The following is a 57,671-nucleotide window of genomic DNA, read 5'->3' as shown; positions in this document are numbered from 1 at the left end:
GATGCGAAAGTTGCAGAAAGCGCAATAGAAGACGCAAAAACGGATTTAATTAGCGTTGTTTTTTTCATATTGACTACAGGTTTATATTAACTGTCCATATCTTAACAGAAACAATCGCTCAAACCAGTGTAAGGCTTGCCCCACACTGGATTGAGGACTACTGGGATTTTATAAAAGCACTTGAATAGCCCATCAGCTTGACTTGTTCTAATGCTTTTTGTGTCAGCATATAGTCATCAAATGGACCTAGAAACACTCGATGAATGTTTTTATCCGAATTGACATAACTTTTGACTGAAAGTGTTTGACTTAAATCTTGTGCTAAAGTTCGCACTCTGTCTTCGTGTTGTGATGAAGCCACCTGAACAACGAACTTAGGCAGTGCTTTTTGTTTGTGAGCTTCCGTGGGTTTACCTACTGAGATGACCTCGATGGCAACATTTGCGGTTCCCGTACGAATCACATCCAGCTTGGTCGCTGCGGCAAAACTGAGGTCTATGATTCGACCCTCATGAAAAGGTCCGCGATCATTGACGCGCACAATAGCCGTTTTACCATTGTCTTTGTTAGTGACTTTAACATAACTGGGAATAGGTAGGGTTTTGTGCGCCGCCGACATAGAATACATATCGTATACTTCGCCGTTAGACGTTAGGTGACCGTGAAATTTTTTGCCGTACCAAGATGCCATCCCTTCTTGGGTGAAGCCTTGAGGCTCTCTGATAATTTTGTATTTCTCTCCACGCAGTGTGTAGTCACTATTACCGCCCAAGCTATAAGGTTCGTACTGAGGATTAGCATCTTCTATGTGATCAACAGAAATCGGTGAATCTGGGGCGATGTCGTCATCGATCGTGTATCGCTGAGAAGGCGTTGATGAGCAACCCGCTAACAGGATTACAGCGCATAGTATGCCAAGCAAAGGAGTATTTAGGGTCATTTAGGTTGCCTTCGAGAATGCATTTCTGTGAGTGTGGATCGACATAAGTATGCCAAAGCCGGCCATAAGAGTAACCATTGATGTTCCACCATAACTAATGAGGGGGAGTGGAACACCAACAACAGGCAGAATGCCACTAACCATGCCGATATTAACAAAAACGTAGACAAAGAAGCTTAGAACAATACTGCCAGCCATCATTCTACCAAAAGCGGTTTGTGCTTTACTGGCTAACACTAACCCTCGACCAATAATAAACAGATACAGACTAAGTAAAATTAGGATACCAATTAATCCCCACTCTTCAGCGATCACAGCAAAAATAAAGTCAGTGTGGCGCTCTGGTAAAAACTCTAATTGGGATTGGGTACCTTGTAGCCAGCCTTTGCCTGATATGCCACCTGAGCCAATCGCTATTTTACTTTGAATAATGTGGTAACCAGCGCCAAGAGGATCTGACTCTGGGTTAAACAGCGTTCTTACTCTGACTTTCTGATACTCACGCATAAGGAAGAACCAGAGAATCGGTAAAAAAGCACCAAGGCCACACGCTGCAGCGAAGATGATTCTCCAGCTGATCCCTGCAAGAAAGATAACAAATATACCTGACGCTGCAATCAGAATCGAAGTGCCCAAATCTGGCTGTTTAGCAATGAGGATAGTGGGAACAAAGACCATGACTAAAGATAGAACGAGAGTCTGGAAGGTTGGTGGCAGTGAGCGTTTACCAATAAATCGGGCCACCATAAGAGGCACCGCGAGCTTAAGCAACTCGGAGGGTTGAAAGCGGACAAAGCCCAGATTGAGCCATCGCTGGGCACCTTTGGAGGCCTCACCAAAGAATAGCACGCCGAACAACAGTAAAACCCCGACCATAAACATAAGCGGTGCCAAAGTTTCGTATGTTCGAGGAGGAATTTGCGCAAGAATGACCATAACACCTAGGGATAAGCCCATTCGCATAGCTTGGCGGTCCATCATGGCCAGACTTTGACCACTCGCACTGTACATGACTACTAGGCCAAAGCCCATTAAGACAAGAATACCGAGTAACAGAGGCAAATCGATATGAAAGCGCTCAAACAGCGCTCGGTTTTGCCCCGTAGCTGGATCAAAGTCCATTATTGTTCTGCCTCTTTATCTTTTACTAATACATGGTCGAAGATACGTCTTGCGACTGGGCCGCCTTGTGATGAGCCACCGCCGGCATTTTCTAATACCAAGGTCACAATTAGTTTTGGATCGTCGAGTGGCGCAAAGCCAGTAAATAGCGCATGGTCACGTAAGTGCTCTGCGATTTCATCTGCGTTGTATTCCTCGTCCTCAGCAAGGCCGAATACTTGCGCTGTCCCAGATTTGCCTCCACTTATATATTTGGTGTTGTAAAATGCTCGGCGTACGGTTCCTTTCTTACCGTGGTTGACCAGTCTCATCCCCTCAATGGAGAGATCCCAGAATTTTTCTTTCACCCCAGTGATAGGAGGGTATGTTTCAACCTCCGAGAGTACTTGTTTATCAAACTGCTGGCCATTTTCTATGGTTGAACGCAGTAAGTGAGGAGCGATAACTTTGCCTCGATTGACCAATACTGAAGTTGCCTTCGCTATTTGTATTGGTGTCGCGGTCCAATAGCCTTGTCCGATACCAACCGGAATCGTATCACCCTGATACCAAGGCTCACGGTGTCGAGCCATCTTCCATTCTCGAGTAGGCATGTTTGCTTTGCTTTCTTCGTATATATCGATTCCTGTCTTTTCACCAAAGCCAAACATCATCATCCAATTGGAGATGCGATCTATGCCCATATCGTAGGCTATTTGATAGAAGAAAGTATCCACTGACTCTTCGATGGATTTAACGATGTTCACACGACCGTGTCCCCAGCGTAGCCAATCTCGGAAAGGCCTAGTTTTTGAGTTAGGAATTTTCCAATAGCCTGGATCGTTGCGTGTTGTGTACGGTGTTATAACGCCTTCTTGTAGAGCAGCAACAGCCATAAATGGCTTAATTGTCGAGGCGGGTGGATAAATACCTAGTGTTGCGCGGTTAACTAAAGGGCGGTTTTTATCATTGAGCAGAGCGCTATAGGCTTTTCCCGAAATGCCATGGACGAAGGCGTTGGGATCATAGCTTGGGCTCGATACCATGGCCAAGACACCATTATCTTTTGGATCGAGAACGACGACACTACCGCGGCGCTCAGCCAGTAATTCATGAATGTAAAGTTGTAGATCGATATCAAGGTTGAGAACGATATCTTTTCCCGGGACTGGCGGAATGTATTTTAGGGTACGGATTATCCGCCCGCGGCTGTTAACTTCAACTTCTTGATAGCCCGCAGTACCATGAAGAAGGTCTTCATAATAGCGTTCAATGCCGAGCTTACCGATATCGCGAGTGGCTTGGTAGTTCGCGTCTTTTTCTTCTCTTATCAGGCGCTGCATATCACGATCGTTTATGCGCGAGACGTAACCGATGACATGAGTCAGAACTTCACCATAAGGGTAGTGACGTTTTAAACTGGCGTTCACTGCTACGCCAGGAAACTTGTGCTGATTGACGGAAAACTTGGCGACTTGCTCTTGTGTGAGCTGGGTCAACAGTGGGACTGATTTAAAACGGCGAGTTTGGCGTCGCTCTCGCTCAAAACGTTCTATTTGTTCGGGTGTGATCTCAATGTATTTTTGAAGGCGAGCAATAGTCCCTTCCATGTCTTCGATTTTTTCTGGTGTGATCTCCAAGTTGAAAACCGGGCGGTTCTCGGCAAGCAGGGTACCGTTTCTGTCGTAAATCAATCCGCGGTTTGGGGCGATTGGAACCACTTTAATCCGGTTGTCATTTGAACGAGTTTTATAGTCCTGATATTGGTTGATTTGGATGTTGTACAGGTTGGCGACTAATAGGCCAACCATAGCAACGATACCAATGAAAGCGACAATAGCACGACTTTTAAACAGCCGTGCCTCTTCTTGGTAATCCCTTATTCGGGTGCGCTTTCGTAACATGAATTGATTATTCTCGGTGGTATGGGTGGTTTGCAGTAATGCTCCAAGCTCGATACAGACTTTCTGCCATAACGATGCGAACCAGAGGATGCGGTAACGTTAAAGCGGATAGTGACCAACTTTGGTCAGCCACTGCTTTACAGGCTGGAGCCAGTCCTTCCGGACCACCGATTAAAATCGAAACATCACGACCATCAAGTTTCCAGTTCTCTAGCTGCTGAGCCAATTGTGGGGTGTCCCACTTTTTGCCAGGAATATCTAGGGTAACAATTCGATTACCTTTTGGCACTGCAGCCAGCATAGCCTCGCCTTCTTTTTGCAAAATTCTTGCAATGTCGGCATTTTTTCCTCGTTTCCCGGCTGGAATTTCAACAAGCTCTAGTGGCATGTCATGAGGAAATCGGCGCTTGTATTCTTGGAAGCCTTCTTCCACCCACTTGGGCATTTTCGTGCCGACAGCGATCAACTGAAGCTTCATTAATTTAGCTCCAGAGTTTCTCTAGCTGATAAAGCTCACGTTGCTCTTCCTGCATAACATGAAGAATTGTTGTTCCCATGTCCAATACGACCCACTCACCTTCATCTTCGCCGTCAATGCCTAGAGGAACTATCCCAGCAAGCTTAGATTCTTTTGCCACATGTTCAGCAATTGACGCTACGTGACGTTTTGAAGTGCCTGTGCAGATTATCATGTAGTCCGTGATACTGGACTTGCCTTGAACATCAAGAGTTTTAATATCTTGTGCTTTCATATCATCGGCTTTATCTACTAGAAAATCGTTCAGTTCTTCAAGTTGCAAGGTTATCTCCTCATTATTCATTTTAGGCGCAAATCAAAGCGGCGTAGTATATCACGCTTTTTACAGCTTCACTTGCGGCAAGCACATCTCAGTACTTAACTGGTGTAATAGTGGCCAGCTGGAAGCGTCATATTGAGTTTTAGAAATTATTTCCGCTTTGGCAATTAACTGAATCAACTGGGATAGCTTGGCTTGAGTTAGCCGATTCAACGCCGCTGAGTACAGTGGTTTTTTGGATTGCCAAACTCTAAAACGCTCAAAAACTTGCCCGATTGATTGAGACTGAAGGGCTTGTTGCATCGCCAAGAGTTGCGTGAGTTCTTTTTGGATAGTTCTGATTAAAATAACAGCTTCAGTACCCTCTGCTTCTAATTGACGAAGTACGCGCTGAGCACGGTTTGCTTTACCTGCGAGTAAAGCATCAGCCCAGTGGAAGGCAGTGAAATGATTGTGTCGGCTTAGAGATTCTTCCAACCGAATTAGGTTTAACTGACCATCTGGGTAGAGTAGAGCCAGTTTCTCTAAGCTTTGAGTTAAAGCGAATAAATTGCCTTCATGCCACTGAGCCAACATCTGAACTGCTTCAGCATCTGGGGTTAGGTTCAGTGCTCTGCAGCGTGACTGAACAAACTGGGGTAGACGGTTGAGGTCTGGGGTGAGGCAGTTTACCCAACAGCCGCGCGAGGACAGGGCTTTAAACCATTTAGCATTTTCCTGAGCTTTAGTGAGTTTAGTGCCAATCACGACTAATATGATGTCGTTGTGTAACATCTCTGAAATGCCTACTAGCTCTTTGGCAATCGCCGCGTTTACCCCCGATTCAGGAAGTTCTAGCTCAATCAATTGACGTGATGAAAACAGGCTTAATGCTTGGCAACTGTCATACACTAAGTTCCAATCAAAGCTATTGTCTACTGCGAACCGGTGTCGTTCTTCAAAGCCCTGAGTGTAAGCGGCTTTTTGAATGGACTGACGAGATTCTTGTAGTAGCAGAGGCTCATTACCAAATACAAGATAAGCTGGGTGGAGCTGCTTATTCAATTGCTCCACCAGTCGATCAGCGAAGATTCGCATTGGGTGCTCTACTGAAGGTTAGAGTTGTTGTCAGAAGGCGTTGCGAACTCATCTGAAAAGTAGGTCCTTACGCGGTATTGCTCTTCATCGGCCTTTAACTGAATGTCCTGTTCTTCCATTTCAAGCTCATTGGCTTCTATATCGGCTTTTAATCGGGCCATCTGACGAATAATTTGCGATGCGGCCAGTTTGCGCATTTCGTCTTCAATCATATCCCGTTCCACTGACTTTGCCAGAGCGGTGAGTGGGTTATCCAAGTAGCTGCGAGTGACGCTGGTAGAAAAGGTTTTTTCACCCAACTCTGGAATGGTTACACGGTAAGAAGCTCGAAATGTTAGCTCTTTCTCGGCTGCACGCGTGTTTTGGTAAAGTGATAAGGTGCGTTCACCAACGCCTTCACCGATTAAATGGAGGTTGGGAATATTATCTGCTGGTGGAACGACTTCAATTTCACTCATGCGCAACTGACCTTTCATCATTCGAGTAAAGTTGCTGTATTGGTCATAACTGGTTAGCGACATGGTCTCAAGTTCATCTGGGATAGAGTAATCACCACGAAGGTGGAAACCACAGGCAGAAAGTAGGCTCGCAGTAAGAACAACACTGGCTAGCTTTAAAGTAGATATTGAAAATAGGCGCATTAGTGGATGTTTCTCGATTATTGGGATACTTATCTCAGGCTACTCATTGAATACACTGAGGTAAATAAAGCAGGGTACTATAATGAATACCCTGCATAAGACTTATTTATTTGCGATTAGTTCGCAACACTTTCTTAGTTTGCAACAATGTTAAGCAGCTTACCTGGTACGTAGATAACTTTACGTACGGTTTTGCCTTCAGTGAACTTAGTCACGTTCTCATCGTTTAGACCAAGCGCTTCGATATCTTCTTTAGATATGTCCGCTGGTACTGTTAGTTTCGCACGTAGCTTACCGTTAACCTGAACGATGATTAGCTTCTCGTCTTCAACCAGTGCTTTTTCATCAAAAGTTGGCCATGCTGCGTTGTCGATATCTTCTTGACCCAGAGCTGCCCACATTTCGAATGAGATGTGTGGAGTGATTGGGTAAAGCATTACAACAACAGCTTGTAGTGCTTCATCAAGGATGGCACGATCTTGTGCAGATTCTTGAGGTGCTTTCGCTAGCTTGTTCATCAGTTCCATGATCGCAGCGATTGCTGTGTTGAACGTTTGACGACGAGCGATATCGTCAGTCACTTTAGCGATAGTCTTGTGAACGTCACGACGAAGTGCTTTTTGGTCGCTAGACAGTGCTGATGCATCAACAGCTTCTGCAGCGCCTTTCGATGCGTGCTCGTTAACAAGCTTCCAAACACGTTTTAGGAAGCGGTTAGCACCTTCTACGCCAGACTCTTGCCATTCAAGTGTCATGTCTGCAGGTGATGCAAACATCATGAATAGACGTACTGTATCAGCACCGTACTTGTCTACCATCTCTTGTGGGTCGATACCGTTGTTCTTCGACTTAGACATTTTGATCATGCCTGAGTGCGTAACATCGCGGCCTTCAGTGTCTTTAGCTGAAGTAATACGGCCTTTACCGTCGCGCTCTACAGCTACGTCAGTTGGTGCAACCCACTCTTTACCACCTTTGTCGTTCTCGTGGTAGAACGCATCCGCTAGAACCATGCCTTGACACAGTAGTTGCTTAAACGGTTCGTCAGACGTTACGTAACCTGCATCACGTAGAAGCTTGTGGAAGAAGCGTGAGTACAGTAGGTGCATACAAGCGTGCTCAATACCACCGATGTACTGGTCTACTGGCAGCCAGTAGTTTGCTTTTTCTGGATCTAAGATGTCGTCAGCTTGTGGTGAACAGTAACGTGCGTAGTACCAAGAAGATTCCATGAACGTGTCGAACGTATCAGTCTCACGTAGAGCAGGTTCGCCGTTGAATGTTGTTTTTGCCCACTCTTTGTCGGCTTTGATTGGGCTGGTAACTCCATCCATTACCACGTCTTCTGGAAGAATTACTGGTAGTTGGTCAGCAGGTACTGGGTGAACTTCACCATCTTCAGTGGTTACCATTGGGATGGGCGCGCCCCAGTAACGTTGACGAGATACACCCCAGTCACGTAGACGGAAGTTAACTGTCTTAGTGCCTTTGCCTTCTGCTTCTAGCTTGGCTGCGATTGCATCGAATGCTGCTTGGAATTCAAGACCGTCGAACTCACCTGAATCGAACAGTACGCCTTTCTCGGTGTACGCTTCTTCAGAGATGTTCAGCTCGCTGTCGTCAGCAGGCTTGATCACAGGGATGATGTCTAGGCCGTACTTAGTCGCGAACTCAAAATCACGTTGATCATGTGCTGGTACGGCCATTACAGCACCTGTACCGTAGTCCATCAGTACGAAGTTAGCAACGTAAACTGGTACTTCACGACCGTTCAATGGGTGAATAGCAGTAAGGCCAGTTGCCATACCTTTCTTCTCCATTGTCGCAAGCTCAGCTTCCGCTACTTTGTTGTTCTTACACTCTTCGATAAAGGCAGCAAGCTCAGGGTTGTTCTCAGCTGCGATTGCCGCTAGAGGGTGACCTGCTGCGATACCAACGTACGTCACACCCATTAGTGTGTCAGGACGTGTTGTGTAAACTTCTAGGTCTTGTTGACCCTTAACTTCAAACTTGAGTTCCACACCTTCAGAGCGACCGATCCAGTTGCGCTGCATGGTCTTAACCATTTCAGGCCAACCTTCAAGTTTGTCTAGGTCGTCAAGCAGTTCTTGAGCGTACTCAGTGATCTTGATGAACCACTGAGGAATTTCTTTTTGCTCGACTGGCGTATCACAGCGCCAGCAGCAGCCGTCTTCAACCTGCTCGTTAGCAAGCACGGTTTGGTCGTTTGGGCACCAGTTAACTGATGAAGTCTTCTTGTAAACTAGGCCTTTATTGTAGAGCTTAGTGAAGAATTCTTGTTCCCAACGGTAGTACTCAGGTGTACATGTTGCGAATTCACGGTTCCAGTCGTAACCAAAGCCAAGAAGCTTAAGCTGGTTTTTCATGTATTCGATGTTTTCGTACGTCCAAGGTGCGGGAGCTGTGTTGTTCTTAACAGCAGCGTTTTCCGCAGGTAGACCAAATGCATCCCAACCGATTGGTTGCATGACGTTTTTGCCTTGTAGGCGCTGGAAACGAGAGACTACATCACCGATAGTATAGTTACGCACGTGACCCATGTGCAGTCGACCACTTGGGTAAGGGAACATAGAGAGACAGTAGAATTTTTCTTTGTTTGGGTCTTCACTTACAACAAAGGTTTTGTTGTCATCCCAGTGCTTTTGAACTTTTCGTTCAATATCTTGCGGGTTATATTGCTCTTGCATCGATGATATCCGGTTATCTTGGAAATTGTGAGTTCAGTTCGAACAGACATAAATAGATCGTCATAGAATACCTAAAGGAGAGGAGCACAACAATAGTCTACGGAGCTCAATTCTTCTGAGCGGTTAGAAGGAGGTTACTATGCCAAAACGTAAAGCAGGTTATGAGGAAATGTTTGATGATGTGGTGGAAGCACTCAAACACAGTCCCGATGAGGTCAAGCACGTTTTTGAAACCTCAGAAAAGGTGGTAGAAGCGGCCAATGATTTGACCAAAGATGAGCTGGCACTGGTGTCCGCCTACGTGAAATCAGATTTAAAGGAATTTGCGGATAGCTATGAAGAGTCTAAGAGCGGACCTTTTTATCTGATGGTCGCCGATTCTATTTGGCAAGGGTTATTGGAAATCACAGATCGTACTAAAGTTGAGTGGGTGGAGTTATTTGCTGATCTTGAGCATCAGGGACTTTATCAGGCTGGTGAAGTGATTGGTCTTGGCGTTCTAGTGTGTGACGATTGTGGGCATAAAACTCAATATAACCACCCGACGGTCATCATTCCGTGTACCAAATGTGGCAGCAAAGCATTTAGTCGCCGAGCTTTAAAACCCTAAGTCAGTGCTTAGCAAAGCTATATGAGTAGAATGGCTTATCGAATGGCTTAAGGGCTGGTCAATATGACCAGCCCTTAACGTTTTCTTGTTTAATCTTTCAATCGCCAACCTATTATTAAACTGAGCATTACCCAGATATACAAAGGCCAAGTACCAAATACTCGGTAGGGTGTCTGACCATTTGTCGAGATAACCTCTGTACGCAGTACCTCAGTATTGAATTGGGGGACTTGTGCTGTGATTCTACCTTTGTAGTCGGTCACTGCGGTCACTCCGTTGTTTGTTGAACGAATGACAGGTTTACCCAATTCAAGTGCTCTCATTCGAGCGATTTCCATGTGCTGCAGAGGACCGATTGATCTACCGAACCATGCATCATTAGATAAGGTTAAAATAAAGTCAGTATCCTCAGTGACATTTTCACGCACCTGTTCATTGAAAATAATCTCGTAACAGAGAGCAGGAGCCATCTGTTTGCCATTAGCATCTATGTTTGGTTGGATGAAGTCTCCACGACTGAAAGAAGACATAGGTAAATTAAACAGCGGTGCTAATGGTCTGAGGATATCTTCAAAAGGTACAAACTCACCAAAAGGCAACAGGTGGTGCTTATGGTAGCGTTCATTCATATCAAAGCTGTAGTCACCGTAAGGAGTTTGACCAACCGTGAGAATACTATTGTAAAACTGGCGGTCTTCTCCTTGGTTCACCACGCCTGTAATAACTGCACTGTTATTCATTCTGGCTGCTGAATCTAAGTTGCTCAGGTACGAAGAAATTTCGAACTCAAAAGCCGGAATAGCCGCTTCTGGCCAGATGATGATATCTGCGTCCCAGTTTTCACGAGTGAGATCCGTGTATTTCATGATGGTTGGCCAGCGTTCCTGCGGTAGCCATTTTTTCGCTTGATCTACATTGCCTTGTATCAGTGCGATCTTAGTGGTGCTATCTGGATTAAGGGTGACCCAGTTTGCCGACTTTAGTCCGTAACCAGTCGCAAAAATGACTGCAGGGATAAGTAGATGTAGCCATTGTTTGTGATGGGTAGCATACACGATGCTACCAGCACTAATGACTAAGAGTATTGTTAATAGTTCTACACCACCAATAGGAGCAAAGTTGGCTAATGGGCTTTCAATTTGACTGTAACCAAGCCAAAGCCATGGAAACCCTGTCATAACCCAGCCGCGCAGCCAGTCACAGATTAACCAAATCGCTGGGGCTGCGAGAAGAAATCGTGTTCGATTCGATTTGGGGAAAAATCGGTTCAGGCTCCAAGTAAACAGCCCTGAATAAAGTGACAGGTAGCCAATCAGGAGTGCCATTAAGAAAACGCTGGCTATCTTAGGCATACCACCAAAGTTATCAATACTGATATGAACCCAACTGATACCGGTGGCAAATTGGCCGATTCCCCAAGCATAACCGACCCAAAGAGCACGCTTAGGTGATTGGTTATGAATTAAAGCTAATAATATTACAGGGCTTAGCAAGGCTAATGGCCACAATTGGTAAGGAGCAAAAGCCAAAGTGGTGAGAGCGCCAACAAAAACGGCCGCAAGCGGCCGTTTTAGGCGATGAAAAAGTGTTTTTATCATCGTAATACTTCTGAATACCCCGAACTTGGGGAAATTAGCGTTACTCTTCAGCTGGTTCCGGAAGAGGCTCTTCGTCAGGTATTGTCACTTGAAGTTGCAACACCCGGCGGTTGTCCGCAGAGGTAACTTTAAAGCTATAGTTTTCGATCTCCACTAATTCACCACGTGAAGGGAGGTGGCCGAACGCTGTCATTACCATGCCGCCAACGGTATCCACTTCTTCATCACTGAAGGAGGTATGAAAGGTTTCGTTAAACTCTTCAATGGTTGTCAGGGCTTTTACTGCGTAGGTGTGTTTGCTGAGTTTACGGATATCGAGCTCTTCTTCGTCATCGAACTCATCTTCGATGTCTCCAACGATTTCTTCGAGAATATCTTCGATAGTCACAAGACCAGAAACACCACCGAACTCATCTACGACAATTGACATGTGATAACGTTCCTCACGGAACTCTTTTAGTAGACGATCTACTCGTTTACTTTCAGGAACTACGACCGCAGGGCGAATCACTTGTTCAATATCAAATGGAGCACTGTCTGAGCCTAAATATTTAAGTAAGTCCTTCGCTAACAGGATGCCTTCAACATGGTCTTTGTCTTCACTGATGACAGGGTAGCGCGAGTGTTGCGCGTCAGTAATCAGGTTAACCAGAGCGTCTAAGTCGTCGCTACGATCAACGGTAACCATTTGAGAGCGTGGGATCATAATATCGCGCACGCGCATTTCTGCGATTTCCATAACGCCTTCAAGCATGTCTCGGGTATCATGGTCTATCAGGTCATTTTCTTCTGAGTCGCGGAATACTTCCACAAGCTCTTGGCGATCTTTAGGTTCGCCTTGAAATAGTTGACCTAGGCGTCCGAAGAAGGACTTTCTACTCGGACCTTCAGATTTTTCTTTTTTACCTTCTAGAGAAGAGGGCGAATTGTCTTCGTTCATTGTTTCTCAATTAAGTAACGCTATCAGAAGTGTGATAGCTCACGTTGAGGGCATGAGAGAGGTAAATAATGAACTCTCAAACCCTCACATGCGAGTTACCCTAAGGTGACTCTTTTTCAGCTATGTATGGGTCTTCAAACCCCATATCTAGCATGATTTCTGTTTCGAGGGACTCCATCTCTTCGGCTTCGTCATCCTCAATATGATCATAACCTAGCAGATGCAGGCTACCATGTACAACCATATGCGCCCAGTGTGCCATTAAGGGCTTAGATTGCTGAGCAGCTTCTTGCTCCACCACTTGTTTACAGATGATAAGGTCACCCAGTAAGTCCATCTCAATACCCGGAGGGGCTTCAAATGGAAAAGACAACACATTGGTTGGCTTATCTTTACCACGATAATCATGGTTTAACTGGTGGCTTTCTTGCTCATCGACAATACGAACGGTGACTTCGGCTTGAGGCTGAAACTTTGTCACAGTAGAGCTTAACCAGAGATGAACATCTTCAAAGCTTGGTAGGCCTTTTTCATCTTCGACTGCTAATTGAAGATCTAGTTCGATGCTCATGAAGGTTTCGTCTCCGGAGTGACAGTAGGCTGAGCCGTTGGCGCTTCCTGAAGTTTCGCTTCACGCTCTTCACGACGTCGCTTCTCATACTCTTTACGCTCTTTCTGATCTTGCGCTTCCCACTTCTCATAGGCATTGACGATACGTGCAACCACTGGGTGTCGAACGACATCGTCAGATTGGAAGAAATTAAAGCTTATTTCATCCACCTCGTTAAGCACTTCAATGGCGTGGCGAAGCCCGGATTTTGCCCCGCGAGGCAAGTCGATTTGAGTGACGTCACCCGTAATGACTGCGCGTGAATTAAAACCGATACGAGTCAGGAACATCTTCATCTGTTCAACAGTAGTGTTCTGACTTTCATCGAGAATAATGAAAGCATCATTCAACGTACGACCGCGCATATAAGCCAGTGGCGCTACTTCAATGACATTGCGTTCAATCAACTTCTCGACTTTTTCAAAGCCGAGCATTTCGAACAGCGCGTCATAGAGTGGGCGTAGATACGGATCGACTTTTTGGCTTAAGTCACCAGGGAGAAAACCCAGTTTTTCACCCGCTTCAACAGCAGGACGTGTTAGCAGAATACGACGAATCTCTTGACGTTCGAGAGCATCTACGGCTGCCGCAACCGCAAGATATGTCTTACCTGTACCGGCTGGGCCAATACCGAAAGAGATGTCATGCGTGACCATATTGACCAGATACTGAGCCTGGTTTGGTGTACGCGGTTTTATCACGCCTTTTTTGGTCTTGATAAAGACTTCTTTACCATGCTCGATGTTAGATTCGGTATCTTGCTCGAGAACGCCAGTTTCTTTGATAGCCAGATGGATTTCTTCTGGCTCAATATCTGGAATATTACCGCGTATAGGTGCGGTGTTGACGTAAAGTGTCTTGATGATTTCAAGAGCAGCAGCAGCGGTATGAGGTTTACCTACAATGGTAAAGAAATTGCCTCGGTAGCTGATCTCAACACCTAAGCGGCGTTCTAAGTGCTTGATATTGTCATCGAAAGGACCGCAAAGGCTAGCAAGGCGGCGGTTGTCTGAAGGTTCTAGATCGATCTCTAGAGTCACAATTTTATTGCTCAAAGTTGCCTCTCATTGTTTGTCACTCTAAAAAAGCCCGATTTAGACCGGGCTTTTAGTGACTTTATATACCTTTCTCTAAGATGGTATCAGAGTTGGGTAAATTCAAGCTAATTTCAAACTTAAGGCGTAAAGGTTGCTACACCTAGCTCATCTTCGCGTTTGGTTTTCGCCATCATTTGAGTTGGAGAAATGACAGTTCGCAGGTCCATATCTTTCTCGGTGCGAACAATTTCACCACGCAGTGAGTTAGCAAAAACATCGGTAATTTTGACATCGACAAATTGCCCAATTAGGTCTGCGTTGCCTTCAAAGTTAACCACGCGGTTATTCTCTGTACGTGCTCGCAGCTCCATTAGATTCTTTTTCGAAGGGCCTTCAACAAGAACGCGCTGCTCAGTACCTAGCATTAGACGAGAGTAACGCATTGCTTGTGCGTTGACTGTTTGTTGCAGCTCGTAAAGACGCTCTTTCTTGGTTTGCTCTGAAAGATCGCATGGGTAATCAGCTGCTGGTGTACCCGGGCGAGGAGAGAAGATAAAGCTAAAGCTCATGTCGAAATCGACGTCTTTGATGAGTTTCATCGTCGCTTGATGATCCATGTCGGTTTCACCAGGGAAGCCAACAATAAAGTCCGAACTGATTTGGATATCTGGACGCGCTTTACGAAGCTTGCGAATGATCGACTTGTATTCAATCGCGGTGTGTGGGCGCTTCATCATGGTTAGAATGCGGTCACTACCACTTTGTACTGGTAGGTGCAGGAAGCTCACCAGCTCTGGTGTATCTTCGTAAACGGCGATGATGTCGTCAGTGAACTCTAGTGGGTGACTAGTTGTGAAGCGAATACGATCGATGCCATCAATAGAGGCAACAAGACGTAGTAATTCTGCGAAAGAGCAAATATCGCCTTCATGTGTTGGGCCACGGTATGCGTTTACGTTCTGACCTAATAGGTTTACTTCACGTACGCCTTGATCAGCAAGCTGCGCGATTTCGAAGAGTACATCATCCATTGGGCGACTGACTTCTTCACCACGCGTGTAGGGTACAACACAATAGGTACAGTACTTAGAGCAGCCTTCCATGATAGATACAAACGCGGTTGCACCTTCGGCTTTTGGCTCTGGTAAGCGGTCAAACTTTTCTATTTCAGGAAAAGAAATGTCCATGACGGGCGCTTCGTTGCTTTGCGATTGTTTGATCATTTCTGGCAAACGGTGCAAGGTCTGAGGGCCAAAGATCACGTCAACGTATGGAGCACGTTCGCGAATGTGATCGCCTTCTTGAGTGGCGACACAGCCACCCACGCCTATCACAACGCCTTCTTTTTTGTCTTTCAGGGTTTTCCAACGACCTAGCTGGTGGAATACCTTCTCTTGCGCTTTTTCGCGGATAGAACAGGTATTCAGTAGTAGTACGTCTGCTTCTTCTGGTTCTTCTGTTAGCTCATAGCCGTTTGCCGCATTCAGTAGATCAGCCATCTTAGATGAATCGTATTCGTTCATCTGGCAGCCCCAGGTTTTAATTAGCAGTTTTTTACTCATGTTGTTCGCTCGATCGTTAGTTTAAATTAAGGGAGCAAATCGCCCAGTGTAACCATGCCAGCCGCTCTTTAGCTTCAAGGTGGCTGACGATATTTTAGCCGCCCTCTCGGCGGTAAGCGGCGTATTGTACTGCTTTAAAAACTCACTGACTAGTGCTGTCACACATTCAGTTAAATCCTATGTTATGTAAGGGGTTTGACCTTATCTGTGCTGAGGTTTTTCGTTACATTTTGATAATGAAAAAGTACAATGAAAAACAGCCTGATAATCAACGAATAAAGTACAAGTTATGACCAGATATGATGTAGCCATCATCGGTGGAGGTATGGTTGGCGCTGCGATAGCTGTCGGTTTTGCAAAACAAGGACGACAAGTTGTTGTAGTTGAAGGCCGTGCTCCCCAGCCATTTGAACCTGAACAGCCGATGGATATCAGAGTATCTGCAATCTCGGAGCATTCTGTATCGATATTAGAAGAGCTGGGTGCATGGCAGGCAATAGCACAGATGCGAGTATGTCCTTATCGTAGGCTGGAGACTTGGGAGCATCCGGAATGCAGAACCCGTTTTCATGCTGATGCACTGAATATGGACCGACTTGGCTACATTGTCGAAAATCGTTTGATCCAGTTAGGCTTATGGGCTGAATTTGAACGGTACTCGAATATTACAGTTTGCTGCCCTGACCGCTTAGATGACATTCAATTCGGTCAGCCTTGTTCGGTGAAGCTCAGTTCTGGTCAGTGTTTTGATGCCAGCTTGGTCGTTGGAGCAGACGGAGCAAACTCCCAGGTTCGAACGCTTGCTGGTATTGGAGTGACCGCTTGGGACTATCGCCAGCACTGTATGTTGATTAATGTAGAAACAGAGCGGTCACAGCAAGACATTACTTGGCAGCAATTCACTCCCTCTGGGCCACGCTCATTTTTACCGTTGTGCGGTAATCAAGGTTCGCTAGTGTGGTATGACTCACCTAAACGCATCAAGCAGTTGTGCTCAATGAGTAACGAGCAATTGAGACAAGAGGTTTTAGCTCATTTCCCTGAGGAGTTAGGCGATATCAAAGTACTCCAGTTTGGTTCATTCCCTTTAACTCGACGACACGCACAATCCTACTCTTCGTTAGGTTGTGTGCTGGCAGGGGATGCGGCTCATACGATTAATCCTCTGGCAGGGCAGGGAGTTAACATTGGTTTTAAAGATGTAGAAGCCCTGCTTGAAGTCACTGCAGATAAAAAACACCTTTCTCATGACTTGCTAAAGTTATATGAACGTAAGCGTCGTCCAGATAATTTGCTGATGCAATCGGGAATGGACTTTTTTTATAAGAGCTTTAGTAATGATCTAGCGCCATTGAAGTTTGTGCGTAATGCCGCCTTGAAGTTGGCGGAAAATGCGGGATCACTGAAAAATCAGGTGCTGAAATATGCGCTTGGGCTTAAGTAAGTTATATCGGGGCAATAAAAAACGCAGCTGAAGAGCTGCGTTTTTTGTGTTTGGCTAAGTGGTTATTACTTAGTTACACGTAAAACAGGTGTTTCACCAACAGATACTGAACCAGACAGTTTGTTCAACTCTTTGATTTCGTCCATGTTAGAGATAACAACAGGAGTCAGAGTTGATTTTGCTTTTTCTTCAAGAAGTGCAAGATCAAACTCAATGATAGTGTCACCAGCTTTAACAGACTGACCTTCTTCAGCAATACGCTTGAAGCCTTCGCCTTTTAGTTCAACCGTGTCGATACCGAAGTGAACGAATAGCTCTACACCGTCATCAGACTCAATTGAGAATGCATGGTTAGTTTCGAAGATCTTACCGATTGTACCGTTTACAGGAGCTACCATTTTGCTGCCAGCTGGTTTGATAGCAATACCGTCACCAACGATTTTCTCAGCAAAAACGACATCTGGCACATCTTCGATGTTTACGATTTCACCAGAAAGAGGCGCGATGATTTCAATTGCACCTGCGTCAGCGCTGTCGTCAGATACTAGCTTCTTAAGTTTGTCAAACAGACCCATTGTGTCATGCTCCTAACGTTTTATTTAATTCTGTCGAATTATAGTATACCAATCTCACAAGATAGACGACTATTTTTAGCCGCCTATCTTATTGGTATCAGTTAATTATTGAGTTTTCTCTGCGATGAATTTTTCTACAACCGCTTCAATTTCAGCCGCAGTTGGTAGAGAAAGTGCTTCTTCAGCCATTGCTTTTACTTCTGCGAAGTTAGAGTTACGGATAACTTTCTTCACTTTCGGGATAGAGATGCCGCTCATAGAGAACTCATCAAGCCCCATGCCCAGAAGTAGGAGCGTGGCACGTTCATCACCTGCTAGCTCGCCACACATACCTGTCCACTTACCTTCAGCGTGAGAAGCGTCAATCACTTGCTTGATGACTGTTAGCACTGCTGGTGATAGAGGGTTGTACAAGTGAGAAATCATCTCGTTACCACGGTCTACAGCTAGTGTGTACTGAGTAAGGTCGTTAGTACCGATAGAGAAGAATGCGACTTCTTTCGCTAGGTGGTGCGCGATTGCTGCAGCTGCTGGTGTTTCAACCATGACGCCGATTTCGATGTTCTCATCGAAAGCATGACCTTCAGCGCGGAGTTCTGCTTTGTACTCTTCGATGGCTGTCTTAAGCTCACGAATTTCTTCAACAGAGATGATCATTGGGAACATGATACGCAGCTTACCGTGCGCAGATGCACGCAGAATACCGCGTAGCTGGTCACGTAGAATTTCACGGCGATCCAAGCTGATACGTACAGCACGCCAACCTAGAAATGGGTTCATTTCTTGTGGCAGGTCCATATATGGGAGATCTTTGTCACCGCCGATATCCATAGTACGGATTATCACCGCTTGACCGTTCATAGCTTCCGCAACATCTTTGTATGCTTGGTACTGCTCTTCTTCTGTTGGTAGTGCGTCACGATCCATAAATAGGAATTCAGTGCGGTACAGGCCTACACCTTCACCACCATTGCGAATGATACCGTCACAGTCTTTAACGGTACCAATGTTACCGCACACTTCTACGCGGTGACCGTCAGTCGTTTCTGCGTGGAGGTCTTTCAGTTTTGCTAGCTCTTCTTTTTCGGCAATGAATGCGGCTTTAACCGCTTTCGCCTCTGCTAGCTCAGCTTCAGATGGGTTGATAACGACTTTGTTGTTCATTGCGTCAAGAATCAACATGTCGCCGTTTTTAACTTGCTTAGTGATATCGTTAGTACCAACGATAGCAGGAAGTTCTAGTGAACGAGCCATGATTGAAGTGTGAGAAGTACGACCGCCGATGTCACAAGCAAAACCAAGTACGTAATCAAGGTTGATTTGTGCTGTTTCAGATGGTGTTAGGTCGTAAGCGACTAGGATCACTTCCTCATCAATGTCGCTGAGCGAAACAATGTTAATGCCCAGTGCATTTTTCACAAAGCGCGTGCCGATATCACGGATATCTGTTGCACGTTCTTTTAAGTATTCGTCGTCTAGAGACTCAAGAGCGGTTGCCTGTTCTTCGATAACTGTGTGGATCGCGTTATCGGCATGCATCTTGTCATTTTTGATCAGTGCTAGGATTTCTTCTTCTAGCTCTTCATCTTCAAGAAGCATGATATGACCTTCGAAGATCGCTTCTTTCTCTTCACCGAAAGTTTCAAGCGCTTTTTGCTTGATGGTTTCAAGCTGAGCTGCTGATTTGTTACGCGCGTCAAAGAAACGTGCCACTTCAGCGTCGACTTGAGCGTCAGTAATCGAGTTAGTGTTTAGGACAATTTCATCTTCTTGAAGGAGTAGTGCTTTACCAATAGCAATACCTGGAGATGCTAGGATGCCTGAAATCATAGCCTTACCTTAAGTTGGTCAACTTTTAAAACGGGAGAAAATATGAGTGTGCTAACGATAATGTGTAGCTTATATCTTGGCCTATTTCCAACAAAGCCATTTTGCTTTCACAAAATGGCTTTAGAAATAGGAGACCGGATTAGTGTAGTTGATCCATTAGAGCAACTAGGTGGTCAACAGCTTGTTGAGCTTGAGGGCCCTCAGCTGAGATAGTAACTTGCGTACCTTTTACAAGGCCAAGAGTTTGCAGTTTGAATAGGCTCTTTGCGCTAGCGCTTTTACCGTTAGAAGTCACAGTGATGTCCGCATCAAAGCCTTTAGCTTCTTTAACGAACTGTGCAGCTGGACGAGTGTGAAGACCGTTTTCTGCAGTGATTTCTACTTGCTTCTCGTACATGTTATATACCCCAATTGATTTATATTTTGATAGTTTCTTAATCAGAATCAGCTTAACCCTTAACTCTGTAATGTGCCAAATACACACTATTCATTTCGTGTCATAACCGATACTGATTGCAAGTTTTCCGGTTATGATTCCAATCTGTGCCGGATATCATAACTGGCGTTAATTCTTACTTAGCTTTTATTTTGAAGCTAAAAATAAAACTGACCTGATTATTACCAAAGGTGAGGCAAGGATCAACAAAAAAGCCCCTGAAAGGGGCTTTTTTAGATGAAAAATTGATTTCGCTACGTATTATTGTTGGTTCTCTTTCTCGGTAAATATACCAGCAAACAACGCAGAACTGAGGTAACGTTCACCGGAGCTTGGTAGAACGGTTACGATAGTTTTTCCTTCAAATTCAGGTAGTTCTGCTAGTCTGTTCGCGGCTACAACGGCTGCACCTGAAGAGATTCCAGCAAGAATTCCTTCCTCTTCCATTAGGCGACGAGCCATTTCGATCGCTTCTTCAGAAGTGACGGACTCAACGCGGTCTAACAGTTCTAAATCTAGGTTGCCTGGGATGAAGCCTGCACCAATACCTTGGATTTTGTGTGGTGCTGGTTGAATTTCTTCCCCTGCTAGCGCTTGTGCAATCACTGGAGACTCAGCTGGCTCTACTGCCACAGAAACAATGTTCTTGCCTTTCTCTTCTTTGATGTATCGGCTTGTGCCTGTGATGGTACCACCCGTACCAACACCAGCAACGAAGACATCAATTTCACCATCAGTGGCTTCCCAAATTTCAGGGCCTGTGGTTTTTTCGTGGATTTGTGGGTTCGCTGGGTTGTTGAACTGTTGTAATAGTAGGTATTTGTCAGGGTTGCTTGCCACAATCTCTTCTGCTTTCGCGATTGCGCCTTTCATTCCTTTTGCTGCTTCTGTGAGCTCAAGGTTTGCACCTAATGCTTTAAGAAGCTTACGACGCTCAAGACTCATAGATTCTGGCATTGTCAGAGTAAGCTTGTAACCACGAGCGGCGGCAACGAAAGCCAGAGCAATACCTGTATTACCACTGGTTGGCTCTACAAGCTCGACTCCCGGTTTTAGGGTACCTTCTTTTTCCGCTTCCCAGATCATGTTTGCGCCAATACGACATTTAACACTAAAGCTTGGGTTACGAGCTTCAACTTTTGCCAGTACTTTACCTTTACTGACTTTATTTAGACGTACTAGAGGAGTATTACCGATGGTAAGAGAGTTATCTTCGTAGATTTTGCTCATGTCGTGATCCTTCATCTGTTAAAAGCTTATCGACCATAGTATGAGGGCAATAGGCTGGTCATTTATTTGCTCGATATAGAGTGCGTGGATAGAAGAGTAGGCTAGCTGAAAATAGTAGAGAAGGATTAAAAAGTTATAACTTATTAGAATGGGATGAAGTGCATGTTATTCAGCTAACATGCACTATTTACCTGTTAACGCTTGAACTCTGATACCCAAATCGCTGTCGCGCCACAAACAGCAACAGGCATAACAATCAGGTTTAAAATTGGGATTGTGGTAAAGATGGCGACTAAAGCGCCGAAGCTGTACGCCTTACCTTGTTTTTGTTTCAAACTGTTACGCATCTCATTAAACGGGACCTTATGGTTATCAAACGGATAATCACAGTATTGAATGGCAAGCATCCACGCTGTGAACCCAAACCAAAGAACTGGGCCTAGTGTTTGTCCTAAGGCGGGAATCAGCAATAAAATAAACAGACCGATAGCCTTTGGTAGAACATAAAGCAGTTTTCTCCACTCTCTGGCTAGAATTCTTGGAGTGTCTTTAACCACTGCCAATACGCCATCTTCATTGACCTTACTTCCTGTTAGGTATTCTTCCACTTTTTCTGCCAGTAACCCATTAAATGGGGCCGCGACAAAATTTGCCAATGTGCTAAAGAAATAAGAAAACGTCGCTAAAATTGTCACGACCAATAAAGGCCACAACACATAGCTTAACCAAGAAAGAAACTCAGGTAGTTGTCCCATGAGCTGTTCAATCCAGATATCTAAATGAGAAAATAGGTAAAAAAGCGCCCCCCCAACAAGCAGAATATTGGCTAATAAAGGCAGTAGCACAAATTGACGAATACCGGGTTTGATCGCAAGCTCAAGGCCATAGAAGAAATAACCAAAACCGGAACGTTGATGTATTTTTGAATTCATAAGCACTGACTGAGTTATGGTGTAAAAACGAACGTATTTTATCTTAACAAGAAAAAAGCGTGTTCAAAATCACAACATTGCGTGAACTTCTCACATTAAGTTGTTCTAAAACAGGGGAGAGTTTTGGTAGAGTTAGTTATAGAAAGGTTTAACCAGATTCGATAAGTTGGTTTACGGGCTAGGTATATCGAATAATTTGAGAGCGAAAAATGCAGGAATTGCGATTTGTACTCATAATCGTCGGAGCTTTAGCAATAGCAGCGCTACTGTTTCACGGTTTATGGACAAGCAAAAAAGAAGGAAAAGCCAAGTTTGGCAGTAAGCCACTTCGCAAGTTAGACGTCGATAAAGAAGATGATTCTGAGCTCATGCCTGAGCGTGCGTTTGCGCCTGAGGATGATTTTGAAATTATTCGCAAAGAACGTAAAGAACCGGATTTCACTGAAGGCAATATTACTGCAGATCCGCTGATTGATGGTTATTCCGAGGTTGAGCCTCCACAAACCGTAGCGGAGCAGAACATTGTCAACGAACCTGAACTCGATATGCCTTCTATTTCGACTCAAGTTCCGGATGAGGTTGAGCCCTCTATCGAGCCAGTGGCAGCCGTCGATGACATTAGCACTGAGGTCGTTGAAGCGAATGACGAAGAGCTGATCGCCTCAGAAAGCGAAGAAGAACCCGAGATGCAGGTTATTGTTCTTAATGTCCACTGCGCGGGCCCTGAGCCATTTGTGGGTACAAAATTGTTCGATAGTATGCAGCAGAATGGTTTACTTTACGGTGAAATGGATATTTTCCATCGCCATGCAGACTTGTCTGGTACAGGTAAGGTTTTGTTTAGTGTGGCGAATATGATGCAACCAGGTACGCTTGAGCATACCGATCCGGCAGAATTTACCACTCAGGGTATTTCGTTCTTTATGACATTACCTTGTTATGGAGACCCTGAGCAGAATTTCAAACTGATGTTGAAAACCGCGCAGCAGATCGCGGATGACTTGGGAGCGAATGTTTTGGATGATGCTCGTAACCTGATGACGCCGAATCGTCTGGATGCGTATCGAGCTCAAATTCAGGATTTTAAAGCGGCGAACAGCGCGTAATTCGCCAAGAACCTTATAAAGGCTCCGAATCCGGAGCCTTTATTTTTTGAGTATGGTTTGGTTAATAAGCCAGTAAAGCCTACTCATCCCCCTGTCAATCCTTTGCTGATATCTCGATGATATTGGTGATTAGAATGTTTAAGTACAGAGTTAGTTATGTCACAAGAGATTCAAGAAAAACTCAATCAGTTACGTGAAACCCTTCATTACCACGGTGTGAAGTACTATGTTGAAGACAACCCTGAGGTTCCTGATGCGGAATATGACCGCTTGATGCGAGAATTGTTAGCACTTGAAGCGGAACACCCTGAGCTGATCACTCTTGACTCTCCAAGCCAGCGTGTCGGAGGTCAGCCGCTTAGTGGTTTCGAATCGGTAACGCATGAGATTCCGATGTTATCTTTGGATAATGCATTCGATGATAGCGAACTGGACAGTTTCCATAAACGCATGACAGTGCGTGCTCCCTCAGCTGATTTCAGTGCTTTCTGCTGCGAACCGAAACTGGATGGTCTTGCGGTGAGCTTGTTGTATGAGAATGGAGTCTTAGTTCGGGCAGCCACTCGAGGTGATGGGGCTACGGGAGAAAATATTACCGAAAATGTACGTACCATCAAATCTATTCCTCTTAAACTTAGTGGTCAGGGTTGGCCACAACGTATTGAAGTTCGTGGTGAAGTCTTTATGCCAAAGGCAGGTTTCGACAAGCTCAATCAACAGGCACTTAAAAAGGGCGAGAAAGTGTTTGTCAATCCACGTAATGCCGCTGCAGGCAGTCTGCGTCAGTTGGACTCCCGTATCACGGCGACTCGACCATTGAGCTTTTATGCGTACAGCGTTGGTGTGGTAGAAGGCGCCACATTGTCAAAGAGCCATTATGAGCGATTTTTGCAGTTAAAAGGTTGGGGAATGCCAATGTGTCCTGAGACTCGGCGAGTCTCCAATCTTGATGAAGTCAAAGTGTATTACCACGATATTTTAACGCGTCGAGATGCTCTTTCTTATGAGATTGATGGTGTGGTGATTAAAGTGGACGATATTGTACTGCAGGAACAACTGGGGTTTGTTGCGAGAGCTCCTCGATGGGCGATTGCCTACAAGTTTCCTGCACAAGAAGAGATTACCTTACTTAATGGCGTTGAGTTTCAGGTAGGCCGAACAGGGGCGATTACTCCAGTGGCCAAGCTTGAACCGGTTTTTGTTGGTGGGGTTACTGTCAGCAACGCGACGTTGCACAATGCCGATGAGATTGAACGTTTGGGCGTCAAAGTGGGAGATAGTGTGATTGTCCGCCGTGCGGGGGACGTTATTCCACAAATCGTTTCAGTGATCAAAGAACGTAGGCCCGAATCTGCAAAAAATATTGTCTTTCCTGAGCAGTGTCCGGTGTGTAGCTCGGATATTGAACGTGTTGAAGGCGAAGCGGTGGCTAGATGCTCTGGAGGTCTGGTTTGTCAGGCGCAACGTAAAGAAGCACTCAAACATTTTGTCTCGCGTAAAGCTTTGGATGTTGATGGCTTAGGGGACAAGGTTATTGAACAATTGGTCGATCGTGAGATGGTCGAGACTCCGGCTGATTTGTTTAAACTGTCTGCTGGGGTAATAACGGTCCTAGATCGTATGGGCCCTAAATCAGCACAAAATATAGTGGATGCGCTCAATAAAGCGAAATCAACAACCTTACCGCGCTTTCTGTACTCTCTTGGTATTCGAGAGGTTGGTGAGGCGACCGCAGCGAATTTAGCTCAGCATTTTAAAACCCTAGATGCGGTTAAAACGGCCACTCATGAGCAGCTAATTGAGGTGTCCGATATAGGAAATATTGTTGCTAGTCATGTGATTGCTTTCTTTGGTCAAGAGAAAAATCAACAAGTGATTGATGATCTCATCGAGCAAGGCATAGTGTGGCCGGCAATCGAAGAGAAAAGCCAAGATATCCCTCAACCTTTAGCTGGAAAGACGGTGGTACTGACGGGGTCGTTGTCTCAACTTTCTCGCAATGAAGCAAAAGCAGCCTTACAGGAATTAGGCGCAAAGGTGACCGGTAGTGTCAGTAAGAAAACGGATATCTTATTTGCTGGCGAAAATGCCGGTTCTAAACTGGCGAAGGCTCAAGAACTAGGGATAGAAATCAAAACAGAACAAGAGCTCATCGATTTGATTTAAATTCGTTTTGCCTATAAAAAATACCCTCAAACATACATGCTTGAGGGTATTTTCAATCCATCAAAAGAGAACTTTCAAAGAACTTGGTTAGCCTTCTAACTCAGCTAAGCACATTTCTTCGTGAATTTGTTTACACCAGTTAGTTACGCGTTCATCAGTAAGTTCAGGCTGGCGATCTTCGTCAATGCATAGACCAACAAACTGGCTGTCATCACCTTCGACGAGTCCTTTAGAGGCTTCGAATTCGTAACCTTCCGTCGATGTGTAGCCTAGGATAGTTCCGCCTTTAGCTTCGACAATGTCACGCACAGTGCCCATAGCATCACAGAAGTACTCAGCGTAATCTTCTTGGTCACCACAGCCAAAGATAGCAACAAGCTTGGTAGAGAAGTCAATTTGCTCTAGCTCTGGGAAAAAATCATCCCAGTCACATTGCGCTTCACCATAGTACCAAGTTGGAATGCCGAGTAGCAGAAGATCGAAGTTATCGATATCCTCTTTGCTACTTTTCGCGATATCTTGAACGTGAATCAGTTGTTTACCTAGTTGCTTTTGAATCATCTTTGCAACAGCTTCAGTGTTACCTGTGTCGCTACCAAAGAAGATGCCTACACTTGCCATAGATTCGTTACCTTTACTAATTTCTGTTGTGGGTTCCGGTTGATATCAGCCGATACCGCCACCTTCCCAGCTAATCTGAATAATGCCTTTGGCGATAAATCCAGCACAACCAAGGAATAGGACTAACCATACAATGCGACGACCAAAAGGAGGAACATTCCCAGCCTTTAACACGTCTTTAATCGCCATACCAATCAGGAAAAAGATAGACGCGAAAAGAAGATCGAGACCAATGGACTCGAGCATGTTCATATAGTCGTAGAGCATGGGATCCCTTTATGCCAAATTACTTGCGCCGAACTATACCACTGTTAAAAGATAAAGTTAACGGGCTGGGCGCAACTGACCTCTCATTCTGTTTTTAAGCGATAAATTTGCGTATCGCACGCAAAACTTCTTGGGGTTTTTCTGCGTGTAACCAGTGACCAGTATTAGCAATAACATGCGCTTTTACGTTGGCGAATTGCTTTTGCACTTCACTTTGATGCTCAGTGGTGAGGTAGTCTGAGTCTCCACCTTTCACCATCAGAGTGGGAGTGGTGATTTTATCTATTGGATTCCAACCTAAAATCTGTGCGTAATTGTCCCAAAGGCTAGCAACATTGAAACGCCATTCTAAATGCTCACCGTTATTGTATAGCGACTTGCCAAGAAACTGCCTGACGCCTTCAATCTCTATGTGCTGAGCGAGAATATCGAGAGCTTGCTTACGTGAAGTTGGTTGCTGTTCCAGTACAGCTTTTAGGCCTGCAAAAACATTGTCGTGTCGACGTTGGCTGTAAGCAACCGGCGCCATATCTAAAACCAACAGCTTTTCAACTTGAGTTTGAGCAAGCTCTGCTAATTTCATTGCCACTTTACCGCCCATTGAATGACCAACCAGTATGTAGCGTTCAAGCTCAAGGTGCTGCAGCGTATTTAATACATCTTCAGCCATCAACTCATAATTGTGCTGAGGGGATTGAAAAGACAAACCATGATTGCGCAGATCAATGCTGACCACCTGAAAATCTTGGCGTAAATCACGAGCGAGTAGACCCAGGTTATCTAGGTTGCCAAATAAGCCGTGGATCAAAACTATGGTGTGACCCTCACCTTCGATTTTATAGTTGAGCAGTTGTGACATTTTATTCTATTCGTGACTGGTTTAACGTAGCGCCTCATTCGGCCATGGATCTGCTTCAGATAGCAAATCTGGAACTCGCATATTGAGGGGACTTGGGTATATAATCCCACAGAGTTTAAACATAGAGATTGTGAAAAGCGAATGAAAACAATTGAGGTTGATGAGGATCTATACCGTTACATCGCAGGTCAAACCCAACACATCGGTGAAAGTGCATCAGACATTTTACGTCGCCTTCTCGCGGTTGATGAGCAGAATCAAGCATCAGCACCAGTCGTGCAAGCCGCACAACCTAAAGGAATTGTGGTGAGTCGTGATGCTGCAAAAGAAGAGAAAGTAGATAGCGTAAAAGCAATGCGCTCATTGCTGATTTCTGATGAGTTTGCTGGTCTGAAAAAGGCCATTGATCGATTCATGCTGGTATTGTCGACTCTGAACCGCATTGACCCGCAGGGATTTTCAGAAGCAACTCAAGTCAAAGGTCGTAAGCGCGTGTATTTTGCTAACAATGAGCAAACGTTGCTAGAGAGCGGTAACACGACAAAACCAAAAGCGATTCCTGGCTCGCCTTTCTGGGTGATTACTAACAACAACACCAGTCGCAAGCGCCAAATGGTTGATCAGTTGATGGCGAGAATGAACTTCCCCGCTGATTTAATTGAGAAGGTCACGAACTCAATTTAAGAATTCTGATTTAAACCTCATAATGTTCAAATAGCTCTGAGTATTATGAGGTTTTTTTGTTTCTGATAATTTTTAAGAAAGGATGTCAAAATGGCTATGCACCCACGCGCGGGACAAAAAGCCCAACAGCAGGACCTGCATAATATTCCTGCACTTGTCGCGAACTATTTCCTACTTCAACCTGACTCTGCTAATCCACAACACAAGGTTGAATTCGGTACTTCTGGACACCGCGGTACTGCGGACAAATCTACCTTCAACGAAAATCATATCTTGGCGATCGCCCAAGCGATAGCCGAAGTGCGTGCTGAGAAAAAAACGACTGGGCCTCTATTTGTAGGCAAAGATACGCATGCTTTGTCAGAGCCTGCTTTTTCCAGTGTTGTTGAAGTATTGATTGCAAACGGAGTTCAAGTCGTTGTTCAGCAAGACAATGGTTACACGCCGACGCCAGGGGTGTCACACGCGATTTTGACTCATAACCTTAAACATCAAGATAAAGCTGATGGCATTGTCATCACGCCATCACATAACCCTCCGCAAGATGGTGGTATCAAGTACAACCCAACGCACGGTGGTCCGGCAGAAGGTGAGCTCACTCAGGCGATCCAAGATCGAGCTAATATGCTGATTGCTGAAGGCTTGCAAGGTGTGAAGCGTATGCCGCTAGCTGAGGCAAAAGCATCAGCACTTTTCACAGAGAAAGACTTAGTTAAACCATACGTTGACGATCTGGTAAATGTGATTGATATGGAGGCCATCCAAAAATCAAACCTCAAGATCGGCGTTGACCCGCTTGGTGGCAGTGGGATCGACTACTGGCGACAAATTGCAGCAGCGTATAACTTGGATCTTACTCTAGTCAGTGAAGCTATCGATCCTTCTTTCCAGTTTATGTCTTTGGATAAAGACGGCGTTGTGCGTATGGATTGTTCTTCACCTTACGCTATGGCTGGATTACTGGCGCTAAAAGACGAGTATGATTTGGCTTTTGGTAATGATCCCGATTACGACCGCCATGGTATCGTGACGCCTAAAGGCTTGATGAACCCGAACCACTTCTTAGCTGTGTGCATTGATTACCTGTATCGCCATCGCCAAGGTTGGGGAAGTGAAGTTGCAGTGGGTAAAACGCTAGTTTCTAGTGCATTGATTGATCGTGTGGTCGCAGATTTAGGTCGTGAGCTGTGTGAAGTACCAGTTGGTTTCAAGTGGTTCGTTGATGGTTTATATCAAGGACAGTTCGGCTTTGGTGGTGAAGAAAGTGCAGGAGCTTCGTTCTTGCGTAAAGATAGTACTCCATGGTCAACAGACAAAGACGGTATTATCTTGTGTCTGCTAGCTGCTGAAATCACAGCGGTAACGGGCAAGAATCCACAAGAATATTATGAAGAGCTGGCAGCTAAGCATGGTGAGTCTCAATATAATCGCATTCAAGCAGTAGCAAGTGGGCCTCAAAAAGAGGTGTTGAAAAAGCTGTCTGCAGAAATGGTCAAAGCAGAGACGCTAGCGGGGGATAAGATTATCGCTCGTTTAACTCATGCTCCTGGTAACGGCGCTGCGATTGGTGGCCTTAAAGTAACAACTGATAACGGTTGGTTTGCGGCGCGCCCATCAGGAACAGAAGATATTTATAAGATTTACTGTGAAAGCTTTAAAGGTGCAGAGCATTTAAAGCACATTGAATCCGAAGCGCAAGAGATCGTGAATCAAGTGTTTGCCGACGCAGGTCTGTAAATTAAATACTTAAGCTAAAGAAAGGTTGACCTAGTGTCAGCCTTTTCTTTTTTAGGATCTTTTAATGTGTAGAGAATTGCGTTTCATTGACTATCCGTAAGGCCAGTTGTTTGGGACCACAAACCAAAATTGCCCTTGCTCAGTCTGAGCATGAACAAATCGGCCATCAGGTTTGTCAATTTGCTGCTCAAAGTGTTGTTTGCCGGTTGCCCAGAACGGTTTGTCTAGTAGGTATAGAGGCTCGTTAATGAGCTCCCACTGACTTTCATAACACCAAAAACCCGATATTTGGGTTGTATCGATCTCATAGCCTAAACAGTGTGTAGGAATGGTCTCGCTTGAAAATGGATTAATATAGAGCCGCCCCTGAAGCAGGAGATGCTCAGTTAAATTGTCTAATTCAGGGTACTGAGATGAAAATTGCGTTGAACTACTCATTTTTAATTGATGAGAGAGCATACGATCAAGTTTCTTATCCAGCTGGTCGTGTGCGTTAGGGCCGTACCAAACACCTTGGTGCAATAAATAGAATTTAATTGCGACTTCCCAGTGCTCTAATTGATTCGAGCTTTCATTTTTCAAAATCAGATCGATAGCCCCGAGTGTCTGGCCGTTTTCCCTATGGAGTTGAACTTCTTCTAGCTTGATAGAATATTGGCCACTGTTGACGAGAACCTGGGTACATAAATGTTGGTATAGAAAACCGAGTCTAGGGTTGCCTTGGTAATGCAGTTCAGTTAGAGGGCTTTTTGGCAGAGTCTGCAGAGACTCGAATGGCGGAGTTAGTACGAATAGAGATGGTGAAGAGGCAATCCAGTTATAAAATCGTTGAAGTTGGTTCATCTCTAGTCCTTAAAAACAAAAGCTTAGCGCTATTGTAACCGCAACGGTTTGAAACTAGCATCCCTTATATAGTTACAATACACTTTGCACATAGTGAAGTCACTGGAAGTTAAAATGAAAAACATACAGTTGGAACAGATCCTCAATGACAAACTTTCTCCTCACTTGATTAAAGATTATGCGCCGAATGGGCTTCAAGTTGAGGGGAAATCAGAGATCAAGCGCATAATTACAGGTGTCACAGCATCCCAAGCGCTGATCAATAAAGCGATTGAGATGAAAGCCGATGCAGTGCTGGTTCATCATGGCTATTTTTGGAAAGGTGAACCTGAACCTATCCGAGGTATGAAAGGAAATCGTATTCGAAGCCTGATTAAAAATGACATTAACTTATTTGGCTATCATTTACCCTTGGACATTCACCCGGATTTAGGCAATAACGCAGAATTAGCTCGACTACTCGATATTGAAGTCGAAGGAGGATTAGAGGGACACCCTCAGTCTGTTGCTATGTTTGGGCGGCTTAAACAGGCCATGTCGGGTACTGAGTTTGCTAATAAGATAAATCAGGTTCTTGAACGTGTACCACTTCATATTGCACCAGAAAATACCGATAAAATGATCGAAACTGTAGGCTGGTGCACGGGAGGAGGGCAGGACTTTATCGAGTTGGCCGTTCAGCATGGTTTAGATGCATTTATATCAGGTGAAGTATCTGAACGAACGACTTATACAGCAAGAGAAATGGATATCCATTACTTTGCAGCTGGACATCATGCAACAGAACGTTACGGGATAAAAGCGCTGGGTGAGTGGTTAGCCAAAGAGCATGGTATGGATGTCGAGTTTATTGATATTGACAATCCAGTGTAACGTACAGTGAATTATCAATCTAAAACAAAAAGGGCTGACACATTGTCAGCCCTTTTGATATTGAATCTACATTATTCACGCTCATGAAGAGGTGAGAATTCACGCTGTACTTCACCAGTGTAAAGCTGACGTGGACGACCGATACGGTTAAGTGGATCACTGTGCATTTCATTCCAGTGTGCAATCCAACCGATGGTACGTGAAAGTGCAAAGATTACCGTGAACATAGAAACCGGAATACCAATCGCTTTCAGAATGATACCTGAGTAAAAGTCTACATTCGGGTAGAGCTTCTTAGAAACGAAGTACTCATCAGACAGAGCAATACGCTCAAGTTCCATTGCAACATCCAGTAGTGGATCGTCAATGTTTAGTTCTTTCAGAACGTCATGACAGGTTTCACGCATCACGGTTGCGCGTGGGTCGTAGTTCTTGTAGACGCGGTGACCGAAGCCCATTAGGCGGAATGGGTCATCCTTGTCTTTAGCACGATCAATGTACTCAGGAATGTTGTCGACACTGCCAATTTCTTCCAGCATCTTCAGACATGCTTCATTAGCACCGCCGTGTGCAGGTCCCCATAGTGATGCGATACCCGCGGCAATACATGCGAATGGGTTAGCACCGGAAGAACCAGCTAGACGCACTGTTGATGTTGAAGCGTTTTGCTCGTGGTCTGCGTGAAGAGTAAAAATCTTGTCCATTGCACGTGCAACGACTGGGTTGACTTCATATTCTTCACATGGGTTAGCAAACATCATGTGCAAGAAGTTTTCAGCGTAGCTTAGGTCGTTACGTGGGTAGATAAATGGTTGACCGATAGAGTATTTATAACACATAGCCGCAAGAGTAGGCATCTTCGATAGAAGACGATAGGCCGTAATTTCACGGTGAGTGTCATTATTAATGTCTAGTGAGTCGTGGTAGAAGGCTGCGAGAGCGCCAACCACACCACACATAACTGCCATCGGGTGAGCATCTCGGCGGAAGCCGTGGAAAAAGCTCGCGATTTGCTCATGTACCATAGTATGGCGCGTGACAGTGACTTTAAATTGCTCGTATTGTTCTCGTGTAGGGGCTTCACCATAAAGAAGGATGTAACATACTTCTAAGTAATCAGCGTTATTTGCTAGCTGATCAATAGGATAACCGCGGTGTAAAAGAATGCCTTTGCCACCGTCGATGTAGGTGATTTGAGATTCACAGGATGCAGTGGCAAGAAAACCTGGGTCAAAAGTGAAATATCCATTTGCTCCAAGCTTACGAACGTCAATTACAGGAGTACCAAGGGCACCTTCCATAATTGGCAGTTCGATAGGCGCTTGACCTTCAACATGAAGGGTCGCTTTCTTATCTGCCATAACAATCTCCTTTGTTTATTATTTAATCCGTCCAGGATGTTTGTGTGACATTTTTGTACGTGTGTTCGTTATCAAAGTCAATTTTTCTCCTCCGACTTGTGCACTTGTTTTGATTTTTTATACGTATAAGGTTAAAAATCTGTTCTGTGTAGCAAAAATTGTTACATCAATTGTGCTAAAATGTTTCCAGCCGTATAGTGGCGCCGTAAATTTTGGTGGAAACCTTATAAATTCAAGGCTTGAAACAAATGTGAGGTGACGTTTCAAATCTTGTTGTTAACAAATATTTTACAAATTTACTCCGGTTTTTTGCCCGCTTGTTGTTAAATAGATGTTAACTTTTGTAGGTTTGCAATCAAATTTCGTTCATAACAATAAATGCTTCAATGGAGCTGAGTGAGCAAGCCCGTGAAAGAAAGAAAGTCAAGACCTGTTAATTTAGATTTGCAGACTATCAACTTTCCGATCACAGCAATCGCATCTATCCTGCACCGAGTTTCAGGTGTAATTACGTTTGTCGCGATCGGGATACTTCTTTGGTTACTATCCATTTCCCTGTCTTCCCCTGTAGGTTACGCACAAGCTGTCGATATTGTTGACGGTTTCTTTGTGAAATTTATTTTGTGGGGCATTTTGACGGCTTTGGCCTACCATATCGCTGGTGGTATCCGTCATTTGCTGATGGACCTAGGTCATTTTGAAGAGCTGGAATCTGGCGCTATGAGCGCTAAGGTTGCATTCGCAGCAACGGCCGTTCTGTCTGTACTTGCGGGGATTCTGGTATGGTAAAACACATTTCATCTTTTGGTCGTAATGGTGTGCACGATTTCCTACTGATCCGTGCGACAGCAATCATTATGACGCTTTATACTATCTATCTGGTGAGCTTTTGCGCGTTCTCAGATATTTCTTACGTATCCTGGACTCAGTTCTTCGGTGGCACTTTTACTAAAGTGTTCACTATGCTTGCGTTGGTATCGGTTCTTATCCACGCTTGGATTGGTCTATGGCAAGTTCTTACGGACTACATCAAATGCACGAAATTACGCGGATTCCTGCAATTAGGCATTATCGCAGTGCTATTTGGTTACTTCTTCTCTGGTCTATTTATTCTGTGGGGTGCGTAAGTGTCTATTCCAGTTCGCGAATTTGATGCCGTTGTAATCGGCGCAGGTGGTGCAGGCATGCGTGCTGCGCTACAAATTTCTGAGCAAGGCCTGACTTGTGCTTTGCTATCTAAAGTATTTCCTACTCGTTCTCATACTGTGTCTGCCCAAGGTGGTATTACTGTCGCACTAGGCAACTCACACAAAGATAACTGGCAGTGGCACATGTACGACACTGTTAAAGGGTCGGACTACATTGGTGACCAAAATGCCATCGAGTATATGTGTAAGAACGGGCCTGAGTCTGTTATCGAACTGGAGAAAATGGGTTTGCCATTCTCTCGCTTTGATAATGGTACTATCTACCAGCGTCCTTTCGGTGGTCAGTCTAAAGAGTTTGGTGGTGAGCAAGCGGCTCGTACTGCTGCTGCTGCAGACCGTACCGGTCACGCACTGCTTCATACGCTTTACCAACAAAACGTTAAACACAAAACGACCATTTTCTCTGAGTGGTACGCACTAGACTTGGTGAAAAACCAAGACGGCGCGATCATGGGTTGTACAGCGATCTGTATGGAAACCGGTGAGATTTGTTACTTCAAGTCTAAAGCAACCATTCTTGCTACTGGTGGAGCTGGCCGTATTTATGCTTCTACGACGAATGCTCACATTAACACTGGTGATGGCGTTGGTATGGCGCTTCGTGCTGGTGTTCCGATGCAAGATATGGAAATGTGGCAGTTCCACCCAACCGGTATCGCTGGTGCGGGTGTGCTTGTGACCGAAGGTTGTCGTGGCGAAGGTGGTTATCTACTCAATAAAGACGGCGAGCGTTTCATGGAACGTTATGCACCTAACGCGAAAGACCTTGCTGGCCGTGACGTAGTTGCTCGTTCAATGATGATTGAGATCAGGGAAGGTCGCGGATGCGATGGTCCATGGGGTCCTCATATTAAGCTTAAATTGGACCACCTAGGTAAAGACGTTCTTGAGTCTCGTTTACCAGGTATCTGTGAGCTTTCGCGTACCTTTGCGCATGTTGACCCTGTGAAAGAACCAATCCCTGTTATTCCAACCTGTCACTACATGATGGGTGGTGTACCAACTCAAGTTTCTGGCCAAGCAATTAAGCAGTTGGCTGATGGCAGTGAAGCGGAAGTTCAAGGTCTATTTGCTTGTGGTGAGATTGCCTCAGTTTCTGTACACGGTGCGAACCGTTTAGGTGGCAACTCTCTACTTGATCTAGTGGTATTTGGCCGCGCGACAGGTCTACACCTTGGTGAAACTCTTGCTGCACAAGTAGAAGCTCGCCCTGCAACAGAGTCTGATATTGAAGAGTCACTGGCGCGCACTATGCGCTGGGAAAACAGCACTGGTGGTGAAGACCCAGTTCAAATCCGTAAGGACCTACAATCCTGCATGCAAAACAGCTTCTCGGTATTCCGTGAAGGTGACGCAATGGCAACGGGCCTTGAGGAACTGAAAGTCATTCGTGAGCGTCTGAAAGATGCGCACCTTGCAGATAAGTCATCTGAATTCAACACTCAGCGCATTGAATGTCTAGAGCTGGATAACCTGATGGAAACTGCTTTCTCAACGGCAGTGGCTGCAAACTACCGTACTGAAAGCCGTGGCGCTCATGCTCGCTTCGATTACCCTGAGCGTGATGACGAGAACTGGTTGTGCCACTCAATATATAATCCGGAAACGGAAGCAATGACGAAGCGTGATGTCAACATGACGCCAGTTCATCGTGAAGCGTTCCCGCCAAAAGTACGTACATACTAAGGGAGGAATAAATTATGAAACTGAACTTCTCTTTGTATCGTTATAATCCTGATGTCGATAATAAGCCTTACATGAAGGACTACGTTCTTGAGGTTGATGAAGGCTCTGACATGATGGTATTGGATGCCTTGATTCTTTTGAAAGAGCAAGATCCAACAATTGCATTTCGTCGCTCTTGTCGTGAAGGTGTATGTGGTTCTGACGGCCTTAATATGAACGGTAAAAACGGTCTCGCATGTATTACCCCACTTTCTGCGTTAGCGGGTGACAAAATCGTTATTCGCCCGTTGCCTGGCTTACCCGTGGTTCGTGACTTAATTGTTGATATGACGCAATTTTATGACAATTACGCGAAAGTGAAGCCATTCTTGATTGATGATGATGCTTTACCGCCATCGCGTGAAAACTTGCAGTCTCCAGATGAGCGAGCTCACCTTGATGGACTTTACGAATGTATCATGTGTGCATGCTGTACGACGTCATGCCCATCATTCTGGTGGAACCCTGATAAATTCATTGGTCCTGCTGGCTTGCTAGCTGCGTATCGCTGGCTAATCGATAGTCGTGATACAGCGACAGATGAACGTCTGTCAAATCTTGATGATGCATTTAGCGTTTTCCGTTGCCATGGCATCATGAATTGTGTAAGTGTTTGTCCTAAGGGACTAAACCCAACGAAAGCCATCGGTCATATCAAGACTATGCTGGTTAACCGTTCGGTTTAAATTTATAAAAAATTGCCGGCCACCTTGGTGGCCGGCTCTTAATAGCTCGGCGTAGACCGAAGCAAACGTGAAAACTACTGGTTAAGGGAAAATATGCACAACGGCGTGATGAAGGCATGGCTCGAGTCTTCACACTTGGCTGGCGCCAATGCAACTTATGTAGAAGACCTCTACGAACTGTATCTAAGTGATCCCGATCTGGTAAGTGAGGAGTGGAAACGTGTGTTTGATGGCTTGCCTAAGCCTTCAGAAGAGGTAGCTGAACAGCCTCATTCACGTGTCCGTGACTACTTCCGACGACTCGCTCAAGAAACAAAGCATTACAATGTCCAAGTTAGTGATCCAGATGTCGACGCTAAGCAAGTAAAAGTTCTTCAACTTATTAACGCATACCGCTTCCGCGGTCATGAAGCTGCAGAACTAGACCCACTTGGTTTATGGCAACGCCCAACTGTGGCGGAGCTAGACCCAGCATTCCACAATCTCACCGAAGACGACTTTGAAGAATCATTCAATGTAGGTTCTTTTGCAATTGGTCAAGACACCATGTTGCTGAAAGATATCTATGCCTCTCTGAATAAAATCTATTGTGGTTCCATCGGTGCAGAATACATGCACATGACAAACACTGAACAAAAACGTTGGATCCAGCAACGTTTAGAGTCAGTTGTAGGTCAGCCTTCTTTTACTAAAGAAGAAAAACAAGAGTTTTTAGAAGAGCTCACTGCTGCTGAAGGATTGGAACGTTACCTCGGGGCCAAATTCCCGGGTGCGAAACGTTTCTCACTTGAAGGTGGTGATGCGCTTATTCCAATGACAAAAGAACTGATTCGCCATGCTGGTAAAAACGGTATGCGTGAAGTGGTCATTGGTATGGCGCACCGTGGGCGCTTAAATATGCTGGTCAATGTTCTAGGTAAAAAACCTCAGGACTTGTTTGACGAGTTTGCGGGTAAACATGATGAAACATGGGGTACGGGAGACGTTAAGTACCACCAAGGTTTCTCTGCTGATTTTGCAACGCCAGGTGGCGATGTTCACCTTGCGCTAGCGTTTAACCCTTCTCACCTTGAAATTGTCAATCCTGTTGTTATTGGTTCTGTCCGTGCTCGACAAGATCGCCTCGGTGATAATGAAGGCAATACGGTGTTACCTATCACGATTCATGGTGACTCAGCGGTAGCAGGTCAGGGTGTTGTTGCTGAAACCTTCAATATGTCCCAATCTCGAGGGTTCCGTGTTGGTGGTACAGTGCGCATTGTTGTCAACAACCAAGTAGGCTTCACGACTTCCAATCCGAATGATACTCGCTCGACCATGTACTGTACTGATATTGCCAAAATGGTACAGGCGCCGATTTTCCACGTGAATGCAGACGATCCTGAAGCGGTGGCTTTCGTTACGCGTATTGCACTGGATTACCGAAATGAGTTCAAGAGCGATGTGGTCATTGACTTGGTTTGTTACCGTCGCCACGGTCATAACGAGGCGGATGAGCCAAATGCCACTCAGCCTTTGATGTATCAGAAGATCAAAAAGCATCCAACGCCTCGTAAGCTTTATGCTGACGTATTGATTGAGCGTGGTGATTTTGGCATTGATACTGCTACACAATTAGTCAACGAATACCGTGATGCATTAGATCGTGGTGAAGTGGTCGTTAAAGAATGGCGTCCAATGGCATTGCACTCTGTAGACTGGTCTCCGTATTTAGGTCATGACTGGGATGTTAATTGGGATAGTACCTTCGATAAAGGCCGCTTGGTGGAGCTAGGGCAGCGAGTTTGTCAATATCCTGAAAGCCACAAACTACAAAGTCGTGTTAATAAGCTTTATAACGATCGTATGGCGATGGTTGCGGGTGAAAAAGCGATTGACTGGGGGATGGCTGAAACGTTGGCATATGCGACCTTGGTCGATGATGGTAAACGTATTCGTATTTCTGGTCAGGACTCCGGACGTGGTACTTTCTTCCATCGTCACTCCGTGCTTCATAACCAGACTGATGCCAGCACTTACGTTCCCTTAGCGAACATCCATGACAAACAAGGCCCTTTTGAAGTATACGACTCCGTATTGTCTGAAGAGGCGGTTCTGGCATTCGAATATGGTTATGCTACAGCAGAACCAAGTGGTTTGACTATTTGGGAAGCCCAGTTTGGTGATTTTGCTAACGGGGCTCAAGTGGTGATTGACCAGTTCATTTCCTCAGGTGAGCAAAAGTGGGCTCGTTTGTGTGGTTTGACTATGCTTCTTCCACATGGCTATGAAGGACAGGGCCCAGAGCACTCTTCTGCGCGTCTAGAGCGTTACCTTCAGTTATGTGCTGAACAAAACATGCAGGTTGTTGTGCCATCGACTCCGGCTCAGGTGTACCACATGATTCGCCGTCAGGTTGTGCGACCTATGCGTCGACCTCTTATCGTTATGTCTCCTAAGTCATTACTTCGCCACCCTCTTTGCACTTCAACGCTTGAAGAGTTATCGGAAGGTACATTCCAGCCAGCGATTGCTGAGATTGACAAACTGGATCCTAAGAAGGTGAAACGAGTTGTTTTCTGTTCAGGTAAGGTTTACTTCGACCTACTGGAACAGCGTCGCAATAATGAGCAGGAAGACGTTGCGATTGTTCGTATTGAACAGCTTTACCCATTCCCATTGGATGAAGTTAAAGCGGCCATCGAACAATACACTAATGTAGAAGATTATGTCTGGTGTCAGGAAGAGCCTCAAAACCAAGGCGCTTGGTACTGTAGCCAACACAACTTCCGTGCTGCTATTCCGGCAGGTGCCGATCTTAAGTACGCTGGGCGCCCAGCATCGGCCTCACCTGCAGTCGGTTACATGTCAGTACATTTGAAACAACAGAAAGCGTTGGTCGAAGACGCCTTAACTGTTAATGAAAAGAACGTGAATACAAAAACTTCAGATTAAGAACTAGAAGTTAAAGGAAGAAACAGATATGACAATTGAAATTCTGGTTCCAGATTTACCTGAATCTGTTGCGGACGCGACAGTCGCAACATGGCACAAACAACCAGGTGACGCGGTCGAGCGTGATGAAGTTCTGGTTGACATTGAAACTGATAAGGTGGTTCTTGAAGTACCAGCTCCAGAGGCAGGCGTTTTAGAGGCCATCGTCGAAGAAGAAGGTGCAACAGTACTTTCAAAGCAACTCATCGCTAAGCTTAAGCCAGGTGCGATTGCTGGAGAGCCAACGAAAGACACAACAGCAGAGTCTGAAGCCTCTCCTGATAAACGTCATAAGGCATCGCTGACAGAAGAAAGCAATGATGCACTTAGCCCGGCAGTTCGCCGTTTACTCGCTGAGCATGGTCTAGAAGCGAGCCAAGTGAAAGGCACTGGTGTTGGCGGTCGTATCACTCGTGAAGATATTGAAGCGCACCTTGCAAATGCAAAATCTGAGTCTAAAGCTGATGCACCTGCTGCAGTAGAAGTTCCAGCAGCTGCTCGCAGCCAGAAGCGTGTTCCAATGACTCGTTTACGTAAAACAGTTGCAAACCGTCTTCTAGAAGCGAAGAACAACACGGCGATGCTGACGACGTTTAACGAAGTCAATATGAAGCCAATCATGGACCTTCGTAAGCAATACAAAGACCAATTCGAAGAGCGTCATGGCATTCGTCTAGGTTTCATGTCTTTCTACGTAAAAGCGGTAACTGAAGCACTAAAACGTTACCCAGAAGTCAATGCTTCTATCGATGGTGATGACATTGTTTACCACAACTACTTCGACATCAGCATGGCGGTTTCTACGCCTCGTGGCCTAGTGACCCCAGTCCTCAAAGATTGCGATACGCTAGGTTTTGCTGATATCGAAAAAGGTATCAAAGAGTTGGCGATCAAAGGTCGTGACGGCAAGTTGACAGTAGACGAGCTAATGGGTGGTAACTTTACTATCACTAACGGTGGTGTATTTGGTTCACTGATGTCTACGCCAATCATCAACCCGCCGCAATCAGCGATTCTTGGTATGCACAAGATCCAAGAGAGACCAATGGCTGTTGATGGCAAAGTAGAAATTCTACCTATGATGTATCTTGCACTTTCTTACGATCACCGTTTGATTGATGGTCGTGAGTCAGTTGGCTTCTTGGTGACCATCAAAGAGCTACTGGAAGATCCAGCACGTCTACTGCTTGATGTGTAATTAACTCAGGCACTGGATTGATTTTGGTTATTTGGTGCCTAAAGTTTCTTGGCTGAGCAAGCTCAACGCTCAGCCTTCATATGAAGCGTTAGTTGTATAACTAGCGATTTATTTGAGAAGACCCTACAGACGTTAGGTCGTATCGACCAAAGCGTCATGGACATAATAATCCCTCAAGGGAAAACAAACGGAATATCAAAATGAATTTGCATGAATACCAAGCCAAACAGCTGTTTGCAGAATTCGGTTTGCCTGTACCGGAAGGCTATGCGTGTGATACCCCTCAAGAAGCTTTCGAAGCTGCGGGACGCATTAGCACAGAGAAAAAAGTTGTTAAATGTCAGGTTCACGCTGGTGGTCGCGGTAAAGCGGGCGGCGTTGAACTCCATGACACGAAAGATGGCGTAAAAGAGTTTGCGCAAAAATGGCTAGGTAAGAACCTGGTAACTTACCAAACAGATGCAAATGGTCAGCCTGTTACAAAAATCCTTGTAGAAGAAGCGTCTAACATCGCTAACGAACTTTACCTTGGTGCGGTTGTTGACCGTGCAAGCCGTAAAATCGTTTTCATGGCTTCAACGGAAGGTGGTGTTGAGATTGAGAAAGTTGCGGAAGAAACGCCGGAGCTAATACACAAAGCTGCGATTGACCCATTGGTTGGTCCTCAAGCTTATCAAGGTCGTGAACTTGCGTTCAAACTGGGCCTAGCGGGTGATCAAATCAAACAGTTCGTTAAGATCTTCATGGGTCTTGGCACTATGTTCGCTCAGTACGATCTAGCACTACTAGAAATTAACCCCTTAGTTGTTACTGGTGAAGGTAACCTGCTTTGTCTAGATGGTAAGATTAACATCGATTCAAACGCAATGTACCGTCAGCCTAAGCTACGTGAAATGCACGATCCTTCGCAAGAAGATGAGCGTGAAGCACATGCTGCTCAGTGGGAACTGAACTACGTAGCACTAGACGGCAACGTTGGCTGTATGGTTAACGGTGCAGGTCTAGCAATGGGTACGATGGATATCGTAAACCTACACGGTGGCAAGCCAGCTAACTTCCTAGACGTAGGTGGCGGCGCGACTAAAGAGCGTGTAGCAGAAGCATTCAAGATCATCTTATCTGATGACAATGTAAAAGCAGTACTAGTTAACATCTTCGGTGGTATCGTGCGCTGTGACATGATCGCTGAAGGTATTATCGGTGCCGTTAAAGAGGTAGGCGTAAGCGTACCAGTAGTTGTTCGTCTAGAAGGTACTAACGCAGACCTAGGTCGCGAAGTTCTTGCTAATTCTGATGTTGATATCATTGCTGCTGAGTCGCTAACTGACGCAGCTCAGAAAGTTGTTGCTGCTGCGGAGGGCAAATAATGTCTGTACTAATTAATAAAGACACCAAAGTAATCTGTCAGGGTTTCACTGGTGGTCAAGGTACTTTTCACTCTGAGCAAGCTATCGCATACGGTACACAGATGGTTGGTGGTGTATCTCCAGGTAAAGGTGGTCAAACTCACCTAGGTCTTCCTGTATTCAACACTGTACGTGAAGCAGTAGAGGCAACTGGCGCAACTGCAACCGTTATCTACGTTCCTGCACCTTTCTGTAAAGATGCAATCCTAGAAGCGATTGATGCGGGTATCGAACTTATCGTAACCATCACTGAAGGTATCCCAACGACAGATATGATCGACGTGAAAGTGAAGCTAGAAGAAACTGGCGTTCGCATGATCGGTCCTAACTGTCCAGGTCTAATCACTCCTGATGAGTGTAAGATTGGTATCATGCCTGGTCATATCCACAAGAAAGGTAAAGTAGGTATTGTTTCTCGCTCTGGTACTCTAACGTATGAAGCGGTTAAGCAGACTACAGATGAAGGCTTTGGTCAGTCGACTTGTGTTGGTATCGGTGGTGACCCAATCCCAGGTTCAAACTTCATTGATATCCTAAAACTGTTCCAAGAAGATCCAGAAACTGAAGCCATCGTAATGATCGGTGAGATCGGTGGTACAGCAGAAGAAGAAGCGGCGGCGTTTATCAAAGAGAACGTGACTAAACCTGTTGTTTCTTACATCGCTGGCGTTACAGCGCCTCCAGGCAAACGTATGGGCCACGCTGGTGCTATCATTTCTGGTGGTAAAGGTACAGCGGAAGACAAGTTTGCAGCTCTAGAAGCGGCAGGCGTTAAGACAGTGAAGTCTCTAGCTGATATAGGTAAAGGTCTACGCGAAGTGACTGGCTGGTAATACGGCACGTTATAGACTAAAAAGGCTTGGCGCAATGCCAAGCCTTTTGTTTTATTCTACTGTTATTTGCTTCAACTACTTCTGAGACTCAATTTTTGCTTCCAGTTTGATTAGCCTTTTGGTTAAATCTGCGACTTGTTTTTCCAGCTGCGCAATTCGATCACTTTCACCGTTTGCTTTGGAGGCAATTTCAACCTTCGGGACACGGTTAGCGCTTTTCCAGCTCTTAATTGTCGTTATCAGTGCTGGCATGGGAACGACAGTACTTAGGCGCGCTTTTACGAGAGCAACGGTAGGCTCTTTTCCCTCTTTTTGGAGCTGTTCTAAAACTTCCCTAAGCTCTTGGCTAACATCTTGAGTAAGCATACAAACCTCCGTGAACTCACTTTATACAATCATACTCAACAGATGTATTGAATGCGAATGGAAAATATAGAGTACTAACGTGCGAGATCGCTTACATTGCATGTAGGAAAAAACATCTAAACTTACACTAAATAGGTGTTTTTTTATTTTATATATATGATTCTTATATAAAAATATTAAATAACTTAATTAAAAAACAGATGGATTGCTGTGTAGTAGATTGTATTCACATTGGAATCCGATAATTTATTTACTTGTCGGATGGAGCTGATACGGAACATGAATATTCATGGGTCTGAGAGCACGAGAAGCATATCGTGGTAGAGTTGAATATAAAGTTCAAGGATTGATACAAATAAGACAGTAGCCTTGATTTCTGTAATGTCGAGGCATTTATTTAACCTTAGACACCGCTCACACTAACAACGTCAAAAATAGCAACTTAGATCAATAACTAAGCTTATCTGTTGGTATAAATTTTCGGCTTGTTTCCAACCAAGAAACAAAAGAATTTCCCCGTCATGAAAGGGGGCGCTGTCTATAAGGATATGTTGTGACTATCGTAACTCGCCGAACATTACTGGTGCCATATAATGACACCCTGCAGTCTGACTTTCTGATGCTGAACTGCTGCGCTAAAAACAGAGCAGAAATGAACGGCCCTCATACTGTTTCGTCAGCTAAGCAACTTTTCCAGAAGGTGCTTCATGATCATACCATCCACGCTTTGGCTGTGTTAGATAGCCGCTCACGTGAATACATGGGTCATGTGTTTATTTATCATCTAGATACTTTGCCTGAACTTGGTTACCTATTTGATAAAGCATATTGGGGGCAGGGCTTTGCTAGTGAGGCTTTGAAGGCTTTTTTCCCCAAAGTAGTGCGTGATCTTAACTTAGAGAGAGTGGCGGCAACGGCGAATACTGACCATATACCGTCGATCCGAATTCTAGAAAAGCTAGGTTTTGAGCTATGTGCGCAAAAAACAGATATGTTTGGGCCATATAATGAGTATGTGTTCACATCCGATGGGGTGGTAGATCGACCTTCATCAATTGAAAGCCTTGCATAATTAGCCTTCCCTGATAGCAGTCGTCACCGAGTGACGAGAATTCAAACTGATACACAGAATGCCAACGCCAACGTCCATCTGGCGTTTTGAGCTTGTGACCTTTGAGCGCTACACTGACTAGCTGCAGATCCAACTGTTTACATTTGTTAATAGCAATTGTCTTGGCGAGTTCTGCTTGCCTGCGTTGCTGCCAAAACAAAAAACAGCCGAAAGCAAGGGCCAGAATTGCGAAAAGGTCACCTAACATTTCTTAACCTTTCGTGGCTTGTTGAAGACGAACTAGCGCTTGGGCAAGCTCTGGCGATGGTGCTGAGTGCAGCAACGGCAGTAAGACCATTCGTAATTCAGGTAACATGACGAGATCAGCAAACAGCTGATTGAACAGTGCTTGATTACCTGTCTGAGCAAGACGAAGGAGAAATTGCTCTGCGTGTTTAGGTGTTGAAAGGAGATGCCAGCTCCGCCCAGCGACACCAATTAAAACTTCTTGATGGCTCAAGCGTGGTGAGGCTAGGATTTTCTCAAGTAAAGCAGTGGAGTATTGGGGGCGAGCACCTGATAAGGCTCGAGTCAGCGCACCGATGAGGAAAATGTCAGGATCGTTGCTTTCGATTTGTTCCATGGCCAATTCTTGTAAACGCTCAGCCAACTTATCCGGTAGAGAAATATGTTCCAATGCGCCCAGTAAAGCGTAAAGAGGCTCACTTGGAAGGTGTTTCAGTGCTTTGCGCAGGTTCACGCCATTTTGATCTTGCCCTAGACGTGCACACATATCGGTCACGCCCTGTAAGCCCACTGTTTGCCATTTATCCCAGCCTAACCCTCCCGAGAAGTAGTGCTGAGCATGTTCATAGTATTGGCTACATGGTAAATCGAGTTGTGCTCTAATTTGGCTATGGAAAACGGCCATTTTATCTTCGGCAGGTTTGAAGGTATATGGGTTGTTGGACAGCTTTTGTTGCTGCTCTTCACTCATCTCTTGGCTAAGGTGAGTGCCCATAGCTTCAACCACATACTTGATGAAATTGCCGACATCTGCCTGCTTGAGAAGCCCTCGTTCATCGAGTTCGAAATTTAGAAACCATATCCACGGTTGATTGTGCTCGTTCCAGTAAGCAATCGCGAGATGTGCTTTACGCTGCAGAGGGTAAGGGTAGGGTTGCAGGCCTTTTTCGACATCCGCGAAAACGTGGCTGTCAATAAGCTTGATACGACGTCCGAGATCGTAAACCTGATATTGACATTGGCTATTAACGAGTAACTGGGTGAGAGTATGAATAGTGTCCATGACAGAATAGTCCTAACTTTCTTTCCTCTATAGATGGTACCCTTAAGCCCAATTTCAAGGTTTTCCTCTAGTTTTATGACCAAAGAACAGCAATTAGTGCCACTTTTGGAGCAGTTACCTACTCTGATGCAAGAACTCACATTGTGGCAAACCCAAATGCCGGATACTAAGGCGCTACAAAGCACGCAGCCCTTTGCGGTAGATACATTAAAACCCGAGCAATGGTTACAGTGGATATTTTTACCCAAAATGACGGTTTTGATTAAAGAGGGAGTGCCGTTACCTCAGGGATTTGCTATCGCTCCTTATTTTGAAGAGTCTTGGAAAGGAAGAAGAGAATATACCCCTTTGCTTGCTTTACTCAGAACGATCGATGAGGTTTGTGCTTGATGTTGGACATTGTTTTTAGAGATGAGTACTTTGTTGCTGTCAACAAACCCGCCGGGATGTTGGTTCACCGCAGTTGGTTAGATAAACACGAAACTCAGTTTGTGATGCAGACACTGCGTGATCAAATTGGTCAGCATGTTTTTCCACTGCATCGACTTGATCGGCCTACCTCTGGTGTGCTGATGTTTGCTCTGTCGAGTGAAGTGGCATCGCAAGTGATGCCTATGTTTGCCAACCACGAAATGGTCAAGACCTATCACGCCGTTGTGCGCGGTTGGATTGAAGAGGCGGGACGATTAGATTATGCCTTAAAAGTTGAGCTGGATAAGATAGCCGATAAGCATGCCAGCCAAGATAAGGAAGCCCAGGAGGCGATCACCGATTATCATCCATTGGCTAAAACAGAGATCCCTTACTCTACAGGAAAGTTTCCCACGACTCGCTACTGTTTGATGGAATTAAAGCCACTAACAGGGCGTAAGCATCAGCTCAGACGCCATATGGCCCATCTTCGCCATCCTATCGTTGGTGATACGACTCATGGTGATGGTAAACACAATAAGCTGTTTAGAGAAGTGTATAAATCCCATCGTTTGCTTCTGCATGCATCAAACCTTGAGTTTGTGCATCCGTTTACTCATCAGACAGTCCTTATAAACGCCAAGGTTGATGACACATGGCAGAATATTTGTGATGAATTTGCTTGGCAGATGCCGGATTAGAATTGAAAAAGGCCCTCAATTTGATTGAGGGCCTTTTGTGAGTAGTAAAATGCACATTAATGAATGTAAAGGAACGCTATTTACTCATATAGCTGCGAATGGATTGCTCGATACCTTGCGCATCCAATCCTAATTCTTCATGCAGCTCGTCTTGCGTACCCTGAGCAATGAATTTATCTGGCAGGCCTAGATTCAACACTGGTTTGAGCAATTTCTCTTGCATCATAAATTCAATGACACCTGCGCCAGCACCACCTGCAATGGCATTCTCTTCTAGTGTGACAATGACATCATGCTCTTTGACGAGTTGTTTGATGAGTTCTTCATCTAGCGGTTTGACAAAGCGCATGTCCGCAACAGTAGCATTAAGTTTTTCTGCCGCTTCGAGAGCATTACCTAAGAAAGTACCGAAGTTAAGAATCGCCACCTTTTCACCTTTACGGACGACTCGGCCTTTACCTATTACTAATGCAGTAAAATCTTGCTCAATTTCTGTTCCCATACCGCTTCCACGAGGGTAACGTACAGCACTTGGCCCAGTGTGCTTGTGGCCGGTATAGAGCATTTGGCGGCATTCATTTTCGTCGCTAGGTGCCATAATAACCATGTTTGGTATACAGCGCATAAAGCTCAGGTCGAACGCCCCTTGATGGGTTTGACCATCGGCTCCCACTAATCCTGCACGATCTATAGCAAACATCACAGGTAGGTTCATTATCGCGACGTCATGAATAAGCTGATCATAGCCACGCTGTAGGAAAGTGGAATAAATTGCGACAATCGGGTGGTTACCGGCAATTGCCATTCCAGTCGCCAGTGTTACGGCATGTTGCTCAGCGATTGCCACATCGAAGTATTGCTGCGGATACTCCTTAGAAAAGCGAACCATACCCGAGCCTTCACGCATGGCTGGTGTAATGGCCATTAACTTAGGATCCTGAGCCGCCATATCACACAAGAAATCACCAAAAACTTTGGAGAATGTTGGCTTGCTTCCGTTACTTTTCGGGAGAGAGGTATGAGCGGGATCGAATTTCGGCACACCGTGATAACCAATAGGATCTTTCTCTGCAGGCTCGTAGCCTTTGCCCTTTTTGGTCATAATATGAAGGAATTGTGGGCCTTTTAGCTCACGCATATTTTTCAGCGTTTTAACAAGCTCATTGACATCGTGACCGTCGACTGGGCCAATGTAGTTAAAACCAAGCTCCTCAAACAAAGTGCCAGGCACTACCATGCCTTTAAGGTGCTCTTCTGTACGACGAACCAGCTCTTTAATCGGAGGAACGCCAGATAAAACTTTCTTGCCCCCCTCACGAATTGAGGTGTAGAGGCTGCCGGAAAGGACCTGAGCTAAATGATTGTTCAGGGCGCCGACGTTCTCTGAGATGGACATCTCGTTATCGTTCAGCACTACCAGCATATCTGAGTGTACATCGCCAGCATGGTTCATCGCCTCAAACGCCATGCCAGCAGTGATTGCACCGTCACCAATGACGCTGACAATCTTGCGGTTCTCACCTTCTTTCTCTGCGCTTATCGCCATGCCGAGCGCAGCACTGATCGATGTTGAAGAATGCCCGACAGACAGCGTGTCGTACTCGCTCTCTTCTCGCCAAGGGAAAGGGTGAAGTCCGTCTTTCTGACGAATAGTAGGCAGTTGGTCACGGCGGCCAGTCAAAATTTTATGTGGGTACGCTTGGTGGCCGACATCCCAGACTAGTTGGTCAAAAGGGGTGTTGTAGACATAGTGAAGCGCCACAGTGAGTTCCACTGTGCCTAAACCTGATGCTAGGTGGCCACTAGACTGGCTAACCGAGTTCAACAGATAAGTACGTAATTCGTCACATAGCTTAGGTAGTGCTTCTTTAGGAAGACTACGCAATTCGTCTGGGGTATTTGCCAGAGCCAGTGTTGGATATTTTGAAATATCAAGAGTCATATAAATGCGCGCTTTTAGTTTAGTTCTTGCGCTCGATGACGTATCGGGCGAACTCTTCGAGTAATTCTGTATTGTATGGGATAGCTTCTAAAGCTTGAAGAGCTTCCGTTAACAGAGTGTGAGCTTTGTTAATAGCACCTTCTAATCCTAGCAGAGCTGGGTAGGTGCTTTTATCTAATTCCTGATCAGAGCCCTGAGGTTTACCTAAGGTTTCTGTATCACTGATAATATCTAAAATGTCGTCTTGAACCTGAAACGCTAGGCCAATGGCATCAGCATAAATATCAAGCTGGGGTAATATATCGCTCCCTTTTGGGCCTGCGGCTAGTGCCCCGAGCCTGATAGCACACTTCATTAGCGCCCCTGTTTTGTTGCGATGAATCGTTTCCAGATCCGACAATGACACTTTTTGCCCCTCAGCAGCTAAATCCAACGCTTGGCCAAGGCACATACCGTTTGCACCGGAAGCTTCCGCCAGTGCTTTTATCATTTTGATACGGTTAGTTTCAGCTTCAGGGTTCAATTTTCCATCTGCGAGAATGGTAAATGCCATCGTTTGTAGCGCATCCCCTGTCAGGATGGCCGTTGCTTCGTCAAATTTAATGTGACAGGTGGGTTGGCCGCGACGCAATTCATCATCATCCATTGCTGGCAGATCATCATGAATGAGTGAATAAGCATGAATGCACTCAATCGCGCAAGCTGGTGTATCGAGCTCTTCCAGTTCACAACCCAGCATTTGGCCTGTGATGTAAACAAGGAAAGGGCGTGCGCGTTTACCGCCTAGTAACAGGCCATAACGCATAGCTTCAATCAGAGGCTGTTCCTGATGAGGAAGGTGGTTAAGCCAGCGCTCTAATTGCTGATTATTTCTTTGTTGTAGAGAGGTTAACGCCTCAAGCATAGGAGCGATTCTTCTGTGATAATTATTCTGGCTGAGACGTGAACTCGGACAGTGGAGTTTCGTCATCATTTTGAAGCAAAATGCTGACACGCTGCTCAGCGTCGTGCAGCTTACTCTGGCCTTCTCGGGCGAGTGCGATGCCGCGTTCAAACTTTTTTAGTGCGTCATCAAGAGCCAGATCACCGTTTTCAAGGTGCTCAACAATGGAATCGAGTTCTTCAATTGCTGCCTCAAAGGACATGTTTTCAGGTTTCTTGCTCGCCATAATATTTCTACATTTGAAAAGATGCACGAAAGTTACCTTAGCAGGTAATGATGGTCAAATTTAACCGAGGAAAATTGACAGAAAAATCGAGCTCGCGCGGTCAATATTCTCTTTCGAGGTCACGTCATGGCTTTAGTCTAGTTTACTCTGTCGTCATAACATCTATATTTGTGTGAGTGCGATACCAATAAAACACTAAAGATCTGAAGGTGTTGCCGATATAATTTAACAGAAGCTTAAAAGATAGCATGAGGAGTGCTTTGTGGATTTAGCAACGCTAATAGGGCTCATTGGCGGCTTTGCTTTTGTCATCATGGCGATGATTTTGGGCGGAAGCATAATGATGTTCATCGATGTGACCTCCATTCTTATCGTCGTTGGCGGCTCAACCTTTGTTGTCCTAATGAAATTTACTATGGGGCAGTTTTTCGGTGCGGCTAAGATTGCGGGCAAAGCTTTCATGTTTAAAGTCGATGAACCGGAAGATCTGATTGCTAAAGTGGTCGAAATGGCAGATGCGGCACGTAAAGGTGGGTTTCTGGCACTTGAAGAAATGGAAATTACCAATAACTTCATGCAGAAAGGCATTGATTTGTTGGTCGACGGTCACGATGCCGATGTTGTACGTGCAGCACTACAGAAAGATATTGTCCTGACGGATGAGCGCCATGACTTTGGTGCGAGTGTTTTCCGTGCGTTTGGTGACGTTGCTCCTGCTATGGGCATGATAGGGACATTGGTTGGCCTAGTTGCCATGTTGTCGAATATGGATGACCCGAAAGCCATCGGCCCAGCAATGGCCGTCGCACTTTTGACGACGCTCTACGGTGCGATCTTATCTAACATGGTATTTTTCCCGATCGCAGATAAATTGTCACTGCGCCGTGATCAAGAAAAACTCAATCGTCGCTTAATCATGGATGGTGTACTGGCTATTCAGGATGGGCAAAACCCACGCGTTATCGACAGCTATCTGAAGAACTACCTCAATGAAGGTAAGCGCGCTCTTGACGTAGATAACGAGTAAGGTCGCAGGTATGGATGAAGAAGAACCAAAATGCCCGCCCCCCGGCTTACCGTTATGGATGGGAACATTTGCTGACTTAATGTCACTGTTGATGTGCTTCTTCGTACTTCTGTTGTCGTTTTCTGAGATGGACGTACTGAAGTTCAAGCAGATTGCGGGCTCAATGAAATTCGCCTTTGGTGTCCAGAACCGATTGGAAGTCAAGGACATTCCTAAAGGGACCAGTATCATTGCTCAGGAATTTAGACCCGGGCGCCCTGAGCCTACGCCGATAGATGTCATCATGCAGCAAACCATAGATATCACACAGCAGACGTTAGAGTTTCACGAAGGGGAATCAGACCGTGCTGGTGGTACGCAGCGAGACAAAGGCAAGCAAACGGGTGGTAAATCGCCGGATACGTCTACCCAGGATAATCAGAACTCAGAGTCCGATCGTGAGCAGCAGCAATCTGCTGAGATGTCTGAAGAGCTCGAAACCTTAATGGAGAGCATTAAGAAAGCTTTGGAGCGAGAGATCGAACAAGGTGCGATTGAAGTTGAGAACTTGGGTCAGCAGATCGATATTCGTATTCGCGAGAAAGGAGCATTTCCAGAAGGCTCAGCCTTTTTACAGCCTAAGTTCCGTCCTCTGGTTCGTCAGATCGCTGATCTAGTGAAGGATATTCCGGGCATCGTGAGAGTCTCAGGCCACACAGATAACCAGAGAATTGATTCTGAACTTTACCGCTCCAATTGGGACTTATCGGCTCAGCGTGCGGTGTCCGTAGCACAAGAGATGGAAAAGGTGCGTGGGTTCTCTCATCAACGCCTACAAGTACGTGGAATGGCGGATACCCAGCCGTTAGGACCGAACATTACTGAAGCTCAGCGTTCGCGCAATAGACGAGTTGAAATCAGTATTATGCAGGGTGAACCTCTCTATAGTGATGAAGTACCGTCTCTACCCAATGCTAACTAATGAAAAAGGCGAGCAAAATGCTCGCCTTTTTTATGGTCTTTCATTCATGTATAATCTTGCGCCCTTAGACTGCAGAGCTCGTCGAAAAGTACGAAGCCATCTGGAATAGCTCCAATCTGCGAAACTGTTAACTTGTGAAGTGACTTATGAAATTTATCGTCAAGCCCCATCCAGAAATTTTTGTGAAAAGTGAATCGGTACGTAAACGCTTCACCAAGATTCTTGAGTGTAACATTCGCAATATTATCCAGAGTCGTACCGAATCGGTTGCTGTGTTTAACCGTCGTGACCATATTGAAGTTACTTCTGAATCAGACACTTACTACAAAGAAACCGTCGAAGTGCTGACTCAAACACCGGGCATTCATCATGTGCTGGAAGTGCAGCAGTCAGAATTTAAAGATTTACACGATATCTTCGAGCAAGTGCTTGAATTGAATCGCCCTAACCTAGAAGGCAAAACCTTTGTGGTGCGAGCAAAGCGTCGTGGTAAGCATGATTTCACGTCGATCGAGTTAGAACGTTACGTGGGTGGTGGCCTAAATCAAGCGATTGAAACAGCGAGTGTCAAACTACGCAACCCAGATGTAGCGGTGAAAGTGGAAGTGGCAAATGACAAGCTAAACCAAGTGATCAAACGTCACAAAGGGCTTGGCGGCTTCCCTCTTGGTACGCAAGAGGATGTATTGAGCCTGATTTCTGGTGGCTTCGACTCTGGTGTATCCAGTTATCTGCACATCAAACGTGGTTCAAAAGTTCATTACTGTTTCTTCAACTTGGGCGGTCCTGCGCATGAGATTGGTGTTAAGCAGGTTTCTCATTATTTGTGGAATAAGTACGGATCGTCAGCAAAAGTACGCTTCATTTCTGTAGATTTTGAGCCGGTTGTGGCTGAAATTCTTGAGAAGGTAGATGATGGTCAGATGGGAGTGATCCTCAAGCGCATGTTTATGCGTGCTGCTGGGATGATAGCTGAGAAGTTTGGCATTCAGGCGTTGGTGACGGGTGAAGCTTTAGGTCAGGTTTCAAGCCAGACTCTAACTAACCTGCGTCATATTGATAATGTGACGGATACTTTGATTCTGCGTCCACTGATTAACTGGGATAAAGAAGATATTATCAACCTTGCGCGAGATATTGGTACTGAAGACTTTGCGAAAACAATGCCGGAATATTGTGGTGTTATTTCTAAGAAGCCGACAGTGAAAGCGGTAAAAGCGAAGTTGGACGCTGAAGAAGAGAAGTTTGACTTTGATATTTTAGAGCAAGTGGTGCGTGATGCTCGTCAGATGGACATTCGTGATATTGCCAAAGAGTCTGAACAAGCCGCGCCAGAAGTTGAACAGGTTCAAGCTGTTGAACAGCACGCGATCGTATTGGATATCCGCAGCCCGGAAGAAGAGGAAGACAATCCACTTGAAATTGAAGGTGTGGATGTCAAACATATTCCTTTCTACAAACTAGGTACTCAGTTTGGCGATTTAGATCAGTCTAAAACGTATCTGCTCTATTGTGATCGTGGTGTGATGAGCCGATTACAGGCGCTGTACCTGCAAGAGCAAGGCTTTAATAACGTTAAAGTATATCGCCCTTAAAATAGGCAGAGAACATCATAAAAGCGCAAACCGTTAATTCGGTTTGCGCTTTTTTGTATGGCTCGATGATGATCTGACATGTTCTCTGAATTCAGCAGATAAAAAAACACCGCCAAAAGGCGGTGCTAAACAATTTGACAGACAGGTCAAAATAAATACAGGAAGTATGTGTTCCGCTCTAGCTAGAGAGGCGAAACGTGGTAGAAACCTACCTAACTCGAAATACGAGTTTGCAAACACAACATCGCAACAATATGCCAATTGATTCTGATAAAGAATCAAGCCGTTCTGGCTCTTGCTGCGTGGTGAAATATAGAATTTCTCTGGTCGTCAGGCAATGGACATTTTATAATGTTTCAGATTAAAAAAACTAATCCAATTTATGGAAGGACACTATGTCTAGAAGATTGCCACCTTTGAACTCTCTGAAAGTGTTTGAAGCCGCAGCGCGTCATTTGAGTTTTACTAGAGCAGCTGAGGAGTTATTTGTGACTCAGGCTGCAGTTAGCCATCAAATCAAGGCGTTAGAGGAGTTTCTTGGCTTGAAACTCTTCAGGCGACGTAACCGTTCTCTGCTGCTGACTGAGGAAGGCCAGAGCTACTTTTTGGACATTAAAGATATTTTCACCTCTCTTGCTGAAGCGACAGACAAAGTATTGGAGCGCAGCGAGAAAGGCGCGCTGACCATCAGTCTGCCACCGAGCTTTGCGATTCAATGGCTAGTTCCACGCTTGGCGGACTTCAATCAGCAGGAACCTGACATTGATGTGCGTATCAAAGCGGTGGATATGGATGAAGGCTCATTGACTGACGATGTGGATGTGGCGATTTACTATGGGCGTGGCAATTGGCCGGGCTTACGTGCGGACAAATTGTATCAGGAATTTCTTATTCCACTCTGCTCGCCATCTTTATTACTGAGCAATAAACCATTAGAAACTCTAAGTGATCTTAAGCAACATACGTTACTTCACGATACTTCGCGAAAAGACTGGAAGCAGTTTGCGAAAGAACACGGTATTGAAGGGATTAACGTCAATCACGGGCCTATATTCAGCCACTCGACGATGGTGTTACAAGCTGCGGCACACGGACAGGGAGTCGCGTTAGGTAACAATGTGCTTGCTCAGCCAGAAATGGAAGCTGGTCGATTGATTGCACCATTTGATGAAGTTCTTATCACTAAGAATGCTTTTTACGTGGTGTGCCATGATAAGCAGGCGGATATGGGGCGTATTGCCACATTCCGTGACTGGATGCTTGCCAAGGCACAAAGTGAGCAAGAGGAATTGTTGGATGACTGATTTCCTAATTGATGGTGAGCAAGGCAACCCTGTTTTTATTTTTGCTCACGGTGCGGGAGCCGGTATGGATCATGATTTTATGACGGCGGTAGCGAAAGGGTTAGCGAAGAAAGGGATTCAAGTTGTTCGTTTTAACTTCCCATATATGGTTAAACGTGCTGAAGATGGTAAACGCCGCCCGCCAGATCGAGCGCCTAAGCTTTTGGAAGCGTATCAGGCTGTGATTGCCAAGTTTTCTGATGTACCAGTTGTTATTGGTGGGAAATCCATGGGCGGGCGCATGGCTAGCTTGCTGGCTGAAGACGGTAATGTGGCAGCGATTGCCTGTTTAGGCTTTCCTTTTCATCCTCCGGGTAAACCCGAAAATTACAAAGGCGAGCATCTGGCGACGCTCAATAAGCCATGTTTAATCCTTCAAGGGGAGAGGGATACTTTTGGTAAGCAAGATGAGTTTAAAGGTTTCGCTCTCTCAGATGACATCAAGGTGACATTTATCCCTGATGGCGATCATAGTTTCAAACCTAGAAAGAGCTCAGGTCATACTGAAGCGGGCAATATCGCTCTGGCGGTTGAGTATTTAGCTGATTTTATATTGGAGAGCTATGGTGAAAAGTAAGCAGTTACTTACCGTTGGTGGATTATTTGCCGGAGTAGGCGTTGCACTCGGCGCTTTTGCCGCTCACGGGTTAAAGCAATCACTATCACCTTATTTACTGGATGTCTTTAATACAGGCGTTCAGTATCAGTTTATTCATGCTCTAGCGATTTTACTTTGTGGAGTCTTACTCAGGATAGGCATGGCTGAGAAAGCGCAAAAATATTTCGCCCTTGCCGCAAATTGCTTTATCATCGGCATCTTTTGTTTTAGTGGCAGCCTCTACGCCCTTGCATTAACCGGAATCAAATGGTTTGGACCTATTACTCCATTTGGTGGTTTAACCTTTATGCTTGGCTGGGGACTGTTTGTTTTCGCAGCGTTACAGATTAAAGAGGTGAATCAGTGAAACACTTAATGCTCTACTGCCGAGCTGGTTTTGAAAAAGAGTGTGCTGGAGAGATTCAGGATCGCGCTACCCAACTTGAAGTGTTTGGCTTCCCTCGTTTAAAGAACAATACTGGTTACGTATTATTTGAATGTTATCAACTGGGCGATGCGGAGCGTCTGGTTAAAGAGCTCGACTTCAAGTCACTGATCTTTGCTCGTCAGATGTTTGCCGTTGCAGTGGAGATTAAAGACCTTCCTCGTGAAGATCGTATTTCTCCTATTTTAGAGGAGCTCAGTGAGGTTGAATCTTTCCCGCGCTGTGGCGATATCCGCATTGAAACACCAGATACCAACGAAGCGAAAGAGCTGCTTAAGTTTTGTCGTAAATTCACGGTTCCTATGCGCCAGGCCATGCGCGGCAAAGGCATTTTGCTGCCAAAAGATAGCCCGAAGAAGCCAGTGTTACACCTCTGTTTTGTTGCACCGGGGCATTGTTTTGTAGGCTACTCGTTGCCAAGCAATAACTCTCAGTTTTTTATGGGAATCCCTCGTCTAAAGTTCCCTGCGGATGCACCAAGCCGTTCGACACTTAAATTGGAAGAAGCTTTCCATGTTTTCATTCCGCGTGAGGAGTGGGATGAGCGCCTGGCTCCTGGTATGTGGGGAGTGGATCTGGGGGCGTGTCCTGGTGGATGGACATACCAACTAGTTAAGCGTTCTATGTTCGTTCATGCAGTCGATAACGGCATGATGGCCGATAGCCTGATGGAAACGGGGCAGGTTAAACATCATCAGGAAGACGGCTTTAAATTCGAGCCAGCACGTAAAAATGTCACTTGGCTTATCTGTGATATGGTCGAAAAACCATCACGCGTTGCGCAGTTGATGGGAGAGTGGATTATTAGTGGTTGGGCCAAAGAAGCCTTGTTCAATCTCAAACTGCCGATGAAGGGGCGTTATGACGAAGTATTAGAAGATATTGAAAATCTTAAGCTATTTCTGATTGAGAACAAAGTGAAGTTCAAGCTGCAAGCTAAGCACCTTTATCACGATCGTGAAGAAATTACCGTCCACGTGCAGTGCCTATCAAACATTTCACCACGATAGAATATCCCGTAGTATCACGCCACTCGTTTAAAGAGTGGCGTTTCCAATCCCAAAGCGAATGAGATGTTCGATCGTATTCTTCGCTGCTCAATTCATCCCGTATAATTGAAAGGCACCGGATGACACTCCTAAAAACACGCTACTACTGATTTCCCGGGTAAGAGCGATACTCAAACACCTGCCCACTGTCGTTGAAGGCATATACCGAATAGGCATCTTTTTCATTGCCGTATTCCATACCTGGAGAGCCCATCGGCATCCCCGGGACGGCCAAGCCTTTTGCATTTTTAGGTGGGTTTTCTAAAAAGGCTTTGATGTCTTGTGCTGGAACGTGGCCTTCAAACACATAGCCGTTAATTTCCGCGGTATGGCAGGAGGCCAGTTGTGGGGTCACGCCCAGTTTCTGTTTTATAGGGTTCATATCATCGTGTAACTTTTCTTCAACGGTAAACCCTGCTTCCTGCATGTGTTTTGTCCATTCTGTGCAACAACCACAATATGGTGACTTATGGTTTAGCACGTCAGCGGCTAGCGCGTGACTAGATAAAAGAACAAGGGATGCAAAGGAGATAACTTTTGTTTTCATAAACACCTCTATGAGTGAAGAGAAGATTTAAAGAGTCTTAATCGGTTAGCATTGCTGACAACCGTGATTGATGACAGTGCCATAGCAGCGCCAGCCACGACTGGACTCAATAAGAACCCGAATGCGGGGTACAGTACCCCAGCCGCAACTGGAATACCTAAAGAGTTATAAATGAAGGCACCAAATAAATTCTGTTTCATGTTTTTAATGGTTGCTTTGGAGAGTTCAATCGCTTTTACAACCACCAAAGGAGATGAATTGAGCAATGTCATTTGCGCACTCTCAATGGCCACGTCACTTCCACTGCCCATCGCAATGCCAATGTCTGCAAGAGCAAGTGCAGGAGCGTCATTGACGCCGTCACCTATCATCGCAACCCGTTTTCTGTTCGCTTGAAGCTGCGTTATGTGCCCAGCTTTTTCATCAGGCAATACTTGCGCGATAACCTTCTGAATACCTAACTGATTCGCAATTGCTTGAGCGACATGTTGGTTATCGCCCGTTAACATTACCGGTGTAATCTTCATCTTGATTAAGGCTTCAATGGCTTGCTTCGCGTCTTCTTTGATAGGGTCGGCGATGGCGATTAAACCTGTAGCTTTGCCTTGTTGAGTAACAATAACCGGTGTCCAAGCTTTG

57 protein-coding genes (2 of these 57 only partly in view) are annotated in these 57,671 nt (G+C 45.3%); 25 read left to right on the top strand and 32 right to left on the bottom strand.

Annotated features, from left to right (window positions below):
• The 9 genes from L1D23_RS06655 to leuS form a co-directional block, all read right to left on the bottom strand.
• Positions 1-68, bottom strand: partial view of a serine hydrolase gene (locus L1D23_RS06655; RefSeq protein ID WP_239838356.1) — the 5' portion only. It extends 1,111 nt beyond the left edge of the window; only the first 68 of its 1,179 coding nucleotides appear in the window; it begins with the start codon at positions 66-68; the stop codon falls past the left edge of the window.
• An 89-nt stretch (positions 69-157) separates the two neighbouring features.
• A complete protein-coding gene (locus L1D23_RS06650; RefSeq protein ID WP_239838355.1) occupies positions 158-940 on the bottom strand; it encodes a septal ring lytic transglycosylase RlpA family protein in 783 nt (260 codons plus the stop codon).
• The gene (rodA, locus tag L1D23_RS06645) at positions 941-2,062 is read right to left on the bottom strand and encodes a rod shape-determining protein RodA (RefSeq protein WP_239864955.1); all 1,122 of its coding nucleotides are present in this window, start codon (positions 2,060-2,062) and stop codon (positions 941-943) included. It lies immediately after the preceding gene.
• Entirely contained in the window at positions 2,062-3,945 is a 1,884-nt protein-coding gene (gene mrdA / locus L1D23_RS06640) for a penicillin-binding protein 2 (protein ID WP_239864953.1), read from the bottom strand. The genes rodA and mrdA overlap by 1 nt, the downstream gene beginning before the upstream one ends.
• A gap of 7 nt (positions 3,946-3,952) precedes the next feature.
• Positions 3,953-4,423, bottom strand: a complete 471-nt coding sequence (gene rlmH, locus L1D23_RS06635; RefSeq protein ID WP_239864951.1) for a 23S rRNA (pseudouridine(1915)-N(3))-methyltransferase RlmH — start codon at positions 4,421-4,423, stop codon at positions 3,953-3,955.
• 4 nt (positions 4,424-4,427) lie between these two features.
• Positions 4,428-4,745: a ribosome silencing factor gene (rsfS, locus tag L1D23_RS06630; protein WP_239838351.1), complete on the bottom strand. Its 318-nt coding sequence runs from the start codon at positions 4,743-4,745 to the stop codon at positions 4,428-4,430.
• Positions 4,746-4,805: 60 nt separating this feature from the next.
• On the bottom strand, positions 4,806-5,819 hold the full coding sequence (gene holA, locus L1D23_RS06625; protein WP_239864949.1) for a DNA polymerase III subunit delta: 1,014 nt from the start codon (positions 5,817-5,819) through the stop codon (positions 4,806-4,808).
• 8 nt (positions 5,820-5,827) lie between these two features.
• Positions 5,828-6,460, bottom strand: a complete 633-nt coding sequence (lptE, locus tag L1D23_RS06620) for an LPS assembly lipoprotein LptE (RefSeq protein WP_239864947.1) — start codon at positions 6,458-6,460, stop codon at positions 5,828-5,830.
• A 134-nt stretch (positions 6,461-6,594) separates the two neighbouring features.
• Entirely contained in the window at positions 6,595-9,168 is a 2,574-nt protein-coding gene (gene leuS / locus L1D23_RS06615) for a leucine--tRNA ligase (protein ID WP_239864945.1), read from the bottom strand.
• Positions 9,169-9,307: 139 nt separating this feature from the next.
• On the opposite strand from leuS, the gene L1D23_RS06610 reads away from it, so the two are divergent.
• A complete protein-coding gene (locus L1D23_RS06610; RefSeq protein ID WP_239864943.1) occupies positions 9,308-9,778 on the top strand; it encodes a zinc ribbon-containing protein in 471 nt (156 codons plus the stop codon).
• Positions 9,779-9,867: 89 nt separating this feature from the next.
• On the opposite strand, the gene lnt is transcribed toward L1D23_RS06610, so the two are convergent.
• The 5 genes from lnt to miaB form a co-directional block, all read right to left on the bottom strand.
• Positions 9,868-11,376, bottom strand: coding sequence for an apolipoprotein N-acyltransferase (gene lnt / locus L1D23_RS06605; protein ID WP_239864941.1), 1,509 nt, complete (start codon positions 11,374-11,376; stop codon positions 9,868-9,870).
• 40 nt (positions 11,377-11,416) lie between these two features.
• Entirely contained in the window at positions 11,417-12,316 is a 900-nt protein-coding gene (gene corC / locus L1D23_RS06600; RefSeq protein WP_239864939.1) for a CNNM family magnesium/cobalt transport protein CorC, read from the bottom strand.
• Between the two features lie 100 nt (positions 12,317-12,416).
• Positions 12,417-12,887: an rRNA maturation RNase YbeY gene (gene ybeY / locus L1D23_RS06595; RefSeq protein ID WP_239864937.1), complete on the bottom strand. Its 471-nt coding sequence runs from the start codon at positions 12,885-12,887 to the stop codon at positions 12,417-12,419.
• Positions 12,884-13,981: a PhoH family protein gene (locus L1D23_RS06590; protein ID WP_239864935.1), complete on the bottom strand. Its 1,098-nt coding sequence runs from the start codon at positions 13,979-13,981 to the stop codon at positions 12,884-12,886. Before L1D23_RS06590 ends, ybeY begins: the two co-directional genes overlap by 4 nt.
• Before the next feature lie 119 nt (positions 13,982-14,100).
• Entirely contained in the window at positions 14,101-15,525 is a 1,425-nt protein-coding gene (gene miaB, locus L1D23_RS06585) for a tRNA (N6-isopentenyl adenosine(37)-C2)-methylthiotransferase MiaB (protein WP_239864932.1), read from the bottom strand.
• A gap of 289 nt (positions 15,526-15,814) precedes the next feature.
• Between miaB and L1D23_RS06580 the strand changes: the two genes are divergently transcribed.
• Positions 15,815-16,969, top strand: a complete 1,155-nt coding sequence (locus L1D23_RS06580; RefSeq protein ID WP_239864930.1) for a 2-octaprenyl-3-methyl-6-methoxy-1,4-benzoquinol hydroxylase — start codon at positions 15,815-15,817, stop codon at positions 16,967-16,969.
• Between the two features lie 65 nt (positions 16,970-17,034).
• Here the strand turns inward: L1D23_RS06580 and crr are convergent, their stop codons facing one another.
• The 5 genes from crr to cysZ all read right to left on the bottom strand — a co-directional run bounded on the left by crr (position 17,035) and on the right by cysZ (position 21,972).
• A complete protein-coding gene (crr, locus tag L1D23_RS06575) occupies positions 17,035-17,544 on the bottom strand; it encodes a PTS glucose transporter subunit IIA (RefSeq protein WP_239838340.1) in 510 nt (169 codons plus the stop codon).
• A 105-nt stretch (positions 17,545-17,649) separates the two neighbouring features.
• The gene (gene ptsI, locus L1D23_RS06570; protein ID WP_239864928.1) at positions 17,650-19,374 is read right to left on the bottom strand and encodes a phosphoenolpyruvate-protein phosphotransferase PtsI; all 1,725 of its coding nucleotides are present in this window, start codon (positions 19,372-19,374) and stop codon (positions 17,650-17,652) included.
• Positions 19,375-19,513: 139 nt separating this feature from the next.
• On the bottom strand, positions 19,514-19,771 hold the full coding sequence (locus tag L1D23_RS06565) for an HPr family phosphocarrier protein (RefSeq protein ID WP_006957371.1): 258 nt from the start codon (positions 19,769-19,771) through the stop codon (positions 19,514-19,516).
• A gap of 300 nt (positions 19,772-20,071) precedes the next feature.
• Positions 20,072-21,040 (bottom strand): cysteine synthase A, encoded by a 969-nt coding sequence (cysK, locus tag L1D23_RS06560; RefSeq protein WP_239864927.1) that lies wholly within the window; start codon positions 21,038-21,040, stop codon positions 20,072-20,074.
• A gap of 194 nt (positions 21,041-21,234) precedes the next feature.
• Positions 21,235-21,972, bottom strand: a complete 738-nt coding sequence (cysZ, locus tag L1D23_RS06555) for a sulfate transporter CysZ (RefSeq protein ID WP_239838337.1) — start codon at positions 21,970-21,972, stop codon at positions 21,235-21,237.
• A gap of 209 nt (positions 21,973-22,181) precedes the next feature.
• On the opposite strand from cysZ, the gene zipA reads away from it, so the two are divergent.
• Both zipA and ligA read left to right on the top strand, forming a co-directional pair.
• On the top strand, positions 22,182-23,078 hold the full coding sequence (zipA, locus tag L1D23_RS06550; RefSeq protein WP_239864925.1) for a cell division protein ZipA: 897 nt from the start codon (positions 22,182-22,184) through the stop codon (positions 23,076-23,078).
• Positions 23,079-23,234: 156 nt separating this feature from the next.
• Positions 23,235-25,244: an NAD-dependent DNA ligase LigA gene (gene ligA, locus L1D23_RS06545; RefSeq protein ID WP_239864923.1), complete on the top strand. Its 2,010-nt coding sequence runs from the start codon at positions 23,235-23,237 to the stop codon at positions 25,242-25,244.
• An 87-nt stretch (positions 25,245-25,331) separates the two neighbouring features.
• On the opposite strand, the gene fldA is transcribed toward ligA, so the two are convergent.
• The 3 genes from fldA to L1D23_RS06530 form a co-directional block, all read right to left on the bottom strand.
• Complete coding sequence (gene fldA / locus L1D23_RS06540) at positions 25,332-25,865, bottom strand: flavodoxin FldA (RefSeq protein ID WP_239838334.1); 534 nt, start codon at positions 25,863-25,865, stop codon at positions 25,332-25,334.
• Between the two features lie 45 nt (positions 25,866-25,910).
• Entirely contained in the window at positions 25,911-26,132 is a 222-nt protein-coding gene (locus L1D23_RS06535; protein ID WP_239838333.1) for a DUF2788 domain-containing protein, read from the bottom strand.
• Between the two features lie 94 nt (positions 26,133-26,226).
• Positions 26,227-26,991, bottom strand: a complete 765-nt coding sequence (locus tag L1D23_RS06530; protein WP_239864921.1) for an alpha/beta fold hydrolase — start codon at positions 26,989-26,991, stop codon at positions 26,227-26,229.
• A gap of 141 nt (positions 26,992-27,132) precedes the next feature.
• On the opposite strand from L1D23_RS06530, the gene seqA reads away from it, so the two are divergent.
• Entirely contained in the window at positions 27,133-27,675 is a 543-nt protein-coding gene (gene seqA, locus L1D23_RS06525; protein ID WP_239838331.1) for a replication initiation negative regulator SeqA, read from the top strand.
• A gap of 90 nt (positions 27,676-27,765) precedes the next feature.
• Entirely contained in the window at positions 27,766-29,412 is a 1,647-nt protein-coding gene (gene pgm, locus L1D23_RS06520; RefSeq protein WP_239864919.1) for a phosphoglucomutase (alpha-D-glucose-1,6-bisphosphate-dependent), read from the top strand.
• A gap of 90 nt (positions 29,413-29,502) precedes the next feature.
• Here the strand turns inward: pgm and L1D23_RS06515 are convergent, their stop codons facing one another.
• Positions 29,503-30,255 (bottom strand): DUF1853 family protein, encoded by a 753-nt coding sequence (locus L1D23_RS06515; RefSeq protein ID WP_239864918.1) that lies wholly within the window; start codon positions 30,253-30,255, stop codon positions 29,503-29,505.
• A 114-nt stretch (positions 30,256-30,369) separates the two neighbouring features.
• Between L1D23_RS06515 and L1D23_RS06510 the strand changes: the two genes are divergently transcribed.
• Positions 30,370-31,128, top strand: coding sequence for a Nif3-like dinuclear metal center hexameric protein (locus tag L1D23_RS06510; RefSeq protein WP_239864917.1), 759 nt, complete (start codon positions 30,370-30,372; stop codon positions 31,126-31,128).
• Positions 31,129-31,199: 71 nt separating this feature from the next.
• On the opposite strand, the gene L1D23_RS06505 is transcribed toward L1D23_RS06510, so the two are convergent.
• On the bottom strand, positions 31,200-32,489 hold the full coding sequence (locus L1D23_RS06505; protein WP_239838327.1) for a citrate synthase: 1,290 nt from the start codon (positions 32,487-32,489) through the stop codon (positions 31,200-31,202).
• A gap of 396 nt (positions 32,490-32,885) precedes the next feature.
• On the opposite strand from L1D23_RS06505, the gene sdhC reads away from it, so the two are divergent.
• The 8 genes from sdhC (at position 32,886) to sucD (ending at position 42,518) form a co-directional block, all read left to right on the top strand.
• Complete coding sequence (sdhC, locus tag L1D23_RS06500) at positions 32,886-33,278, top strand: succinate dehydrogenase cytochrome b556 subunit (RefSeq protein ID WP_006959581.1); 393 nt, start codon at positions 32,886-32,888, stop codon at positions 33,276-33,278.
• The gene (gene sdhD / locus L1D23_RS06495; RefSeq protein WP_239838326.1) at positions 33,272-33,616 is read left to right on the top strand and encodes a succinate dehydrogenase, hydrophobic membrane anchor protein; all 345 of its coding nucleotides are present in this window, start codon (positions 33,272-33,274) and stop codon (positions 33,614-33,616) included. Before sdhC ends, sdhD begins: the two co-directional genes overlap by 7 nt.
• Complete coding sequence (sdhA, locus tag L1D23_RS06490; protein ID WP_239838325.1) at positions 33,617-35,383, top strand: succinate dehydrogenase flavoprotein subunit; 1,767 nt, start codon at positions 33,617-33,619, stop codon at positions 35,381-35,383.
• 14 nt (positions 35,384-35,397) lie between these two features.
• Positions 35,398-36,108 carry a succinate dehydrogenase iron-sulfur subunit gene (locus L1D23_RS06485; RefSeq protein ID WP_239838324.1) on the top strand — a complete coding sequence of 237 codons (711 nt, stop codon included), beginning with the start codon at positions 35,398-35,400 and terminating at the stop codon, positions 36,106-36,108.
• 93 nt (positions 36,109-36,201) lie between these two features.
• Positions 36,202-39,042 (top strand): 2-oxoglutarate dehydrogenase E1 component, encoded by a 2,841-nt coding sequence (gene sucA, locus L1D23_RS06480; RefSeq protein WP_239864916.1) that lies wholly within the window; start codon positions 36,202-36,204, stop codon positions 39,040-39,042.
• 28 nt (positions 39,043-39,070) lie between these two features.
• Positions 39,071-40,279 (top strand): 2-oxoglutarate dehydrogenase complex dihydrolipoyllysine-residue succinyltransferase, encoded by a 1,209-nt coding sequence (odhB, locus tag L1D23_RS06475; RefSeq protein ID WP_239864915.1) that lies wholly within the window; start codon positions 39,071-39,073, stop codon positions 40,277-40,279.
• A 200-nt stretch (positions 40,280-40,479) separates the two neighbouring features.
• Positions 40,480-41,646 carry an ADP-forming succinate--CoA ligase subunit beta gene (gene sucC, locus L1D23_RS06470; RefSeq protein WP_006959569.1) on the top strand — a complete coding sequence of 389 codons (1,167 nt, stop codon included), beginning with the start codon at positions 40,480-40,482 and terminating at the stop codon, positions 41,644-41,646.
• Positions 41,646-42,518, top strand: a complete 873-nt coding sequence (gene sucD, locus L1D23_RS06465; RefSeq protein ID WP_006881309.1) for a succinate--CoA ligase subunit alpha — start codon at positions 41,646-41,648, stop codon at positions 42,516-42,518. Before sucC ends, sucD begins: the two co-directional genes overlap by 1 nt.
• Before the next feature lie 75 nt (positions 42,519-42,593).
• Here sucD and L1D23_RS06460 read toward each other — a convergent pair whose 3' ends face one another.
• Positions 42,594-42,884, bottom strand: coding sequence for a hypothetical protein (locus L1D23_RS06460; protein ID WP_239864914.1), 291 nt, complete (start codon positions 42,882-42,884; stop codon positions 42,594-42,596).
• A 553-nt stretch (positions 42,885-43,437) separates the two neighbouring features.
• Here L1D23_RS06460 and L1D23_RS06455 point away from each other — a divergent pair.
• Complete coding sequence (locus L1D23_RS06455; RefSeq protein WP_239838320.1) at positions 43,438-43,956, top strand: GNAT family N-acetyltransferase; 519 nt, start codon at positions 43,438-43,440, stop codon at positions 43,954-43,956.
• Here L1D23_RS06455 and L1D23_RS06450 read toward each other — a convergent pair.
• Positions 43,904-44,203, bottom strand: coding sequence for a DUF3301 domain-containing protein (locus L1D23_RS06450; RefSeq protein ID WP_239838319.1), 300 nt, complete (start codon positions 44,201-44,203; stop codon positions 43,904-43,906). The genes L1D23_RS06455 and L1D23_RS06450 overlap by 53 nt on opposite strands.
• Positions 44,204-44,206: 3 nt before the next feature.
• Positions 44,207-45,244 (bottom strand): DUF3549 family protein, encoded by a 1,038-nt coding sequence (locus tag L1D23_RS06445; protein ID WP_239864913.1) that lies wholly within the window; start codon positions 45,242-45,244, stop codon positions 44,207-44,209.
• Positions 45,245-45,319: 75 nt separating this feature from the next.
• On the opposite strand from L1D23_RS06445, the gene L1D23_RS06440 reads away from it, so the two are divergent.
• Positions 45,320-45,634, top strand: a complete 315-nt coding sequence (locus L1D23_RS06440) for a YqcC family protein (RefSeq protein WP_239838317.1) — start codon at positions 45,320-45,322, stop codon at positions 45,632-45,634.
• Complete coding sequence (gene truC / locus L1D23_RS06435) at positions 45,634-46,356, top strand: tRNA pseudouridine(65) synthase TruC (protein ID WP_239864911.1); 723 nt, start codon at positions 45,634-45,636, stop codon at positions 46,354-46,356. Before L1D23_RS06440 ends, truC begins: the two co-directional genes overlap by 1 nt.
• 76 nt (positions 46,357-46,432) lie before the next feature.
• Here the strand turns inward: truC and dxs are convergent, their stop codons facing one another.
• Genes dxs through xseB form a run of 3 tightly spaced genes read right to left on the bottom strand, consistent with a single transcriptional unit; the run spans position 46,433 to position 49,467 of the window.
• Positions 46,433-48,298: a 1-deoxy-D-xylulose-5-phosphate synthase gene (dxs, locus tag L1D23_RS06430; RefSeq protein WP_239864910.1), complete on the bottom strand. Its 1,866-nt coding sequence runs from the start codon at positions 48,296-48,298 to the stop codon at positions 46,433-46,435.
• A 19-nt stretch (positions 48,299-48,317) separates the two neighbouring features.
• Positions 48,318-49,202: a (2E,6E)-farnesyl diphosphate synthase gene (gene ispA, locus L1D23_RS06425; protein WP_239864909.1), complete on the bottom strand. Its 885-nt coding sequence runs from the start codon at positions 49,200-49,202 to the stop codon at positions 48,318-48,320.
• A 22-nt stretch (positions 49,203-49,224) separates the two neighbouring features.
• Positions 49,225-49,467: an exodeoxyribonuclease VII small subunit gene (xseB, locus tag L1D23_RS06420; protein WP_239838313.1), complete on the bottom strand. Its 243-nt coding sequence runs from the start codon at positions 49,465-49,467 to the stop codon at positions 49,225-49,227.
• 262 nt (positions 49,468-49,729) lie between these two features.
• On the opposite strand from xseB, the gene pomA reads away from it, so the two are divergent.
• The 7 genes from pomA to rlmM all read left to right on the top strand — a co-directional run bounded on the left by pomA (position 49,730) and on the right by rlmM (position 56,446).
• The gene (gene pomA / locus L1D23_RS06415) at positions 49,730-50,494 is read left to right on the top strand and encodes a flagellar motor protein PomA (protein WP_045974729.1); all 765 of its coding nucleotides are present in this window, start codon (positions 49,730-49,732) and stop codon (positions 50,492-50,494) included.
• A gap of 10 nt (positions 50,495-50,504) precedes the next feature.
• On the top strand, positions 50,505-51,455 hold the full coding sequence (locus L1D23_RS06410; RefSeq protein WP_239838312.1) for a flagellar motor protein MotB: 951 nt from the start codon (positions 50,505-50,507) through the stop codon (positions 51,453-51,455).
• A 146-nt stretch (positions 51,456-51,601) separates the two neighbouring features.
• Positions 51,602-53,050, top strand: coding sequence for a tRNA uracil 4-sulfurtransferase ThiI (gene thiI / locus L1D23_RS06405; RefSeq protein WP_239864908.1), 1,449 nt, complete (start codon positions 51,602-51,604; stop codon positions 53,048-53,050).
• 395 nt (positions 53,051-53,445) lie between these two features.
• Entirely contained in the window at positions 53,446-54,354 is a 909-nt protein-coding gene (locus L1D23_RS06400; protein WP_239864907.1) for a transcriptional regulator GcvA, read from the top strand.
• Positions 54,347-54,970: an alpha/beta fold hydrolase gene (locus L1D23_RS06395; RefSeq protein WP_239864906.1), complete on the top strand. Its 624-nt coding sequence runs from the start codon at positions 54,347-54,349 to the stop codon at positions 54,968-54,970. Before L1D23_RS06400 ends, L1D23_RS06395 begins: the two co-directional genes overlap by 8 nt.
• On the top strand, positions 54,960-55,358 hold the full coding sequence (locus L1D23_RS06390; RefSeq protein WP_239838453.1) for a DUF423 domain-containing protein: 399 nt from the start codon (positions 54,960-54,962) through the stop codon (positions 55,356-55,358). Before L1D23_RS06395 ends, L1D23_RS06390 begins: the two co-directional genes overlap by 11 nt.
• Positions 55,355-56,446, top strand: a complete 1,092-nt coding sequence (gene rlmM / locus L1D23_RS06385; RefSeq protein WP_239864905.1) for a 23S rRNA (cytidine(2498)-2'-O)-methyltransferase RlmM — start codon at positions 55,355-55,357, stop codon at positions 56,444-56,446. The genes L1D23_RS06390 and rlmM overlap by 4 nt, the downstream gene beginning before the upstream one ends.
• Before the next feature lie 142 nt (positions 56,447-56,588).
• Here rlmM and L1D23_RS06380 read toward each other — a convergent pair whose 3' ends face one another.
• Together L1D23_RS06380 and L1D23_RS06375 are read right to left on the bottom strand one after the other, a co-directional pair.
• On the bottom strand, positions 56,589-57,032 hold the full coding sequence (locus tag L1D23_RS06380; protein WP_239864903.1) for a DUF411 domain-containing protein: 444 nt from the start codon (positions 57,030-57,032) through the stop codon (positions 56,589-56,591).
• Positions 57,033-57,040: 8 nt separating this feature from the next.
• Positions 57,041-57,671 carry the end of a copper-translocating P-type ATPase gene (locus L1D23_RS06375; RefSeq protein ID WP_239864902.1) on the bottom strand. It continues 2,066 nt past the right edge of the window, so the window shows 631 of its 2,697 coding nt (coding positions 2,067-2,697); its start codon lies off the right edge, out of view; its stop codon occupies positions 57,041-57,043.

Source organism: Vibrio sp. Isolate24 (genome assembly GCF_022398215.1).
Lineage (GTDB): Bacteria > Pseudomonadota > Gammaproteobacteria > Enterobacterales > Vibrionaceae > Vibrio > Vibrio coralliilyticus_A.
The sequence above is the reverse complement of the archived record's forward strand: the minus strand, read 5'-3'. Positions and strand labels throughout refer to the sequence as shown.

Bases quoted from the DNA above. Each gene is read 5' to 3' on its own strand.
- L1D23_RS06650 (WP_239838355.1), bottom strand. From the start codon at position 940: ATGACCCTAAATACTCCTTTGCTTGGCATACTATGCGCTGTAATCCTG.
- rodA (WP_239864955.1), bottom strand. From the start codon at position 2,062: ATGGACTTTGATCCAGCTACGGGGCAAAACCGAGCGCTGTTTGAGCGC.
- mrdA (WP_239864953.1), bottom strand. From the start codon at position 3,945: ATGTTACGAAAGCGCACCCGAATAAGGGATTACCAAGAAGAGGCACGG.
- rlmH (WP_239864951.1), bottom strand. From the start codon at position 4,423: ATGAAGCTTCAGTTGATCGCTGTCGGCACGAAAATGCCCAAGTGGGTG.
- holA (WP_239864949.1), bottom strand. From the start codon at position 5,819: ATGCGAATCTTCGCTGATCGACTGGTGGAGCAATTGAATAAGCAGCTC.
- lptE (WP_239864947.1), bottom strand. From the start codon at position 6,460: ATGCGCCTATTTTCAATATCTACTTTAAAGCTAGCCAGTGTTGTTCTT.
- leuS (WP_239864945.1), bottom strand. From the start codon at position 9,168: ATGCAAGAGCAATATAACCCGCAAGATATTGAACGAAAAGTTCAAAAG.
- L1D23_RS06610 (WP_239864943.1), top strand. From the start codon at position 9,308: ATGCCAAAACGTAAAGCAGGTTATGAGGAAATGTTTGATGATGTGGTG.
- lnt (WP_239864941.1), bottom strand. From the start codon at position 11,376: ATGATAAAAACACTTTTTCATCGCCTAAAACGGCCGCTTGCGGCCGTT.
- corC (WP_239864939.1), bottom strand. From the start codon at position 12,316: ATGAACGAAGACAATTCGCCCTCTTCTCTAGAAGGTAAAAAAGAAAAA.
- ybeY (WP_239864937.1), bottom strand. From the start codon at position 12,887: ATGAGCATCGAACTAGATCTTCAATTAGCAGTCGAAGATGAAAAAGGC.
- miaB (WP_239864932.1), bottom strand. From the start codon at position 15,525: ATGAGTAAAAAACTGCTAATTAAAACCTGGGGCTGCCAGATGAACGAA.
- L1D23_RS06580 (WP_239864930.1), top strand. From the start codon at position 15,815: ATGACCAGATATGATGTAGCCATCATCGGTGGAGGTATGGTTGGCGCT.
- crr (WP_239838340.1), bottom strand. From the start codon at position 17,544: ATGGGTCTGTTTGACAAACTTAAGAAGCTAGTATCTGACGACAGCGCT.
- ptsI (WP_239864928.1), bottom strand. From the start codon at position 19,374: ATGATTTCAGGCATCCTAGCATCTCCAGGTATTGCTATTGGTAAAGCA.
- L1D23_RS06565 (WP_006957371.1), bottom strand. From the start codon at position 19,771: ATGTACGAGAAGCAAGTAGAAATCACTGCAGAAAACGGTCTTCACACT.
- cysK (WP_239864927.1), bottom strand. From the start codon at position 21,040: ATGAGCAAAATCTACGAAGATAACTCTCTTACCATCGGTAATACTCCT.
- cysZ (WP_239838337.1), bottom strand. From the start codon at position 21,972: ATGAATTCAAAAATACATCAACGTTCCGGTTTTGGTTATTTCTTCTAT.
- zipA (WP_239864925.1), top strand. From the start codon at position 22,182: ATGCAGGAATTGCGATTTGTACTCATAATCGTCGGAGCTTTAGCAATA.
- ligA (WP_239864923.1), top strand. From the start codon at position 23,235: ATGTCACAAGAGATTCAAGAAAAACTCAATCAGTTACGTGAAACCCTT.
- fldA (WP_239838334.1), bottom strand. From the start codon at position 25,865: ATGGCAAGTGTAGGCATCTTCTTTGGTAGCGACACAGGTAACACTGAA.
- L1D23_RS06535 (WP_239838333.1), bottom strand. From the start codon at position 26,132: ATGCTCTACGACTATATGAACATGCTCGAGTCCATTGGTCTCGATCTT.
- L1D23_RS06530 (WP_239864921.1), bottom strand. From the start codon at position 26,991: ATGTCACAACTGCTCAACTATAAAATCGAAGGTGAGGGTCACACCATA.
- seqA (WP_239838331.1), top strand. From the start codon at position 27,133: ATGAAAACAATTGAGGTTGATGAGGATCTATACCGTTACATCGCAGGT.
- pgm (WP_239864919.1), top strand. From the start codon at position 27,766: ATGGCTATGCACCCACGCGCGGGACAAAAAGCCCAACAGCAGGACCTG.
- L1D23_RS06515 (WP_239864918.1), bottom strand. From the start codon at position 30,255: ATGAACCAACTTCAACGATTTTATAACTGGATTGCCTCTTCACCATCT.
- L1D23_RS06510 (WP_239864917.1), top strand. From the start codon at position 30,370: ATGAAAAACATACAGTTGGAACAGATCCTCAATGACAAACTTTCTCCT.
- L1D23_RS06505 (WP_239838327.1), bottom strand. From the start codon at position 32,489: ATGGCAGATAAGAAAGCGACCCTTCATGTTGAAGGTCAAGCGCCTATC.
- sdhD (WP_239838326.1), top strand. From the start codon at position 33,272: ATGGTAAAACACATTTCATCTTTTGGTCGTAATGGTGTGCACGATTTC.
- L1D23_RS06485 (WP_239838324.1), top strand. From the start codon at position 35,398: ATGAAACTGAACTTCTCTTTGTATCGTTATAATCCTGATGTCGATAAT.
- sucA (WP_239864916.1), top strand. From the start codon at position 36,202: ATGCACAACGGCGTGATGAAGGCATGGCTCGAGTCTTCACACTTGGCT.
- odhB (WP_239864915.1), top strand. From the start codon at position 39,071: ATGACAATTGAAATTCTGGTTCCAGATTTACCTGAATCTGTTGCGGAC.
- sucC (WP_006959569.1), top strand. From the start codon at position 40,480: ATGAATTTGCATGAATACCAAGCCAAACAGCTGTTTGCAGAATTCGGT.
- sucD (WP_006881309.1), top strand. From the start codon at position 41,646: ATGTCTGTACTAATTAATAAAGACACCAAAGTAATCTGTCAGGGTTTC.
- L1D23_RS06460 (WP_239864914.1), bottom strand. From the start codon at position 42,884: ATGCTTACTCAAGATGTTAGCCAAGAGCTTAGGGAAGTTTTAGAACAG.
- L1D23_RS06450 (WP_239838319.1), bottom strand. From the start codon at position 44,203: ATGTTAGGTGACCTTTTCGCAATTCTGGCCCTTGCTTTCGGCTGTTTT.
- L1D23_RS06445 (WP_239864913.1), bottom strand. From the start codon at position 45,244: ATGGACACTATTCATACTCTCACCCAGTTACTCGTTAATAGCCAATGT.
- L1D23_RS06440 (WP_239838317.1), top strand. From the start codon at position 45,320: ATGACCAAAGAACAGCAATTAGTGCCACTTTTGGAGCAGTTACCTACT.
- truC (WP_239864911.1), top strand. From the start codon at position 45,634: ATGTTGGACATTGTTTTTAGAGATGAGTACTTTGTTGCTGTCAACAAA.
- dxs (WP_239864910.1), bottom strand. From the start codon at position 48,298: ATGACTCTTGATATTTCAAAATATCCAACACTGGCTCTGGCAAATACC.
- ispA (WP_239864909.1), bottom strand. From the start codon at position 49,202: ATGCTTGAGGCGTTAACCTCTCTACAACAAAGAAATAATCAGCAATTA.
- xseB (WP_239838313.1), bottom strand. From the start codon at position 49,467: ATGGCGAGCAAGAAACCTGAAAACATGTCCTTTGAGGCAGCAATTGAA.
- L1D23_RS06410 (WP_239838312.1), top strand. From the start codon at position 50,505: ATGGATGAAGAAGAACCAAAATGCCCGCCCCCCGGCTTACCGTTATGG.
- thiI (WP_239864908.1), top strand. From the start codon at position 51,602: ATGAAATTTATCGTCAAGCCCCATCCAGAAATTTTTGTGAAAAGTGAA.
- L1D23_RS06400 (WP_239864907.1), top strand. From the start codon at position 53,446: ATGTCTAGAAGATTGCCACCTTTGAACTCTCTGAAAGTGTTTGAAGCC.
- L1D23_RS06395 (WP_239864906.1), top strand. From the start codon at position 54,347: ATGACTGATTTCCTAATTGATGGTGAGCAAGGCAACCCTGTTTTTATT.
- L1D23_RS06380 (WP_239864903.1), bottom strand. From the start codon at position 57,032: ATGAAAACAAAAGTTATCTCCTTTGCATCCCTTGTTCTTTTATCTAGT.